This window comes from Ruminococcus flavefaciens (assembly GCF_900116855.1).
GTDB classification, from domain to species: domain Bacteria; phylum Bacillota; class Clostridia; order Oscillospirales; family Ruminococcaceae; genus Ruminococcus; species Ruminococcus flavefaciens_R.
In genome coordinates, this window is sequence record NZ_UETD01000002.1 from 57,672 (window position 1) to 115,342 (window position 57,671).

General features: G+C 43.1%; 56 protein-coding genes, 2 tRNA genes, 1 other RNA gene and 1 pseudogene (2 of these 60 cut by a window edge). 27 read left to right on the forward strand and 33 right to left on the reverse strand.

Annotation, left to right across the window (positions count from 1 at the left end; all coding sequences use genetic code 11):
* The 16 genes and pseudogenes from DSZ37_RS00300 to DSZ37_RS00375 all read left to right on the forward strand — a co-directional run.
* A protein-coding gene (locus DSZ37_RS00300) for an ABC transporter ATP-binding protein (RefSeq protein ID WP_109724991.1) crosses the window boundary here: on the forward strand, window positions 1–1,101 show its 3' portion. Its footprint begins 633 nt before the window's first position; 1,101 of the gene's 1,734 nt are visible here — the last part of the coding sequence; its start codon lies off the left edge, out of view; its stop codon occupies window positions 1,099–1,101.
* Entirely contained in the window at window positions 1,094–2,833 is a 1,740-nt protein-coding gene (locus tag DSZ37_RS00305; protein WP_109724992.1) for an ABC transporter ATP-binding protein, read from the forward strand. The genes DSZ37_RS00300 and DSZ37_RS00305 overlap by 8 nt, the downstream gene beginning before the upstream one ends.
* Before the next feature lie 123 nt (window positions 2,834–2,956).
* Window positions 2,957–4,894 (forward strand): aconitate hydratase, encoded by a 1,938-nt coding sequence (locus DSZ37_RS00310; RefSeq protein WP_109724993.1) that lies wholly within the window; start codon window positions 2,957–2,959, stop codon window positions 4,892–4,894.
* Between the two features lie 72 nt (window positions 4,895–4,966).
* Window positions 4,967–6,178: an NADP-dependent isocitrate dehydrogenase gene (locus tag DSZ37_RS00315; RefSeq protein ID WP_109724994.1), complete on the forward strand. Its 1,212-nt coding sequence runs from the start codon at window positions 4,967–4,969 to the stop codon at window positions 6,176–6,178.
* A 21-nt stretch (window positions 6,179–6,199) separates the two neighbouring features.
* Window positions 6,200–6,846: pseudogene (locus tag DSZ37_RS00320) on the forward strand (redox-sensing transcriptional repressor Rex).
* Window positions 6,847–7,363: 517 nt separating this feature from the next.
* Window positions 7,364–8,740 (forward strand): class II fumarate hydratase, encoded by a 1,377-nt coding sequence (fumC, locus tag DSZ37_RS00325; RefSeq protein ID WP_109724995.1) that lies wholly within the window; start codon window positions 7,364–7,366, stop codon window positions 8,738–8,740.
* A 23-nt stretch (window positions 8,741–8,763) separates the two neighbouring features.
* Window positions 8,764–9,561 carry a CoB--CoM heterodisulfide reductase iron-sulfur subunit B family protein gene (locus tag DSZ37_RS00330; RefSeq protein ID WP_109724996.1) on the forward strand — a complete coding sequence of 266 codons (798 nt, stop codon included), beginning with the start codon at window positions 8,764–8,766 and terminating at the stop codon, window positions 9,559–9,561.
* Entirely contained in the window at window positions 9,554–9,937 is a 384-nt protein-coding gene (locus DSZ37_RS00335; protein ID WP_109724997.1) for a 4Fe-4S dicluster domain-containing protein, read from the forward strand. Before DSZ37_RS00330 ends, DSZ37_RS00335 begins: the two co-directional genes overlap by 8 nt.
* Window positions 9,938–9,952: 15 nt before the next feature.
* The gene (locus tag DSZ37_RS00340; RefSeq protein ID WP_109724998.1) at window positions 9,953–11,944 is read left to right on the forward strand and encodes a CoB--CoM heterodisulfide reductase iron-sulfur subunit A family protein; all 1,992 of its coding nucleotides are present in this window, start codon (window positions 9,953–9,955) and stop codon (window positions 11,942–11,944) included.
* On the forward strand, window positions 11,935–12,381 hold the full coding sequence (locus DSZ37_RS00345) for a hydrogenase iron-sulfur subunit (protein ID WP_028520576.1): 447 nt from the start codon (window positions 11,935–11,937) through the stop codon (window positions 12,379–12,381). The genes DSZ37_RS00340 and DSZ37_RS00345 overlap by 10 nt, the downstream gene beginning before the upstream one ends.
* Window positions 12,366–13,337, forward strand: a complete 972-nt coding sequence (locus DSZ37_RS00350) for a 4Fe-4S dicluster domain-containing protein (protein ID WP_109724999.1) — start codon at window positions 12,366–12,368, stop codon at window positions 13,335–13,337. The genes DSZ37_RS00345 and DSZ37_RS00350 overlap by 16 nt, the downstream gene beginning before the upstream one ends.
* Window positions 13,337–14,356, forward strand: a complete 1,020-nt coding sequence (locus DSZ37_RS00355) for a 4Fe-4S dicluster domain-containing protein (RefSeq protein WP_109725000.1) — start codon at window positions 13,337–13,339, stop codon at window positions 14,354–14,356. The genes DSZ37_RS00350 and DSZ37_RS00355 overlap by 1 nt, the downstream gene beginning before the upstream one ends.
* Window positions 14,356–15,183, forward strand: a complete 828-nt coding sequence (locus DSZ37_RS00360; protein ID WP_109725001.1) for an FAD/NAD(P)-binding protein — start codon at window positions 14,356–14,358, stop codon at window positions 15,181–15,183. Before DSZ37_RS00355 ends, DSZ37_RS00360 begins: the two co-directional genes overlap by 1 nt.
* Window positions 15,184–15,198: 15 nt before the next feature.
* On the forward strand, window positions 15,199–15,882 hold the full coding sequence (locus DSZ37_RS00365; RefSeq protein WP_109725002.1) for a 4Fe-4S dicluster domain-containing protein: 684 nt from the start codon (window positions 15,199–15,201) through the stop codon (window positions 15,880–15,882).
* A gap of 12 nt (window positions 15,883–15,894) precedes the next feature.
* A complete protein-coding gene (locus DSZ37_RS00370; protein WP_109725003.1) occupies window positions 15,895–17,496 on the forward strand; it encodes an FAD-dependent oxidoreductase in 1,602 nt (533 codons plus the stop codon).
* Window positions 17,497–17,562: 66 nt separating this feature from the next.
* Window positions 17,563–18,771, forward strand: coding sequence for a permease (locus DSZ37_RS00375; RefSeq protein WP_109725004.1), 1,209 nt, complete (start codon window positions 17,563–17,565; stop codon window positions 18,769–18,771).
* 52 nt (window positions 18,772–18,823) lie between these two features.
* Here DSZ37_RS00375 and pyrE read toward each other — a convergent pair whose 3' ends face one another.
* On the reverse strand, window positions 18,824–19,477 hold the full coding sequence (pyrE, locus tag DSZ37_RS00380) for an orotate phosphoribosyltransferase (RefSeq protein ID WP_109725361.1): 654 nt from the start codon (window positions 19,475–19,477) through the stop codon (window positions 18,824–18,826).
* A gap of 53 nt (window positions 19,478–19,530) precedes the next feature.
* Window positions 19,531–19,881, reverse strand: coding sequence for a zinc ribbon domain-containing protein (locus tag DSZ37_RS00385; RefSeq protein WP_109725005.1), 351 nt, complete (start codon window positions 19,879–19,881; stop codon window positions 19,531–19,533).
* Window positions 19,882–20,057: 176 nt separating this feature from the next.
* On the opposite strand from DSZ37_RS00385, the gene DSZ37_RS00390 reads away from it, so the two are divergent.
* Window positions 20,058–20,348 (forward strand): DUF1292 domain-containing protein, encoded by a 291-nt coding sequence (locus DSZ37_RS00390; protein ID WP_109725006.1) that lies wholly within the window; start codon window positions 20,058–20,060, stop codon window positions 20,346–20,348.
* A gap of 81 nt (window positions 20,349–20,429) precedes the next feature.
* A non-coding RNA gene (gene ssrS / locus DSZ37_RS00395) (6S RNA) lies at window positions 20,430–20,614 on the forward strand.
* A gap of 68 nt (window positions 20,615–20,682) precedes the next feature.
* Here the strand turns inward: ssrS and nrdG are convergent.
* The 3 genes from nrdG to DSZ37_RS00410 all read right to left on the reverse strand — a co-directional run bounded on the left by nrdG (window position 20,683) and on the right by DSZ37_RS00410 (window position 24,611).
* Window positions 20,683–21,183, reverse strand: a complete 501-nt coding sequence (gene nrdG / locus DSZ37_RS00400) for an anaerobic ribonucleoside-triphosphate reductase activating protein (protein ID WP_109725007.1) — start codon at window positions 21,181–21,183, stop codon at window positions 20,683–20,685.
* 12 nt (window positions 21,184–21,195) lie between these two features.
* The gene (locus tag DSZ37_RS00405) at window positions 21,196–23,514 is read right to left on the reverse strand and encodes an anaerobic ribonucleoside triphosphate reductase (protein ID WP_109725008.1); all 2,319 of its coding nucleotides are present in this window, start codon (window positions 23,512–23,514) and stop codon (window positions 21,196–21,198) included.
* A gap of 248 nt (window positions 23,515–23,762) precedes the next feature.
* Complete coding sequence (locus DSZ37_RS00410) at window positions 23,763–24,611, reverse strand: hypothetical protein (RefSeq protein ID WP_109725009.1); 849 nt, start codon at window positions 24,609–24,611, stop codon at window positions 23,763–23,765.
* Window positions 24,612–25,618: 1,007 nt separating this feature from the next.
* On the opposite strand from DSZ37_RS00410, the gene DSZ37_RS00415 reads away from it, so the two are divergent.
* The gene (locus DSZ37_RS00415) at window positions 25,619–27,037 is read left to right on the forward strand and encodes a S1C family serine protease (protein ID WP_109725010.1); all 1,419 of its coding nucleotides are present in this window, start codon (window positions 25,619–25,621) and stop codon (window positions 27,035–27,037) included.
* A gap of 176 nt (window positions 27,038–27,213) precedes the next feature.
* Here the strand turns inward: DSZ37_RS00415 and DSZ37_RS00420 are convergent, their stop codons facing one another.
* The 13 genes from DSZ37_RS00420 to DSZ37_RS00480 form a co-directional block, all read right to left on the reverse strand.
* Entirely contained in the window at window positions 27,214–27,774 is a 561-nt protein-coding gene (locus tag DSZ37_RS00420) for an ATP-binding cassette domain-containing protein (RefSeq protein ID WP_109725011.1), read from the reverse strand.
* A 4-nt stretch (window positions 27,775–27,778) separates the two neighbouring features.
* Window positions 27,779–28,108 (reverse strand): GntR family transcriptional regulator, encoded by a 330-nt coding sequence (locus tag DSZ37_RS00425; RefSeq protein WP_242978529.1) that lies wholly within the window; start codon window positions 28,106–28,108, stop codon window positions 27,779–27,781.
* A 40-nt stretch (window positions 28,109–28,148) separates the two neighbouring features.
* Entirely contained in the window at window positions 28,149–29,231 is a 1,083-nt protein-coding gene (gene pyrB, locus DSZ37_RS00430) for an aspartate carbamoyltransferase (RefSeq protein WP_109725013.1), read from the reverse strand.
* A 22-nt stretch (window positions 29,232–29,253) separates the two neighbouring features.
* The gene (locus DSZ37_RS00435; protein ID WP_109725014.1) at window positions 29,254–29,922 is read right to left on the reverse strand and encodes an HD domain-containing protein; all 669 of its coding nucleotides are present in this window, start codon (window positions 29,920–29,922) and stop codon (window positions 29,254–29,256) included.
* A 15-nt stretch (window positions 29,923–29,937) separates the two neighbouring features.
* On the reverse strand, window positions 29,938–31,809 hold the full coding sequence (asnB, locus tag DSZ37_RS00440) for an asparagine synthase (glutamine-hydrolyzing) (protein ID WP_109725015.1): 1,872 nt from the start codon (window positions 31,807–31,809) through the stop codon (window positions 29,938–29,940).
* Between the two features lie 96 nt (window positions 31,810–31,905).
* Window positions 31,906–32,895 (reverse strand): tyrosine recombinase XerC, encoded by a 990-nt coding sequence (locus DSZ37_RS00445; RefSeq protein WP_109725016.1) that lies wholly within the window; start codon window positions 32,893–32,895, stop codon window positions 31,906–31,908.
* Window positions 32,892–33,407 carry an NUDIX domain-containing protein gene (locus tag DSZ37_RS00450; protein ID WP_109725017.1) on the reverse strand — a complete coding sequence of 172 codons (516 nt, stop codon included), beginning with the start codon at window positions 33,405–33,407 and terminating at the stop codon, window positions 32,892–32,894. Before DSZ37_RS00450 ends, DSZ37_RS00445 begins: the two co-directional genes overlap by 4 nt.
* A gap of 370 nt (window positions 33,408–33,777) precedes the next feature.
* Window positions 33,778–33,981 (reverse strand): hypothetical protein, encoded by a 204-nt coding sequence (locus DSZ37_RS17460; RefSeq protein ID WP_146198140.1) that lies wholly within the window; start codon window positions 33,979–33,981, stop codon window positions 33,778–33,780.
* 1,468 nt (window positions 33,982–35,449) lie between these two features.
* A complete protein-coding gene (locus DSZ37_RS00460; RefSeq protein WP_109725019.1) occupies window positions 35,450–36,244 on the reverse strand; it encodes an MIP/aquaporin family protein in 795 nt (264 codons plus the stop codon).
* 155 nt (window positions 36,245–36,399) lie between these two features.
* On the reverse strand, window positions 36,400–37,296 hold the full coding sequence (locus DSZ37_RS00465; protein ID WP_109725020.1) for a hypothetical protein: 897 nt from the start codon (window positions 37,294–37,296) through the stop codon (window positions 36,400–36,402).
* Window positions 37,293–37,982 carry a class D sortase gene (locus tag DSZ37_RS00470; RefSeq protein WP_109725021.1) on the reverse strand — a complete coding sequence of 230 codons (690 nt, stop codon included), beginning with the start codon at window positions 37,980–37,982 and terminating at the stop codon, window positions 37,293–37,295. Before DSZ37_RS00470 ends, DSZ37_RS00465 begins: the two co-directional genes overlap by 4 nt.
* On the reverse strand, window positions 37,983–38,780 hold the full coding sequence (locus DSZ37_RS00475; protein ID WP_109725022.1) for a hypothetical protein: 798 nt from the start codon (window positions 38,778–38,780) through the stop codon (window positions 37,983–37,985). It abuts the gene before it with no gap.
* Between the two features lie 106 nt (window positions 38,781–38,886).
* Window positions 38,887–38,963, reverse strand: a tRNA-Arg gene (locus DSZ37_RS00480).
* 176 nt (window positions 38,964–39,139) lie between these two features.
* Between DSZ37_RS00480 and DSZ37_RS00485 the strand changes: the two genes are divergently transcribed.
* A tRNA-Lys gene (locus DSZ37_RS00485) sits at window positions 39,140–39,215 on the forward strand.
* Between the two features lie 127 nt (window positions 39,216–39,342).
* Here DSZ37_RS00485 and DSZ37_RS00490 read toward each other — a convergent pair.
* From DSZ37_RS00490 to DSZ37_RS00525, 8 genes are all read right to left on the reverse strand, one after another.
* Window positions 39,343–39,708 carry a sporulation initiation factor Spo0A C-terminal domain-containing protein gene (locus DSZ37_RS00490; RefSeq protein WP_109725023.1) on the reverse strand — a complete coding sequence of 122 codons (366 nt, stop codon included), beginning with the start codon at window positions 39,706–39,708 and terminating at the stop codon, window positions 39,343–39,345.
* Between the two features lie 175 nt (window positions 39,709–39,883).
* Window positions 39,884–41,518 (reverse strand): class I adenylate-forming enzyme family protein, encoded by a 1,635-nt coding sequence (locus DSZ37_RS00495; RefSeq protein WP_109725024.1) that lies wholly within the window; start codon window positions 41,516–41,518, stop codon window positions 39,884–39,886.
* Window positions 41,519–41,725: 207 nt separating this feature from the next.
* Window positions 41,726–42,178, reverse strand: coding sequence for a zinc ribbon domain-containing protein (locus tag DSZ37_RS00500; protein WP_109725025.1), 453 nt, complete (start codon window positions 42,176–42,178; stop codon window positions 41,726–41,728).
* Between the two features lie 32 nt (window positions 42,179–42,210).
* A complete protein-coding gene (locus DSZ37_RS00505) occupies window positions 42,211–43,485 on the reverse strand; it encodes a thymidine phosphorylase (protein WP_109725026.1) in 1,275 nt (424 codons plus the stop codon).
* A gap of 76 nt (window positions 43,486–43,561) precedes the next feature.
* Complete coding sequence (locus DSZ37_RS00510) at window positions 43,562–43,816, reverse strand: pro-sigmaK processing inhibitor BofA family protein (RefSeq protein WP_109725027.1); 255 nt, start codon at window positions 43,814–43,816, stop codon at window positions 43,562–43,564.
* Window positions 43,817–43,825: 9 nt separating this feature from the next.
* Entirely contained in the window at window positions 43,826–44,122 is a 297-nt protein-coding gene (locus tag DSZ37_RS00515; RefSeq protein WP_109725028.1) for a hypothetical protein, read from the reverse strand.
* Between the two features lie 17 nt (window positions 44,123–44,139).
* Window positions 44,140–44,487: a hypothetical protein gene (locus DSZ37_RS00520; protein WP_109725029.1), complete on the reverse strand. Its 348-nt coding sequence runs from the start codon at window positions 44,485–44,487 to the stop codon at window positions 44,140–44,142.
* 12 nt (window positions 44,488–44,499) lie between these two features.
* On the reverse strand, window positions 44,500–44,751 hold the full coding sequence (locus DSZ37_RS00525; protein WP_109725030.1) for a hypothetical protein: 252 nt from the start codon (window positions 44,749–44,751) through the stop codon (window positions 44,500–44,502).
* Window positions 44,752–44,944: 193 nt separating this feature from the next.
* Between DSZ37_RS00525 and DSZ37_RS00530 the strand changes: the two genes are divergently transcribed.
* Window positions 44,945–45,427: a metallophosphoesterase family protein gene (locus DSZ37_RS00530; protein ID WP_109725031.1), complete on the forward strand. Its 483-nt coding sequence runs from the start codon at window positions 44,945–44,947 to the stop codon at window positions 45,425–45,427.
* Between the two features lie 83 nt (window positions 45,428–45,510).
* On the opposite strand, the gene DSZ37_RS00535 is transcribed toward DSZ37_RS00530, so the two are convergent.
* The 3 genes from DSZ37_RS00535 to DSZ37_RS00545 all read right to left on the reverse strand — a co-directional run bounded on the left by DSZ37_RS00535 (window position 45,511) and on the right by DSZ37_RS00545 (window position 48,370).
* Complete coding sequence (locus tag DSZ37_RS00535; protein WP_109725032.1) at window positions 45,511–46,857, reverse strand: hypothetical protein; 1,347 nt, start codon at window positions 46,855–46,857, stop codon at window positions 45,511–45,513.
* The gene (locus tag DSZ37_RS00540) at window positions 46,854–47,336 is read right to left on the reverse strand and encodes an RNA polymerase sigma factor (RefSeq protein ID WP_109725033.1); all 483 of its coding nucleotides are present in this window, start codon (window positions 47,334–47,336) and stop codon (window positions 46,854–46,856) included. Before DSZ37_RS00540 ends, DSZ37_RS00535 begins: the two co-directional genes overlap by 4 nt.
* A gap of 110 nt (window positions 47,337–47,446) precedes the next feature.
* The gene (locus DSZ37_RS00545) at window positions 47,447–48,370 is read right to left on the reverse strand and encodes a DUF624 domain-containing protein (protein ID WP_109725034.1); all 924 of its coding nucleotides are present in this window, start codon (window positions 48,368–48,370) and stop codon (window positions 47,447–47,449) included.
* A 392-nt stretch (window positions 48,371–48,762) separates the two neighbouring features.
* On the opposite strand from DSZ37_RS00545, the gene DSZ37_RS00555 reads away from it, so the two are divergent.
* Window positions 48,763–49,029 carry a hypothetical protein gene (locus DSZ37_RS00555; protein WP_109725036.1) on the forward strand — a complete coding sequence of 89 codons (267 nt, stop codon included), beginning with the start codon at window positions 48,763–48,765 and terminating at the stop codon, window positions 49,027–49,029.
* A gap of 2 nt (window positions 49,030–49,031) precedes the next feature.
* Here DSZ37_RS00555 and proC read toward each other — a convergent pair whose 3' ends face one another.
* Window positions 49,032–49,832, reverse strand: coding sequence for a pyrroline-5-carboxylate reductase (gene proC, locus DSZ37_RS00560; protein ID WP_109725037.1), 801 nt, complete (start codon window positions 49,830–49,832; stop codon window positions 49,032–49,034).
* A gap of 163 nt (window positions 49,833–49,995) precedes the next feature.
* On the opposite strand from proC, the gene DSZ37_RS00565 reads away from it, so the two are divergent.
* The 4 genes from DSZ37_RS00565 to DSZ37_RS00580 all read left to right on the forward strand — a co-directional run bounded on the left by DSZ37_RS00565 (window position 49,996) and on the right by DSZ37_RS00580 (window position 53,308).
* Window positions 49,996–50,268: a hypothetical protein gene (locus DSZ37_RS00565; protein ID WP_109725038.1), complete on the forward strand. Its 273-nt coding sequence runs from the start codon at window positions 49,996–49,998 to the stop codon at window positions 50,266–50,268.
* Window positions 50,258–51,145: a radical SAM protein gene (locus DSZ37_RS00570; protein WP_109725362.1), complete on the forward strand. Its 888-nt coding sequence runs from the start codon at window positions 50,258–50,260 to the stop codon at window positions 51,143–51,145. The genes DSZ37_RS00565 and DSZ37_RS00570 overlap by 11 nt, the downstream gene beginning before the upstream one ends.
* 65 nt (window positions 51,146–51,210) lie before the next feature.
* On the forward strand, window positions 51,211–51,738 hold the full coding sequence (locus DSZ37_RS00575; RefSeq protein ID WP_109725039.1) for an RNA polymerase sigma factor: 528 nt from the start codon (window positions 51,211–51,213) through the stop codon (window positions 51,736–51,738).
* On the forward strand, window positions 51,728–53,308 hold the full coding sequence (locus DSZ37_RS00580; protein WP_109725040.1) for a hypothetical protein: 1,581 nt from the start codon (window positions 51,728–51,730) through the stop codon (window positions 53,306–53,308). The genes DSZ37_RS00575 and DSZ37_RS00580 overlap by 11 nt, the downstream gene beginning before the upstream one ends.
* 37 nt (window positions 53,309–53,345) lie before the next feature.
* On the opposite strand, the gene DSZ37_RS00585 is transcribed toward DSZ37_RS00580, so the two are convergent.
* Window positions 53,346–55,682: an ATP-dependent Clp protease ATP-binding subunit gene (locus DSZ37_RS00585; protein ID WP_109725041.1), complete on the reverse strand. Its 2,337-nt coding sequence runs from the start codon at window positions 55,680–55,682 to the stop codon at window positions 53,346–53,348.
* A gap of 170 nt (window positions 55,683–55,852) precedes the next feature.
* Between DSZ37_RS00585 and DSZ37_RS18085 the strand changes: the two genes are divergently transcribed.
* Window positions 55,853–55,987, forward strand: coding sequence for a hypothetical protein (locus DSZ37_RS18085; protein ID WP_278245079.1), 135 nt, complete (start codon window positions 55,853–55,855; stop codon window positions 55,985–55,987).
* 40 nt (window positions 55,988–56,027) lie between these two features.
* Here the strand turns inward: DSZ37_RS18085 and clpX are convergent, their stop codons facing one another.
* Window positions 56,028–57,314, reverse strand: coding sequence for an ATP-dependent Clp protease ATP-binding subunit ClpX (gene clpX, locus DSZ37_RS00590; RefSeq protein ID WP_109725042.1), 1,287 nt, complete (start codon window positions 57,312–57,314; stop codon window positions 56,028–56,030).
* A gap of 9 nt (window positions 57,315–57,323) precedes the next feature.
* Window positions 57,324–57,671: the 3' portion of an ATP-dependent Clp endopeptidase proteolytic subunit ClpP gene (gene clpP / locus DSZ37_RS00595; protein WP_019678690.1), read on the reverse strand. Its footprint extends 243 nt past the window's final position; 348 of the gene's 591 nt are visible here — the last part of the coding sequence; its start codon lies off the right edge, out of view; it ends in the stop codon at window positions 57,324–57,326.

Below are 57,671 nucleotides of genomic sequence, written 5' to 3' on the forward strand. Positions count from 1 at the left end.
CAGGAGGAGATCGATGAGTTCAAAGAGGCAGTGAACGATATCTCGGATAACTCCGTCGCAGTCGGAAAAATATCAGCTATTCTTAATCCTGTGGCGTTTATGGTAATGAATCTCGGAATCGTTGCTGTTATCTGGTTCGGCGGAAAGAGAATAGATATCGGCGGACTGACACAAGGAGAATTGACTGCTTTCACAAACTATATGACTCAGATACTTCTGGCTCTTGTGGTTCTGGCTAATCTTATTGTTATATTTACAAAAGCGTTTGCTTCAGCCAACCGCATCAGTGAGGTATTCGCTCTGCTTCCTGAGGAGGATGGAACTATCACCGAGATAAGCGAGAATAATGCTGCTGTTATAGAATTCCGCGATGTTTCGTTCTCATATGCAGGTGCGGGAGACTATTCTCTCAGAAATATCAGCTTTTCTGTTAAAAAAAGGCAAATGCTCGGGATCATCGGAGGAACGGGATGCGGAAAGACCACACTTGCCAACCTTATTCCCTGCTTTTATCGCGCAACTGAGGGAACAGTCAGTGTTTTCGGAGTAAATGTCAATGATATTGAGAATGAAAAGCTTCGGCGCATGATCAGCACAGTTCCCCAGAAGGCTATACTTTTTTCGGGAACTATACGCGATAATATGAAGTGGAGAACTCCGGATGCCACAGATGAGGAGATAATATCGGCATTAAAAACAGCGCAGGCATGGGATTTTGTGAGCAGCACTCCTGACGGGCTTGATACCGTTCTTTCACAGGGCGGAAAGAATCTCTCGGGCGGACAGAAGCAGCGTATATCTATTGCAAGAGCTCTTGTAGGCGCTCCCGATATCGTCATTTTCGACGATTCCACAAGCGCTCTTGACTACAAGACTGATCTTGCTTTCAGACGCGCATTGAGCGAAGACCTGCCGGATACTACTGTCATAATGATCTCTCAGAGAACTACTTCTCTGAAAAACGCAGACAAGATAATAGTCATGGACGAGGGCGAGGCGGTAGGTATAGGTACGCACGATGAATTAGTCCGCGGCTGTGAGGTATATAATGAGATATATAAGTCTCAGATGAACGAGAAGGGGGGCGGCAATAATGGTTAAAACTTTAAAGAGAGTTTTTTCGTATGCAGGTCCGTATATGAAGTATTTCATTATGACGCTTGTATTTGCAGCCCTTGGAGTTTCGCTTTCTCTTGCAGTTCCTGTTTTTATCGGTGAAGCTGTTGACTGCTGTATCGGGAAAGGAGCAGTTGACTTTCATAAACTGACGAAGATCATTACTCTGCTCGCTTCTATGGTTGTGGCAAGCACTCTGTTTCAGTGGCTTATGAGTCTTTGCACAAACAAATTGGCCTTTTTGACGATAAGAGACATCAGATCAGACATCTTCTGCAAGCTGGAGCGTGTTCCTCTCAGATATATAGACGGGCACACAAAGGGTGAGCTTACAAGCCGCGTGATCAATGATATAGAGATAATCTCAGATGGTCTTCTGCAAGGATTTACCCAGTTTTTCAGCGGTATAATCACAATTATCGGAACGCTTGTTTTTATGATGGTGATAAATTACCGAATAGCCATAGTTGTTGTTATCCTGACGCCTCTCTCCTTTATTGCAGCGTCGAAGATCACAAAGGCGTCCCATGATTCTTACATGAAGCAGTCAAAACTGCGCGGAGAAATGGTGGGGCTTGCCGAAGAAATGGCTGGAAACCAGAAGATAGTTAAGGCGTTTGTTTATGGTAAAAGGGCTGAAGCACGTTTCGATGTGATAAATAAGGCTTACGGGGATATCGGTGCTAAGGCTACATTTTTCAGTTCCATGACAAATCCGACTACCAGATTTGTTAACGGTCTTATTTATGCAGCGGTCGGACTTCTCGGTGCTCTCGGTGTAGTGGGAAAGTTCCCTGTTATCGGTGCCATGACCGTTGGTAAGCTTTCAAGCTTTCTGGCGTATTCAAACCAGTACACAAAGCCTTTCAACGAAATATCAGGAGTTTTTGCCGAGCTGCAGAATGCTGTAGCCTCTGCGGAGCGAGTTTTTGCCGTACTTGATGAAGAAGAAGTATCTGATGATTCTGATAAGGCTGTTCTTGACAGTTGTGACGGAACTCTGAGATTTTCGGATGTTTTCTTCTCGTATTCTTCCGAAACAAAACTTATAGAGAACTTCACACTTGACGTTAAAAGCGGTCAGCGTATAGCAATAGTTGGTCCGACGGGCTGCGGCAAGTCCACTATAATCAATCTTCTGCTGAGATTTTATGATATTGACAGCGGAAGGATCGAGATATCGGGCAGAAATATCAATGACGTTACCCGTGACAGCCTGCGAAGCTGTTTTGGCATGGTACTTCAGGAAACATGGATATTTACCGGAACGGTTGCCGAAAATATAGCCTACGGAGCTCCCGATGCCACAAGAGAGCAGATCATCGCAGCCGCTAAATCTGTATATGCTCACGGATTTATAAAGAGACTTCCCGACGGGTATGATACGGTCATCAATGAGGACTGCGGACTTTCGCAAGGACAGAAACAGCTTATATGTATAGCAAGGATTATGCTTATGGATCCGCCTGTGCTTATCCTTGACGAGGCTACAAGCTCAATTGATCTGCGAACCGAGCTTCGTGTACAAAGAGCGTTCACAAAGCTTATGGAGGGGCGTACAAGCTTTGTTATTGCTCACAGATTGTCAACCATAAAGAATTCCGACGTTATTCTTGTTATGAAGCATGGTAATATAATCGAGCAGGGCAGCCATGATCAGCTTCTTGCCGAGGGCGGCTTCTATGCCGAGCTTTACAATAGTCAGTTTGCATCATGAAAAAAAGGCTTCTGCGGAAGCCTTTTTATATAACATAAAAATACTTTGTTTAATTCTTGACAAACTGAGTAAAATGTTGTACAATTAAAATGTATTCTTATGTATTGAAAGGAATGATCTTCAATGGGTTTAACTTTAACTGAAAAGATCCTCAGAGCGCACCTTGTTGACGGTGAATATGTGAAGGGACAGGAGATCGGTATCCGTATCGATCAGACTCTTACACAGGATGCAACAGGTACAATGGCATACCTCGAGTTCGAGGCTATCGGTGTGCCTCGTGTAAAGACCGAGCGCTCGGTCGCTTACATAGATCACAATACTCTCCAGAACGGCTTCGAGAACGCAGATGACCACAGATTTATCGGAAGTGTTGCCAAGAAGCATGGAATTTACTTCTCTCGTCCCGGTAACGGTATCTGCCATCAGGTACATCTGGAACGCTTCGGTATCCCCGGAAAGACACTTATCGGTTCTGACAGCCATACTCCCACAGGCGGCGGTATCGGTATGATCGCTATTGGTGCAGGCGGACTTGATGTTGCTGTTGCTATGGGCGGCGGTGCTTATTATATTACCTGTCCTAAGGTAGTTAAAGTTGAACTCACAGGAAAGCTTCAGCCGTGGGTTGCTGCCAAGGATGTTATCCTTGAAGTTCTGAGAAGAATGTCTGTAAAGGGCGGCGTAGGCAAGGTCATCGAGTATTGCGGCGAAGGCGTAAAGACACTTTCTGTTCCCGAGAGAGCAACTATCACAAATATGGGCGCAGAGCTCGGAGCAACAACATCTGTATTCCCCTCGGATGAGATCACAAAACAGTTCCTCAAGGCTCAGAAGCGTGAAGAAGTATGGACTCCTCTTGCAGCTGATCCTGACGCTGTTTACGATGAAGAGCTCCACATTGATCTGAGTAAGCTCGTTCCTCTGGCAGCCTGTCCTCATTCGCCTGACAATGTAAAGAGCGTTGAGGAGATCGGCAGACTGAAAATAGATCAGGTTTGCATCGGTTCTTGTACAAACTCTTCACTCCTTGATATGCTCAAGGTAGCTCATATCTTAAAGGGAAAGACTGTTAATCCCGATGTTTCGCTTGCTATCGCTCCCGGTTCCAAGCAGGTACTCAATATGCTGGCTCAGAACGGCGCACTTTCTATTCTTATCGATGCAGGTGCAAGAATTCTCGAAAGTGCTTGCGGTCCTTGTATCGGTATGGGACAGTCTCCTAACTCAAAGGGTATCTCTCTCCGTACCTTCAACAGAAACTTTGAAGGGCGCTCAGGCACAAAGGACGGACAGATTTACCTTGTATCTCCTGAAATGGCAGCAGTTTCTGCTCTTACAGGTTATCTCACCGATCCCAGAGAGCTTGGCGATATGCCTGACTTCAAGCTTCCCGAGGAATTTGTTATCAATGATAATATGATAGTTCCTCCTGTATCTGAGGCTGAGATGGACAGCGTTGAGATACTCCGCGGACCCAACATCAAGCCTTATCCCGAGACTTCACCTCTCCTTGAGACTATTGACGCTCCTGTGTCACTCAAGGTAGGAGACAATATAACAACAGACCACATCATGCCCGCAGGTGCAAAGATACTTCCTCTCCGTTCAAATATCCCGAAGATCTCGCAGCACTGCTTCGCTGTATGTGATGAGAGCTTCCCTGAGAGAGCAAAATCACTCGGCAAGAGCATTATCGTAGGCGGTTCAAACTACGGACAGGGATCATCCAGAGAGCACGCTGCACTTGCTCCTCTTTACCTTGGCGTAAAGGCTGTTCTGGTAAAGTCATTCGCAAGAATCCACCGTGCTAACCTTATAAATGCAGGTATACTTCCTCTGACTTTTGTTAACGAGGCTGATTACGACAGCATTGCTCAGGGCGATGAGCTCGTTCTTGCTGATGTAAGAAAGGCAGTAGAAGAAGGAAAGTCTGAGCTTACAGTTGTAAACAAGACTAACGGCAAGGAGATACCTGTACTCTGTGAGCTTTCAGGACGTACAAAGGACATCATGCTTGCCGGCGGACTTCTTGATTATACAAGAGAGTCCATGAAGTAATACAGCGATATATTATCTATAATTCAAATGCACTTTTAATACCCTGTTGAAGTACAAAGGAGGTACAATCCAATGGCTAAAATAACCATGAAAACTCCTCTCGTTGAGATGGACGGCGACGAGATGACAAGAATCCTCTGGCAGTGGATCAAGGAAACTCTTCTTGAACCATATGTGGAGCTTAATACAGAATACTATGATCTCGGTCTCAAGCACAGAGAAGAGACTAAGGATCAGGTAACAATAGACTCTGCCGAAGCTACAAAGAAATACGGTGTAGCAGTAAAGTGTGCAACTATCACACCTAACGCTGCAAGAATGCCTGAGTACAACCTTACTCAGATGTGGAAGTCTCCTAACGGAACTATCCGTGCAGCTCTTGATGGCACTGTTTTCCGTACTCCTATTATCGTAAAGGGTATCGAGCCCTACATTCCCACATGGACAAAGCCTATCACAATTGCACGTCACGCATATGGCGATGTTTACAAGAATACAGAGATGCGCGTAAGCAAGGGCAGCAAGGCTGAGCTTGTCGTAACAGATGAAAACGGCAATGAGACCCGTGAACTCATCCATGACTTCACAAAGTGCGACGGTATCATTCAGGGACTCCACAACCTTGATGCTTCTATCGCAGGCTTTGCAAGAGCTTGCCTTAACTACGGTCTTGATCTCAAGCAGGATGTGTGGTTCGCTTCAAAGGACACTATCTCCAAGAAGTATGATCACCGCTTCAAGGATATCTTCCAGGAGATCTACGATAATGAGTACAAGGAGAAGTACGAAGCAGCCGGCATCGAATACTTCTATACACTTATCGATGATGCAGTTGCAAGAGTTATACGTTCAAACGGCGGATATATCTGGGCTTGTAAGAACTATGACGGCGACGTAATGTCTGATATGGTATCCACAGCTTACGGAAGTCTTGCTATGATGACTTCTGTACTTGTTTCTCCTGACGGAATTTATGAGTATGAAGCTGCTCATGGTACTGTTCAGCGTCATTACTATAAGTATCTGAAGGGTGAGGAGACATCTACCAACTCTGTTGCAACGATCTTTGCATGGAGCGGTGCTCTCAGGAAGAGAGGAGAGCTTGACGGAACTCCTGAGCTCTGCGACTTTGCAGATAAGCTTGAAAAGGCTACAATACAGACTATTGAGGAAGGCGTTATGACAGGCGATCTTTACCTTATCTCAAAGCTGGACAACAAGAAGAAGGTTGATTCAAAGACTTTCCTTGACGAGATAAAGGTCAGACTCGACAAATTAATGTGATAAGAGAGAAGGCATAGAACAATGTCAAAAAACTCAATATCCAACTCTGTCATAAGAAGGCTTCCAAGGTATTACCGCTTTCTCGGCGAGCTTGAGAACAACGGATATGTCCGCATATCTTCAAGAGAGCTTTCTGAGAAATGGGACTTACCGCTTCGCAGATAAGGCAGGATTTTAATTGCTTTGGCGAGTTTGGTCAGCAGGGATACGGCTATAATGTCAGCGATCTCAGAATGGAGATCGGAAAGATACTTGGTCTTGACAAGCAGACACCTATGATTCTTCTGGGTGCAGGAAATCTCGGAAAGGCTATAGCTGCGCATATTGACTTCCATAACAAAGGATTTGATCTTATTGGCGCATTCGATATCAATGAAGAACTCATTGGCAAGGAGATAGGCGAGCTCAAGGTCAGAAGCGTTGATGAGCTGAGTTCTTTTTGTGCTGAAAACAAACCTGTTGCCGCCATACTCTGTGTACCGATGCAGGCAGCTGAAAAGCTTGCGAATACGCTTATAAGCTGCGGCATAAAGGCTTTCTGGAATTTTACACACTATGACCTTAAAGTTGCTCACAAGGGTGTGGCTGTCGAAAACGTCCACCTCGGTGACAGTCTGACAACTCTTTCGTATTGTTTAAACAACATTGAAGGAGCTGAAAAAGAGTAATTTTGAAACGGAACAGCAGTTGCTGTTCCGTTTTTTATGTTTGAAAGTGTGAAAAAATTATCAATGTTTATAGAGCTACATATATAGGATTATATATTAGCATTCTAAAAATGCATATATTTTTCGGCTGCATTATTGCTTCGCCAAGAAGATGACGACTCGCTTTTTCTTCGTTTGTTTGTCCTGCGCAAATACTGCTGTTTGGTAATAATCAGTATAAAAACAAGGGACATTAGAGCTTTGTAAGTCAAATGCAACAAAAAAATGACCAACTGTTCTGAAATAAATGTACGCAACAAAAATGTGATATAAAAACAAATATATCATTTTTATATTACAGCATCAGAGGATGGATATATCATTGTTAATTATATATCAATATCAGAATAGCGATATTCTGAAACTGAATTTGAATTTATCCTGAGTTACTGGTATACTTATAATGTATAGAAATGTTGAAACAGGTGTTATTGCGCCGAAAGGCGTGATATACCAAGCGTCAGGGGAGAGGATATATATGGATTATCGTATCGAACATGATTCTATGGGCGAAGTTAAGGTTCCTGCCGATAAGTACTGGGCTGCCCAGACCGAAAGAAGCCATGAGAATTTTCTTATTGGCGTCGGTATTGAAACTATGCCAAGAGAGATCACTCACGCCTTCGGCATTCTCAAGAAGGCTGCAGCTCTTTCTAATCACGAGCTGAAGCCAGAAAGAATGACCGACAAAAAGCTTGATGCTATATCTCAGGCTTGTGACGAAGTGATCAGCGGGTCTCTCAATGACCATTTTCCACTTGTTGTATGGCAGACAGGCAGCGGCACTCAGTCAAACATGAATGCCAATGAAGTTATTGCCAACAGAGGAAATGAGATCGCAGGCGAAAAGCTTCTCCATCCAAACGATGACATTAATATGAGTCAGTCGTCTAATGACACTTTCCCTACTGCTATGCATATCGCAGCAGTTGTTGCTCTTGAAGATAAGGTCATTCCTGCTGTTGATACATTGATCGATACCTTCAAGAGACTTGAAGCGGAGAATGAGGGTATAGTCAAGAGTGGAAGAACTCATCTTCAGGATGCCACTCCCATTAAATTCTCTCAGGAGATAAGCGGCTGGAGAGCATCTCTTGAAAAAGACAGAAAGATGATACTTTCTGCTTGCAATGAGCTTAAAGAGCTTGCTCTTGGCGGCACAGCTGTCGGAACAGGTCTGAATGCTCCCAAGGGCTTTGCCGAAAAGGCTGCTGAAAATATCAGTAAGCTGACAGGTAAGAAGTTTATCACTTCTCCCAATAAATTCCATTCACTCACCTCAAAGGATGAGATCGTGTTCGCTCATGGAGCTCTCAAGGCTCTTGCTGCTGATATGATGAAGATAGCAAATGATGTAAGATGGCTTGCATCGGGGCCCAGAGACGGTCTTGGCGAGATATTTATTCCCGAGAATGAGCCGGGTTCATCTATCATGCCGGGAAAGGTCAACCCTACACAATGTGAGCAGGTAACAATGGTGGCTGTTCAGGTTATGGGCAATGATGTTGCAGTCGGCATGGCGGCTTCGCAGGGCAACTTTGAACTGAACGTGTTCATGCCTGTGTGTGCATATAATTTTCTTCAGTCCGCAAGACTTCTTGCTGAGTCTATTACGTCCTTCAACAAAAACTGTGCGGTAGGAATAAAGGCGAACAAGGAGAAAATGCATCATAACCTTTACAATTCCCTTATGCTTGTTACAGCTCTCAATCCCTATATCGGATATGAGAATGCTGCAAAGACTGCTAAAAAAGCATTCAAGGACAATGTTTCTCTGAAGGAAGCTTGTGTTGAACTTGGTTTTCTCACTGCCGAGAAGTTCGATGAAGTCTTCCACCCCGAAGAAATGGTTTGATAAATACGAAAGGAAGCGTACATATGGAAACTTTTACCTACTACCCTGGCTGTACGCTGAGAACAAAAGCAAAAGACCTTGATACATACGCAAGGTCTTCTGCCGAAGCTCTCGGTATCAATCTTGAGGAGCCTGCTGACTGGCAGTGCTGCGGCGGTGCTTACACAACAGCGAAAGATGAGATCGCGACCAAGCTTTCAGCTGTAAGAACGCTCAATTCAGCCAAGATGAACAGCAGACCTCTTATCACAGTCTGTTCAGCCTGTCATAACGTTATAAAGCAGACCAATTATGATATTCTCCATGACGAGGAGATGGCTTCTAAGGTCAATAATTATTTAAAGCTTGATGAGCCGTATAACGGTGAGACCACTGTTTATCACTATCTTGAGATGCTCCGAGATGTTGTTGGCTTTGATAACCTTGCACAGAAGGTAGTCAATCCGTTCAAGGGCAAAAAGATAGCTGCTTACTACGGATGTCTCCTGCTCCGTCCGTCAAAGGCGCTTGCAATGGACGATCCCGAAAATCCTTCTATCATGGAAGATTTTATAAAGGCTATCGGAGGAACTCCTGTTATATACGCTCAGAGAAACGAGTGCTGCGGCGGATATATCACTCTTGAGGACAAGGATCAGGCAGCTAAAAGAAGCAATGCTGTAATGCGTTCTGCCGCAGATCAGGGAGCTGATATGGTCATCACAGCCTGTCCTCTCTGCTTGTATAATCTGAAAAAGAGCTCGGGCTCCGAGCTTCCTGTTTACTACTTTACCGAGCTTCTTGCAGAAGCTCTTGGCGTGAAGGAGGAAAGCAATGAATAAGAATTTAAAGGAACAGGTGCTTCGCGCCAGCGGAGTAAACGTTCTGAAGTGTATGCGCTGCGGCAAATGCTCAGGCACCTGCCCTTCATATGACGAGATGGAGTATCATCCTCATCAGTTCGTTTACATGGTCGAACGCGGTGACATAGAGACTTTGATGAATTCAAAGTCCATATACAAATGTCTGACTTGCTTTGCCTGTGTTGACAGATGTCCCCGTAATGTTGAGCCTGCGAAGGTCGTTGAGGCTGTAAGGCTTGCGGCTGTACGTCAGCAGGGCAATAACCATATGAATCCCAATCAGATACCTGAAATGCTTGATGACGATCTGCCTCAGCAGGCTATCGTAACAGCTTTCAGAAAGTACATTAAGTAAGGAGGAGATCACACTATGCAGAGAATAGGCGTTTTCGTCTGTCATTGCGGAACGAATATCGCTGCAACAGTAGATGTCAAGACTGTTGCGGAAACTCTTGGTCATGAGCCGGGCGTGGTCATCTCTCAGGATTACCAGTATATGTGCTCTGAATCGGGACAGAATCTTGTAAAGAATGCGATCAAGGAACATAACCTCACAGGTATCGTTATCTGTTCATGTTCTCCGAGAATGCATGAAAATACATTCAGAAAGGCTGCGGCGGCAGCAGGACTTAACCCTTATCTTGTTGAGATCGCCAACATCCGTGAGCAGTGTTCATGGATACACAAGGATATAGCAACTGCAACAGATAAGGCTATAATCCTCGGCAAGGCTGCCATTGCTAAGGTACACCTCAACGCTCCTCTTACAGCTGGTGAGAGCCCTGTTGCGAAGAGAGCTCTCGTTATCGGCGGCGGTATCGCAGGTATACAGACTGCTCTTGATATCGCAGAGGCTGGCTTTGACGTTGACATCGTTGAGAAGCAGCCTACTATCGGCGGTAAGATGGCTCAGATAGATAAGACTTTTCCGACACTTGACTGTGCTGCTTGTATACTTACCCCTAAGATGGTTGAAGCTTCACAGAATGAGCATATAACTATTCATTCTTTCAGTGAAGTTACCGATGTAAAGGGCTTTGTTGGAAACTTTACAGTTACTATCAAGAAAAAGGCACGTTATGTCGATGAGACCAAGTGTACGGGCTGTGGTCTTTGTACCGAAAAATGTCCCATGAAAAAAGTTCCCAACGAATTCAATATGGGACTGGATAACAGAACAGCAGTTTATATCCCGTTTGCTCAGGCAGTTCCAAAGGTAGCGACTATTGACCCCAACTACTGCATGATGCTCAAGAACGGAAAGTGCGGTGTCTGCTCAAAGGTATGCTCTGTGGGAGCTATCGACTACAAGCAGCAGGATCGCTTCATCGAGCAGAAGTATGGTGCTATCGTTGTTGCTACAGGCTTCAATCCTATCAAGCTGGATAAGTATGATGAATTTGCATATAATCAATGTCCTGACGTCGTTACTTCTCTGGAGCTTGAGCGTCTCATGAACGCTGCAGGTCCTAACGGCGGTACACTTCTTCGTCCTTCCGATAAGACACATCCTCACAAGATAGTATTTGTTCAGTGTGTCGGTTCAAGATGCGACGACAGCAAGGGAAAGCCCTACTGCTCAAAGATATGCTGTATGTACACTGCTAAACACGCAATGCTTATCCGTGAGAAATATCCGGATACAGAAGTGTATGTATTCTACATAGATGTTCGTACACCCGGAAAGAACTTCGATGAGTTCTACCGCCGTGCGGTTGAGCAGTACAACGTTCACTACATCAAGGGAATGGTTGGTAAAGTCACACCTCGTTCAGACGGAAAGATAGATGTTCAGGCTTCTGACCTTCTTGCAAATGAACAGCTTCATATCGATGCTGATATGGTAGTTCTTGCAGCAGCTATCGAGCCTGACAAGACAGCTCGTCCTCTTGCAACTATGCTTACAACTCAGATGGATACCAATGACTTCTTTACTGAAGCTCATCCAAAGCTTCGTCCTGTAGAGAGCGCTACGGCAGGTATATTCCTTTCAGGTGCTTGTCAGGGGCCGAAGGATATCCCCGAGACAGTAGCTCAGGCAAGTGCGGCAGCTGCAAAGGCTATCGGTCTTCTTGTGAAGAACAGCATAACCTGCAATCCTTGCGTTGCTCATTCAAATGAGCTTATGTGCAACGGCTGCTCATCCTGTGAAAAGGTTTGTCCCTACGGAGCTATCACATACGAGGATAAGGAGTTCAGAATGCCAGACAGAACAACAGCTATTCGTCGCGTTGCAAGTGTTAACCCTGCGGTATGTCAGGGCTGCGGCGCTTGTACGGTAGCTTGTCCGTCGGGAGCTATGGATCTCAACGGTTTCTCTAACAGTCAGATAATGGCGGAGGTAGACGCAATATGCAAGTAAATGAGAATAAAGAGTTTGAACCGCTGATCGTTGCCTTCTGCTGTAACTGGTGTTCTTACGCAGGAGCCGATCTTTCGGGAACCAACAGACTTAACTATCCTACAAATGTAAAGATAATCAGAGTACCCTGCTCATGCAGAGTAAATCCAATGTTCATTCTGAGAGCCTTCCAGCGCGGTGCTGACGGAGTCATCCTCTGCGGCTGCCATCCGGGAGACTGTCACTATACCTCAGGCAACTACTTCACGAGAAGAAGAATGACTCTTCTGTTCAGTATGCTTGATTTCCTCGGAATAGAGCGCGACAGAACAAGAGTTGAATGGGTATCGGCTGCCGAGGGAGCTAAATTCGCGGCTACTATGAACGAGTTTACAGAAGCAGTAAAGAAGCTCGGACCTAACCGCAGACTGGAGGATCTACGATGCAGGAAGCAATGATAAACAGAGCCAAACAGCTTCTGGCTGACGGCACCGTAAACCGTGTCATCGGCTGGAAGAGGGGAGAGTTCGTATACGATGTTACTCCCGCAATTTTTGAAACAGCTGAAGAGCTTGACGCTGAATTCGTTTATGACGATTTTACAGCAGCAAATGTTTCAAAGTATCTCGTAAAAGAGAGCAGGAAGGAAGGCAAGATACTTGCTTTTCTGAAGCCTTGTGATACATACAGCTTCAATCAGCTTACCAAAGAGCACAGAGTTGTTCGCGATAACGTTTATATCATCGGAATTCCCGGCGGTCCGAAGCTTGATGCTGAAAAGATAAAGGCAAAGGGGATCACAGGAATACTCGGAGCGAAAAACGATAACGGTACACTTGTAATAGATACCCTCTATGGTGAGGAGAAAATGCCCTATTATGAAGCGCTCAGCACAAAGTGTGAGAGCTGTAAGAGCAAAAAACATGTTGTATATGATGAGCTGATCGGCGAAGACGGAGATGTCCTCGAATCAAACCGTTTCGATATGGTAGAGAAGCTTGAGAATATGTCTGCTCAGGAGAGATATGACTTCTGGAGAGAACAGCTTTCAAAGTGTATTCGCTGCAACGCCTGCAGAAATGTCTGTCCTGCCTGCACTTGCGAAAAGTGCGTGTTCGATAATCCTGACTCGGGCGTTGAGAACAAGGCACCTGCTGACAGCTTTGAGGAGAATATGTTCCATATAATCCGTGCATTCCATGTTGCGGGAAGATGTACGGACTGCGGCGAGTGTTCAAGAGTTTGTCCTCAGAATATACCGCTGCATCTGCTCAACAGAAAGTTTATCAAGGATATCAATTCTCTGTACGGCAACTATCAGGCAGGTGAGGATACTACCTCAAGAGCTCCTCTTAATGATTACAAGACCGATGACTGTGAAGCAAGTATCGTTCATGAAAGGGGAGTTGAGTAATGCTGAAAATATCACTTGATAAGTTAGATGAACTCTTTGAGGCTATCTCAGCTTCTCAGACTCTGTATATCCCCACAGACCGTGAGGACGGTTCGGCTGAATACAGAAAGTATGAGAGCGGCATGAAGCTTAGCAGCGCTCTTAATACCGTAAGAAGTGCAAAGGATTTCTTCTTCCCGCAGACAGAGAACCTTGTTGACTTCAAAATGGAAGGCAAGAATATCGAAGTCATTGATATACGCAAGGAATCTGAGGATTTTGTGATCTTCGGCGTCCGTGCCTGTGATGCAAGAAGCTTCACTATTCTTGACAAGGTATTTCTCGCAGAGCCTGTTGACAGCTACTACAAGACACGCCGCGAGCACGGTACTGTAGTAACTATGGCTTGCACACGTCCTTCCGAGACCTGCTTCTGCGGAGTTTTCGGCATAGACGCTACAGCTCCCGAGGGCGACGCTGCCTGCTGGAGCGACGGTGAGAGCATTTTCTTTGAAGCTCACAACGATAAGGGTCAGAAGTTCATCGACTCTGTCTCATCTCTGCTTGAGGAGGGCGATACCGCAAAGCTGGATGAGACTCGCGAAAAGACCAGAGCTATCCTCAAAAAGCTTCCTCTTGCAGGGCTTTCTACCGAGTCTTTCGGCGGAGACCGCATGATGGAGCATTTCAACTCAGAAAAATGGGGAGAGCTTTCCGAGAGCTGTCTTGGCTGCGGAACCTGTACTTTCGTATGCCCCACCTGTCAGTGCTATGATATCAAGGATTTCAACACAGGTCACGGTATAAAGCGTTTCCGCTGCTGGGATTCATGTATGTATTCTGATTTCACTAAGATGGCTCACGGTAATCCAAGACTTACTCAGCTTGAGCGTTTCCGTCAGAGATTTATGCACAAGCTTGTATATTTCCCTGCAAATAATAACGGTGAATTCGGCTGTGTAGGCTGCGGAAGATGCTTGTCCAAGTGTCCGATTTCCATGAACATCGTCAAGGTAATGAAAGCATTGGAGGTAAAGTGATGAATAATGATACATTGATACCTTACATAGGAGTAGTTACCGATATAAGACAGGATACTCCCGACGTAAAGACCTTCAGAGTGGTTTCTCCCGAGGGCGGCAAGGTTTTCGAGCATATGCCCGGGCAGTGTGCTATGCTCTCTATCCCCGGCGTCGGCGAGGGTATGTTTTCAATAACTTCTTCTCCTACAAATAAGGAATTTATGGAGTTCAGCATAAAGAAGTGCGGCTGCCTTACAACATGGCTTCACGCTATGGACGTAGGTCAGCAGATAACTATCCGCGGACCTTACGGAAATCATTTTCCCGTTGAAACAGACCTCAAGGGCAAGGATCTTCTGTTTATCGCAGGCGGTATCGGACTTGCTCCGCTCCGTTCGGTTATCAATTATGTCCGCGATAATCGTTCTGATTACGGCGATGTGCAGATAGTTTACGGTTCACGTTCAAAGGATGACCTTGTTGATTACAAGGAGATCATTGACGAGTGGATGGCTGATGACGGTATTGAGGTGAACCTTACTATCGACAATCCTCAGGAGGGCTGGGACGGTCATGTCGGATTTGTTCCGAATTACGTCAAGGAGCTCAATCCTTCGATCAACAAAACAGTTCTTATATGCGGACCTCCTATAATGATCAAGTTTACTCTGGCAGGGCTTAAAGAGCTCGGCTTTACAGAGACTCAGGTTTATACAACTATGGAGCTTCGCATGAAGTGTGCTGTAGGAAAATGCGGACGCTGCAATATCGGCAGCAAGTACGTCTGCAAGGACGGACCTGTTTTCCGCTTTGATCAGCTCGATGAGCTGCCTGATGAATATTAAGGAGGAGAATTTCGCATGGATAATATGTTGAATGTTTACCTGTTCGGCAAGAGATATCAGGTGCCTGCAGGTCTTACAATAATGACAGCTATGGAATATGCAGGCTATGAGCTTGTAAGAGGCTGCGGCTGCCGTAACGGCTTCTGCGGTGCCTGCGCTACCATTTACAGAATAAAGGGAGAGATAGAGCTTCACGGATGTCTTGCCTGTCAGACTGAGGTACAGGAGGGAATGTATGTTGCTACGCTTCCTTTCTTCCCGCTTGAAAAGAGGGTATACAATATCGAGGAGATAAAGCCCACACAGCAGATAATGATGCAGCTCTATCCCGAGATATACAGCTGTATCGGCTGCAATGCCTGTACAAAGGCTTGTACTCAGGAGCTAAATGTTATGCAGTATATCGCATACGCTCAGAGAGGTGAGTATGACAAGTGTGCAGAGGAGAGCTTTGACTGCGTAATGTGCGGCGTATGTTCATCACGCTGTCCCGCAGGCATCTCCCATCCTCAGGTTGCTATGCTCGCAAGACGCCTTAACGGTAAGTATATCGCTCCCGAGTGCAGACATCTTACAGACAGGGTAAACGAGATAAACGAGGGCATCTTTGATGAAAAGATCGCCGAGCTCATGACAAAGGCTGTAGATAATCTTGATGAGATCAAGGATATGTACAATCACCGTGAGATAGAGAAGTAAGGGGGAGAGAAGATGTACAAGATAGAAAAGCTTAATGAACTTGCAAAGGTAGTTGCAGAAAAAAGAGCCGAGAACGCAGCTCTCGAACCCAGACGTATGACAGCTGAGGAAAAGGATGACCTTCTTGCTCATTTCCACCCCGATTACAAGCAGGACGAATTCACAGTCCTGTCAGCAGGCGTTAACAAGGGCGATAAGGTCCCTACACAGCTGGCTGCACTTCTTCAGGGCAAGAGCAGGATATCTGCTGCTGATGTAGACCTTTCTGCTCCCGATTATGAGACAGATGTACTTATTATCGGCGGCGGCGGTGCAGGTGCTTCCGCAGCTATCGAGGCTGACGAAGCGGGCGTAAAGACAATGATCGTTACAAAGCTCCGTATCGGTGACGCTAATACAATGATGGCTGAGGGCGGTATTCAGGCTGCTGATAAGCCTAACGATTCTCCTGCGATCCACTTCCTTGACGCTTTCGGCGGCGGACATTTCGCGGCAAAGCCAGAGCTTGTAAAGAAGCTTGTCACAAAGGCTCCAGAAGCTATCCAGTGGCTCAACAAGCTTGGCGTTGAGTTCGACAAGGAACCCGACGGCACAATGGTAACGACTCACGGCGGCGGTACTTCAAGAAAGAGAATGCACGCTGCAAAGGACTACTCAGGCGCTGAGATAATGCGTACACTCCGTGATGAGGTAATCAACCGCGGTATACCCGTTATCGACTTCACAGCAGCAATTGAGATCATCCTCGATGGCAACGGCAAGGCAGCAGGTGCAGTTCTTATGAATATGGAGACAAAGGAGCTTCTCGTTGCAAGAGCAAAGACGGTTATAATCGCAACAGGCGGTGCAGGAAGACTTCATTATCAGGGCTTCCCCACATCGAACCACTACGGCGCTACAGCTGATGGACTTATACTCGGCTACCGTGTGGGAGCTAAGCTTCTTTACGCTGATACGCTCCAGTATCACCCCACCGGAACCGGCTATCCCGAGCAGATATTTGGTGCTCTCGTTACCGAGAAGGTTCGTTCACTTGGAGCAAAGCTCGTTAACATAGACGGTGATGTATTTATGCATCCCCTCGAGACCAGAGATGTTACTGCAGCTTCTATTATCCGCGAGTGTACTGCTCGTGATAAGGGTATAGAGACAAATCTCGGCAAGGCTATCTGGCTTGATACTCCTATGATAGAGCTTATCCACGGAGAAGGAACCATTGAAAAGCGTATTCCTGCCATGATGAGAATGTTCGGCAAGTACGGTATCGACATCCGCAAGGAACCGATACTCGTTTATCCTACACTTCACTACCAGAACGGCGGTCTTGATATTACCGACGACTGTGCAACAGGCGTTGAGAACCTTTATGCAGCAGGTGAGGTAGCAGGCGGTATCCACGGACGCAATCGTCTTATGGGCAATTCTCTCCTTGACGTTATTGTTTTCGGCAGAAACGCTGGTATATACGCTTCCGCCAAAGCAAAGGAGACCTCTGAGCCTCAGGGACTCACTCTCGCACATATCGAGAAGTTCAATAAGGAGCTCGAAGCTGCAGGTGTTGCAGGCGATACAGTTTCACCTATGCTTCTCCCTCATTATGCAAGAAAGAAATAATTAAAAAGGGACGCCGAAATGGCGTCCCGAAATATGTATTAATAAAAGAAAGTTAAGTGATAAATAATGGATTTTTTCGACGGAATTCTTTCTATTCACGGCGTTTCATTCCTGATGATATCCGTAATAGCTATTGCTGCTCTCGGATATATTCTCGGAAGAATTACTATTAAAGGTATCTCTCTCGGAACAGCAGGAGTTTTCATAGTCGCTCTGATCTATGGATGTATCTTCTATAAGCAGCTCTCTGACGAGATCAATACCGACTTTGTCGGAAACGCCCTGAAAATAGTTGATAATCTCGGACTTATTCTTTTTGTGACAGCTGTTGGCTTTATTGCAGGACCTAATTTCTTTGGCAACTTCAAGAAAAACTTCAAATCATACGTACTTCTGGCGATAATCATTATCCTCAGCGGAGGACTTGCCTGTGCAGGCTGTATCATGATAGGCAGGAACTTCACCGATCTGTCGACAGAAGAGTTAACCGCAATGCTCACAGGTATCCTTTCGGGAGCTCTTACAAGTACCCCGGGTTTTTCAGCTGCAAAGGATGCGGTACAGACAGATCATCTTCAGGGTATAGTATCTGTCGGATATGCTATCGCTTATATCTTCGGAGTTATCGGTGTAGTTCTTTTTGTACAGATAGTCCCCAAGCTGACAAAGGCTGATATGGCTAAGGAGCGTGAGCTTCTTGCTCCCACATCGAGCAAGAAAGAGAAAGATAAAAGCGAGAACAAGCTTATAGAGATGGATAGCTTTGGCATAATGCCTTTTGCACTGGCAGCAGTTATCGGAATAGTTCTCGGTTCCTTCAAGTTTGGTAATTTCTCACTTTCCACTACGGGCGGATGTCTGCTTGTGTCTCTTATCTTCGGACATTTCGGACACTTCGGAAAGCTGTCTGTAACTCCCAAGGATTCTACCTTAAAGGTATTCCGTGAGCTGGGACTCATGTTCTTCCTTATCGGTGCCGGAGTATCCGGAGGAGCAAAGTTTGTACAGTATTTTGATGCTGTATACTTTGTTTACGGAATGATAATGACAGTAGTCCCCATGGTAATAGGTTATTTGTTTGCAAAGTATGTGCTGAAGCTCAGCCTACTCAATAACCTCGGTTCTATCACAGGCGGTATGACTTCAACACCTGCTCTCGGTACACTTATAAGCACAGCAGGTACAGAAAATGTAGCCTCCGCATACGCCGCAACATATCCCGTAGCACTTATATCAGTTGTACTTGTATCACAGTTCCTTATAATTCTTTTCTAATGACCGAAATATATAATTAAAAGCCTGAGATGAACTCTCAGGCTTTTGTCGATTATTTAACTCCGTATGTCTCTCTGTATTCGAGCATCTTGTCAAGGTATTCCTTGCCGGGAACGATATCATTTCTGATGGCGTCGATGATATCCTCCATAGTTACGATAGGATATACAATAACGCCAAAGTCACGCTTTACTTCCTGAACTGCTGAAAGCTCTCCTGTGCCCTTTTCCATGCGGTCAACAGTGATGACCATGCCTGTGACATTTACATCAGCGGCTGTCATAAGCTTAGGCATTGACTCTCTCAGAGCCTTGCCTGATGTCATTACATCATCGATAATAACTACCTTTTCGCCGTCTTCAAGAGTCTTACCAACAAACATACCGCCTTCACCGTGATCCTTTGCTTCTTTTCTGTCGAAGCAGTAGGAAACATCGATGCCAAACTTATTGCTGAGGGCAACTACTGCTGAAACTGCCAGAGGAATGCCTTTATATGCAGGTCCGAAAAGAGTGTCAACAGGGATATTATTCGCATTAATGCATTCTGCGTAGTATTCACCGAGTTTTGCAAGCTGAGCACCTGTTTTATAATTTCCGCAATTGATAAAGTACGGAGCCTTTCTGCCGCTCTTGAGGGTAAATTCTCCGAATGTCAGCACACCGCAGTCTACCATGAATTTTATAAAACTTTCCTTGTAAGTCATTTTTATAACCTCCGTTATGTATTTATTACCTCCTGCAAAGCAGGTTAATATCATTATATAGCTTCATAGATATGACCGCAGAACGGACATCTGGGATAGTCCACATCTATCTCGGCACCGCATTCGGGGCAGACCTTCTTTGGCAGGATATCAATATTATCGTCTATATCCTGATTGAACTTGCCTGCAAATCCCGTAGGGTGGGTGACAGGGAACACACCTATCAGCATACCGCATTCAGAACAGTAATATCCAAGTGTAGTGTCCACAGGAACCTCACACAGCATTTCGTCGCCGTCATAAAATGTGGAAACGGGATATACAAGCGATGATCCCTTTGACGGTATACCGCGCTTTTCGATCTTGAAGAAGCCTCTGATCATTTGTTTTCCGCAATGCAGCATAATATATCCCTCCTTCTAAGCTATAATAATATTATAGTCTATTTAGGGAAATAATTCAAGACATAATGAAGAAAAAGTTCGCAATCTCTACTATCCATGCATTACCACTTGATTTTTGCAGTGTATTAGTGTATAATATATACATAAAAGGCGTATGCCGGATAGGAGAAAAAACTATGTCTGAAATGAATGAATATACACCCGATCTTTTCGAGCTGATCGATGAGGAAGGAAACAAAAAGCAGTTTGAGCTTTTTGATGCAGCTGAGATAAATGGTGAACAGTATTTTGCAATGCTTCCTGCGGTGGAGGATGATGATTTCCTCAATTCAGACTGTGAGCTTGTTATTCTGAAGTCTGTAGAAGAGGACGGGGAAGAGATACTTGTATCCATAGATGACGAGGACGAATTTGAGACAGTGTCTTCTTTCTTCATGGAACGACTTCAGGACGCATTGGAAGAATGATTTTTACCAATTTTTAATTATTTTACATAGAAATGCTATTGATTTTTTGAAAATCATGTGCTATAATATATATAGAAAAGAAAATTTCTGCCTTGTTCGGGTAATTATAGTTTTTATAATCCAACACATAATTCAAGGGAATTCGACTCCGTATGTGGACTGCAGACCTCCCGCCCTGCGGAAGAAGGGAGCGAGAAGCATAAGGGCGTTTACCCACCTGCTTCGTGCGGGTTTTATGCACTATATGACGGCAAGGCGGATTTTTTTACCCAAAAATCTTTTCTGATAAATAAATATCCCGAAAGTGATGGAATATCGCTTTCGGGATTATTTTTTACGGTTCTGCTTCGGTCACACGACCTTCGGCAAGGCTCTTTCGGCAGTCAATGTAGCGTTGATTTGAGCTTCCGCGGAATTTGATCTCCCAATCCTTCTGTTCAAGGATAAAGGGTCCGTCAATAAGTATATCAGTCACTTCAAGAAGTTCCTGCCAGTGATTTTCAGCGCGGTCATCATAAAGCTTCTCAAACGTATAGCCCGTATATGTTACAATGTTGAGACCGAGCTTTCTGATCTCTTTTCCCAGTACTGATAGAGCCTCAGCCTGACAAAACGGCTCACCGCCGCTGAACGTCACGCCGTCAAGCAGGGGATTGCCCTTTATTTTTTCAAGCAGCTCTTCGGTAGTGGTAAGAGTACCGCCGTTAAAATCGTGAGTCTGTGGATTGTGGCAGCCCTTACAGTTATGAGGGCAGCCCTGAACAAATATCGTAAATCTTATTCCGGGACCGTCAACGATAGAATCGTTGATAGTTCCCGCAATTCTGAGTTCCATTTAATCACCTGATCATACATCATGCTTTACACGGTCGTGCTCCTCAGCACGCTTTCCGTTATTGAAACGGTCAAGAGTACCAACGAGGTAACCTGTGATACGGCGTATCCTGTCAAATGCGACATTGTTGGAATGTTCCTTTCTGCCGCAGCAAGGACAAGTTTCACCGATAATTCCCGTATATCCGCAGCAGGGGTCACGGTCAACAGGGTGGTTTATAGCACCGTAGCCTATGCCTGATTCCTTCATGCAGCGAACTATCTTTTCAAATGCACTGAGGTTTTCAAGAGGATCACCGTCAAGCTCGATGTAGCTGATGTGACCTGCATTTGTAAGCTCGTGGTAAGGAGCTTCTATCTTTATCTTCTCGAATGCGCTGATAGGGTAGTAAACAGGAACGTGGAATGAGTTAGTATAGTATTCGCGGTCTGTAACGCCCTCGATAATGCCATATTTCTTAGCATCCATACGAACAAATCTGCCTGAGAGACCCTCAGCAGGAGTAGCAAGGAGAGAGAAGTTGAGGCCTGTTCTCTTTGACTCCTCGTCAAGACGCTTTCTCATTGCAGTAACGATCTCGAGACCGAGTTCGCGTGCTTCTTCACTTTCGCCGTGATGAGCGCCGATAAGAGCTTTCAGAGTCTCAGCGAGACCGATGAAACCTACGGAAAGAGTTCCGTGCTTTAGTACCTCTTCAACTGTATCGTCGGGACCAAGCTTGTCGGAATCGATCCAGATGCCCTGTCCCATGAGGAACGGGTAGTTTCTTACTCTCTTCTGAGACTGTATCTTGAAACGGTGCATGAGCTGATCAATGACCAGTTCCATTTTTTCTTCCAGCATCTCGAAGAATAGACCTACATTGTGGTCAGCCTTTATGGCGAGTCTGGGAAGATTTATTGAAGTAAAGCTGAGATTTCCTCTGCCTGTAACGATCTCTCTTGAAGGATCGTAGTTATTGCCTATAACTCGTGTACGGCAGCCCATATAAGCGATCTCTGTATCAGGATTGCCCTCCTTGTAATACTGGAGATTATAAGGAGCGTCGATAAACGAGAAGTTAGGGAAGAGTCTCTTTGCGGAGACACGACAGGCAAGCTTGAAAAGATCATAGTTTGGATCGGTGGGGTTGTAATTGATACCGTCCTTGATCTTGAAGATATGTATCGGGAAGATAGGTGTCTCGCCGTTACCGAGACCGGCTTCCTGAGCAAGAAGAACGTTTTTGATGACCATTCTTCCCTCGGGAGTTGTATCTGTACCGTAGTTTATTGAGCTGAAAGGTGTCTGTGCACCTGCACGGCTGTTCATGGTATTGAGGTTGTGGATCAGCGCCTCCATAGCCTGATAAGTAGCTCTGTCTGTTTCTTTCTCAGCATTTCTTGTGGCGAAAGCCTGAATTTTCTCAGCGGTTTCCTTATCGGTGTATTTGAGGAGCAGCTCCATTTCCTTTTCCTGATAGCCGTTATCGTGTGCAAGGACAGGTTTCAGACCGAAGTTTTCGGATATTTCTTTCTTTATACCATCCATTACCTCGAATTCATTCTCGACACCGCCGATGAGCGAAAGGGCTCTTGCTACATTCTGTGTGTATCTTGCAGCATATGTTTTCTTTACGCCATCTGCCATAGCATAGTCGAAGGTAGGTATGCTCTGACCGCCGTGCTGATCGTTCTGATTGGACTGGATAGCGATACAGGCAAGCGCTGAATAGCTTGCGATGTCGTTAGGCTCTCTGAGGAAGCCGTGTCCGGTGGAGAAGCCGTTAGTGAAGAGCTTCTTCAGATCGATCTGAGTGCAGGTAGTTGTCAGAGTATAGAAATCAAGGTCGTGGATGTGAATATCGCCCTCTCGATGAGCTTTTGCGTGTGCAGGCTCAAGGACGTACATCTCATAGTATTCTTTTGCGGATACGGAACCATACTTGAGCATAGTGCCCATGGCTGTATCGCCGTCTATATTTGCGTTTTCGCGCTTTATATCACTGTCTTTAGCGGGGCTGAAGGTAAGCTCGTTGAGTACACACATCAGATTAGTCTTCATCTCGCGTGAGCGTGTACGCTCGTAACGGTAGAGAATGTAAGCCTTAGCTGTTTTTGCGTGTCCTTTTTCGATGAGAACCTTCTCGACAAGATCCTGTATTTCTTCGACAGTGGGAGTTTTGCCCGGATTCTGTTCCTCATAAAGTCTGCATACTTCAACTGCAACATCCATTGCAACATTAAAGTCAGTGCCCCCCCGAGCCTGAGCAGCCTTGAAAATAGCGTTTGCTATCTTCTCTATATTAAAAGGAACCTTTCGTCCGTCTCTCTTGATAATGTGGATTATCATTTCTTTATCATACCTCCAAACACAATATATAGTATCTGTCTTTCAATTGCTCTAATGTATAGTATATAGCATTCGAAGACGCTTGTCAATGTAGAGTATAGACAATGAAAGAGGAGAAAAATACCGAATAATTGTAATAATTGTGCATAAATCTTTTATAAAAATTGATTTTTGCGATATTTCGGCGTTTAAAAGGGGTCTACAAAATGTAAACAGCCGACCACTATATATAGTGGTCGGCTTGAAAATTATACAGTATGACAAAGTATGTAATCAGCAATAGTTTTGTATGCAGATTCTGTAAGTGCTCCTGTTTCATGATCTCTGAATCCCTCTGCAAGCTTTCCGTCAACACCCTTGAGTGCTGTATTGGTATCGATGCAATAAACGTTGTTTGTATTAGCGAGAGTGAGGAGTTTTGTATTGAACTCGTTTACAGTTCCGTTAGTAATGACAGGATCGTCATCACGAACGGGAGGAAGCTGCATTATATATATGTCAGAATCAGGAAGATATCCTCTTGTATTTTTTATGAGCTCGGTATAGCTTGATATCATATCGTCGACGGAAGCCGTACCAATATCACTTCCGAGCATGAAATAAACTGTTTCAGGTTTTTTGGTCTGGATTATCTCGTATGCTGTCTTAACACCATATGATGATTCCATTGTTACAGTATTGCAGCCGACAGCATTAAGCTCAGGACTTGAAATGACATCCTTCAATCCTGAATACTTACCCATATCTTGTAATGTACTATCTGTTACAAGACAGCATCCGCTAAGATAAGAAGCATCTTTAGCTTCGGACTGTGAAATAGGATTAGTCACAGAACTCATATTATTATTCGATGCATCAGGAGCTTCACTGTTGTTGCTGCTGTCAGCTGAAGTCTTACCGTTTTTTTCTTCTACAACGATCTTGTCAAATTCTTCCGAAAAGAAATCATCGTTGTAATTGGCAGCAACCATATATAGTATGAAGCAAGTAGCAAATGATAGGACGAATATAAGCAGCAGTCCCCATATGCTGAACCTGACTTTAGGTCTTCCGCGCTTTTTATTTGATATCCTTCTTATACTTTTGTTTTTAGCCATATTTTCTCCCGACCCCAAATGGAGCCTGCCGAATTACGGTGTACGGCATACCGATATCTGCCGGAGCGGCATACAAATATATTATACCTCTTTTTCGGTTGATTTGCAAGAGTTTTCATATATTTTTCAGCAGATCGCCTTTTTTACCGATATTCATTGTCAAATAGAACAATCAGAGTTACTTCTGTTTGGTATTAACGCTGAAATGTACTAAATAAATGTGAATGTTGCAAGAAATCTATTGACATTGCACATATAATATGCTATTATATAAACAGAGAAAAGGAGAGCTCAACAGAGTCCTCCAAGCTAGATTTACTTGGACTGGGGCATAGCCTCAATGTAAATGATTTTATGCGGAAGGGAGAGTGAGTCCAATGGAAGGAAATTCAATTCAGCATCGTGAAGCCGGCGGGCTTGCTGAGTGATCGGACAAAAGTAAAAGGGAATATAGGCTTCGTGCTTGTTCCATTGAATAAAGCTCAATAAATGCTTGACCATCTGATCATAAAGCTGACGTATTGCTGATCTGAACGGCTTCATGTCAAAGTTAACGGATACAGAGCTATCTGAAATTTCGACAATAAGTCTTTAGATATATTGCGAAAAATCTTAAGTAAAGGTTGAGTCCAATGAGAATTTAGGTTATTACTTTATGAACTTGCATGATATTCGGATATGAAGAATAATACCGAATAAATACATCTTTATAGGTGATTCCAATGGAGAATTTTTACATTGCTTGATTACTTTATTTAAAGGAATGATGTACAATGAAAATGAGGTACACATTTAAAATCTGATCCGAAAGGGTGAGTCCAAAGGGTAATTTAGCCAAGTGATGAAAGTCGCTTAATACAATTGAATAGTTACAGCCCCGACAATAGTCGGGGCTTTTGTTATGTACAGCAAATATATAAATTATTTTTTCCTTGTGTTATCATATAATTATCACAAAAATGCTTATAATATATTATAGTGAGAAATTATGTGAAAGGATGAGCGGTATGTCGGATAATTATAATGATAAGGACACATACAGTTCCGATAAAGGTTCTTATCAGACTGAATATTATTCGGATAAATATAACGATATAAGCAGGAATGAAGATAATATGGGGTCTTATACCTATACTTCGGAAAATTCATCAGATTCTCGTAAGAAAAAGCCACATTTAGCTCTCAAGTGTATTGCTGCCGCTCTTGCATTGGTCATACTCGGAACAGGTATAGTTCAAGTCTATAAATTCCTTAATAATACAAGGGATGAGCTTGCAGAGTTCTCAGGAAGCCCATCAAAGACGGTTCTGAAGCAGCAGGAAGAAGTCAAAGAGGACGAGCCTTTGCCAAGCCTTATTGAGCTCGCCTCCCGTACTGACGCAAAACCGCTTCCAGATATCGTTGATTCCATTATGCCGTCAGTTGTTGGCGTAGCTTCAACATTTGAGTTTGAACAGCAGCAGTCATTCAGTATGTGGGGATGGAACTCGACTCCTCAGACTCAACAGCTCAGGGGAACAGGTACCGGATTCATCATTTCTGATGACGGTTATATCGTTACCAATGCTCATGTTGTGTATGACGTTGATTATAACGCAGGCGAGGCTGTTGAGGTCTCGGTTCTTTTCAGCGACGAAACTGAACATGAAGCGTCAATAGTCGCTTATGATCCCGATACAGATATCGCTGTACTCAAGGTTGATGAGACAGGTTTAAAACCTGCTGTCCTCGGCGACAGCGATGAGCTCAGAGTTGGCGAGCTGGTTATTGCTGTCGGAAATCCACTTGGATTTGATCTTTTTGGAACTGTTACCAGCGGCATAGTTTCTGCGCTTAACAGAAAGATCGACATTAACGAAAAGAAAATGAACCTCATCCAGACTGATGCTGCAATAAACAGCGGTAATTCAGGCGGACCGCTTCTCAATAGCTGCGGTCAGGTGATCGGAATCAACTCCGCAAAAATGTCATCCAGCTACAGCAGCAGTCTTGCAAGTGTTGAAGGACTATGCTTTGCGATCCCTATGAAGGAAGCAAAGGTTATCATCGATGATCTCATTAATTACCGTTATGTAACAGGCAGACCTCAGATCGGCATAAATACAAACGATATAAGTGAGGCTCAATCGCGATATTTTGATATACCTGTTGGTGTTCTTGTTCGTACTGTACAAGCCGGCAGTGCGGCTGATATAGCAGGTATCGAGGTCGGAGATGTTATAATCGACATTGAGGGCGAGCCTGTGACCACTGCTCAGGAACTGAATGAAATTAAGAACCAGCATAAGGCAGGGGATACGATAACGCTTACAGTTTGCAGAAATGATAAGGATATTAAGATCAAGGTCACACTTCAGGAAAAGAAAACTATCAACGGAAAACAAGCTGCTCCGTTTAATGATGATTCAAAGATTTCTGAAAACTAACATAAAGCCACCCATTAGAAGGGTGGCTTTTACTTTTTTAGATTTCTTTATGTTCGTATATCATAGAGGAAATAGTCCATGAGACAGCGAGAAGAACAAGGACAGCAACAACAGATATGATACTGAAAACAGCGAAATGACCTGTAAGCTTCGCGAGTTTTACAGTGAAGTTTTTGTCATCCGAGAGAAACATCGAAGGTAAAACTCCACATATGATACCTGTGAAGATCAGATAGAAAAACCTTCCTTTTGCAGTTCTGAAGCGGATCAAGTCCGCTTGTAGGTTCATCAAGAATAAGGAACTTAGCATTATGAGATAAAGCGATAGCGATAGCCAGCTTCATTTTCATACCTTTTGAAAAGTCGCCGAACTTCTTATTCTCGGGAAGTGAGAATTTATTGATATATCTGTTAAAATCATCATCGTTCCAGTTTGAATAAACATTTCGCATAATAGTGCCGATATTCTTTACGTTAAGCGCCTCAGGCAGACCAACTTCATCAAGTACTACGCCTATGTCGTTTTTCAGTTTAGCATTCATATCCTGACCTAATACTTTAATGCTGCCTTTTTTATACTTCTTCAATCCAAGTATTGAATTGATAGTAGTGCTTTTGCCTGCTCCGTTTTCACCGATAAGTCCCATTATGCAGCCTGATGGAAGCACAAGCGAAATATTATCAAGCTTAAAGCCGTCATATTCTTTTGTAAGGTCTTTGATTTCAATTGCATTCATAAGATCACTCCTGCTCGTAAAGTATTTCAAACATATCTATTATATCTTCCTTTGTTAGCTTGCAGGGGACCGCAAGTTTTTTTATCTCGTTGATATGTTCTTCGATTTTTTTCAGATTTTGTTCTTTTAGTATTTCCGTGTTTTGCGGAGCAACGAAGCATCCCTTTGCAGGAAGCGTATATATCAGCCCCTCACGTTCAAGCTCATCATACGCACGTTTTGTAGTTACTACGCTGATACGCATATCCTTTGCAAGACTTCGTATTGACGGAAGCGGATCATTTTCCTTCAGTTCTCCTCCGATATAGAACAGGTTTGTCAAGTACTTTTTCAAAAAAATTCCGTACAGATGTTTTCTGTACGGAATAATCAGATTATATAAGTTTTCTTTCGTCACAGTATTCACATTCAAGGAGCGTTTCATCTCCGCTTGAACGGAAGCTCTTGGGAAGATATTCCTCGTGATTAGTGATACATCTGGGATTACTGCATCTTACTCCCGTAAAAACTTTACCCTTCAACGTTTCTGAGGGCTTTTTCTCTTTGAGTATAGTCATTATAAGAGCCATACGGACATACATACCGTATTTAGCCTGTTTGAAGTACATTGCTCTCTCATCGTCGTCGACTTCAACAGTTATCTCGTCGACCCTTGGCAGGGGATGCATAACGATCATATCTTTTGCGGCAAGAAGCATCTTCTTCTTGTCAAGAACATAAGTGTTCTTCTGAGCGAGGTATTCTTCCTCGCTTGCAAAGCGCTCCTGCTGTATTCTGGTCATATAGAGCACATCAAGGCTTCCGATAGCTTCTTCAAGGGTGTTGACCTCAGTGAAGCTGCTTCCGTTTGCCTTTATGATATCCTTGATATAAGCAGGCATACCGAGCTGTGAAGTGGATATAAACACGAATTTATTATTCTCAAACATACTCAGTGCCTTGCAGAGTGAATGCACGGTCCTTCCGTTAAGAAGATCGCCGCACATACCGATCGTTAGCCCTGATAATGTTTGCTTCTCGATTTTCAGAGTGAGCAGATCCGTGAGAGTCTGAGTCGGATGGAGGTGACCGCCGTCACCGGCGTTGATAACAGAGCAGTCGGAAGTAAGGGAAGCTGCCTTAGCTGCACCTGCAACAGGGTGACGTATAACAAGTACGTCTGCATAGTTGCTGACTATCTTGGTTGTATCCTTTATTGTCTCGCCCTTGGAAACAGATGAATTGGCAGGATTATCAAAACCGATGATCTGACCGCCAAGTCTTATCATAGCTGTCTGGAATGACATCTGTGTTCTTGTGGACGGCTCATAGAAAAGTGTAGCCATGATCTTTCCGTCGCAAACATGAGCATAATCAGCAGGGGAGCGGTATATCTTCTCACCAAGCTCTACCACGTTCTTCCACCATGAAACCGGATAATCATTCAGATCGATAAGATGCTGATACTTTGAAAACATATTTGAACCTCCGTTATATTATTTACAGTATTTTACTGTCATTTATCATCATTTCAAACTGCACTCCAAGAAACTTAGAAGCTCTTTTGCACAGCAGCATACGCTCCATAAATATCTCAAAATACTCAAGCACGGAGGATATCTCCGTATCTATCTGGAGATCAAGAATAATAGAGGTCCTGCTGTCGTTGAACCTTACGTTTGATTTGACTACGGCGTAATTTACTCGGTCATGGATATCAAAGGTAAGCAGGTCGTGGTTGCGGACACGGCTTCTTCTTACATCGGTCTTGTCGCCGATTATCATAGCAGCAGATATAGCGTCAAGGGGCTGACCTGTGCTTTCGTCGTGATTGCCGATAGCAGAGATTATCGAACATATCTCATCAGCAGGCATACTAAGATTATCCAGCAGTCTGAATGCCATAACAGCACCGCTCTGTGCGTGGTCGACTCTGTTGATAACATTGCCTATATCGTGCATTATGGAAGCTATTTTTGCCAGCTCCACAGTTCTTTCATCATATCCCAGCGTTTCAAGTATCATAGCTGAGGTATGAGCAACCTTTTCCACATGAGGAAATGAGTGCTCTGTATATCCGAGCGCTTCAAGAGCCTTGTCGGCGCGTCGTATATACTCCATAATATCCGGGTTTTGTTTTATATACTTATAAGTAACTATACTTGGCATATTATCTCCTGTAAATCAATATTTTCCGTCATTTTCAAAATAGACCTTGTACCATACAAGGAAGATGAAAACAGTCCATATCTTTCGGCTGTTATCTGCCTTACCTGCACGGTGGTCATCAAGAAGCTTCAGAAGGGGAGCTGTATTGAAGAATTTCTGTGAGCTTTCGCCTTCAAAATAGCTTTTTACCAGCTCATAGTACTTGTCTTCCTTCAGCCACACTCTTATTGGAACAGGGAAGCCCAACTTCTTTTTGGCAGCTGTTTTGGCAGTCTGTTCGGGAGTGTCTTTTTTAGCTGCGAGACGCATAGCATACTTTGTGATGTACTTTGTCTCATCAGTTCCTTTATCGTGTGTAACTCTGTATTTTGTAGGTATTTTCTCGGCAAGAGCCATTACCTCTTTATCGAGGAAAGGGACTCTCAGCTCCAGAGAATTTGCCATACTCATTTTATCAGCCTTTAAAAGAATATCTCCTGCCATCCACATATGAAGATCAAGGTACTGCATTTTTGTAACGTCGTCCTTGCCCTTGACATTCTTATAAAAATGAGATGTTATTTCAGTAGGATCCGGAGCTTCTGTGGTTATCTTCAGAAGTGACTTTCTGTCAGCAGGTGTGAACATATAAGCGTTTCCTATAAATCGCTCCTCAACATCCTTGCCTTTGCGGACGAAGAAGTTAACTCCGCGATGTGCGGGAAGCTTTGATGCTATCTTGCCGATCTCCCTCTTTATAGGACGGGGGAGCTTGTCATAGAGCGTACCGTCAGGATCGCTGTATACATTATATCCGCCGAATATTTCGTCAGCGCCTTCACCCGAAAGAACAACTTTGAGCTTATCCGAGGCAATGTTGCAGACAAAATACAGTGCCACCGCAGACGGGTCTGCAAGAGGTTCGTCCATATGATACTGTATCATGGAAAGACTGTTCCAGTATTCCTCGGGAGTGATGACTTTGCTGGTATTTTCTTTTCCGATAGCAGCAGAAAAATTCTTTGCCCAGCCTATCTCGTTATATTTTTCATCGCTGCCGAAGCCGACCGTAAAGGTCTTGTCAACATCGGCGATTGCAGCTACATAGCTTGAATCAACGCCGCTGGAGAGGAATGAGCCTACTTCCACATCGGCTATTTTATGAGCCTCTACTGAGTTATGGAAAGTATCTGATATTCTGTTTACCCATTCATCGAGCTGCGGCTTTCCGTCTGCGTTGAATTTTACGTCCCAGTAACGCTTAGCCTCGAATTTTCCATCCTTGAAGCGGAAATAATGAGCAGGCGGAAGCTTGTAAACATTTTTAAAGAAAGTTTCGGAAGTAGGGGAGTACTGGAAGGTGAGATAGTTCTCAAGTGCAGCAGTATTCAGTTCCTTTACAAATTCAGGGTGCTCAAGGAAGCTTTTTATTTCCGAACCGAACATGAGAGTGCTGTTCATTTTTGCATAGTACATCGGCTTGATGCCAAAGAAGTCCCTTGCGCCGAAAAGCTCCTTTTTGTTCTTGTCCCAGATAACGAATGAGAACATACCGCGGAGCATATTGAGAAGCTTTTCGCCGTATTCTTCGTATCCGTGGATAAGAACCTCAGTGTCGGTATTGGTTTTAAATCTGTGACCCGCTTCAACAAGTTTTTCGCGTATTTCCTTATAGTTATAGATCTCACCGTTAAAGACTATAACAAGGGAACCGTCTTCATTGAATATAGGTTGATCACCGCTTGAACTTATATCGATTATACTCAGTCTTCTGTGTCCGAGAGCAATGTCATCATCAATATATCTGCCTTCTGCATCAGGACCTCTGTGCCTTATACGGTCCATCATTTTTCCGAGAACTTTGTCAGTATTGTCAATATTATTCGTAAAACCTACGATTCCACACATAAAAGCGTTCCTCCGATTTTATATCTACTAAATCTCCCAAAATATTATACTACAAAACAAAGGATTTTGCAACAGCAAAAGAGTTTATTTTGCATATTATTTATCATCATCATTTTCCGATGTAACTTTCGCAAGCGGATTGCTTTCAATGGCGTTTCGTACATTTTCATCATTAAGATGAGTGTATATTTCGGTTGTGGAAATACTTGCGTGCCCAAGAAGCTCCTTTAAAGTGAGCACATCTGCATCGCCGTACTGATACATAAGAGTTGCTGCTGTATGGCGAAGCTTATGAGTTGTTATTCCTTTGCCGTCAAGATTGGCTTTTTGAAGAGTCTCCTCGACGATCTGCTGAACACGGCGCTTAGAGATGCGCCTGTTCTGATTGCTTATAAATAATGCAGGTTCATCAGCAGCCTTTGGATTGTTCTGCCTTATAACAAGATATTTATTAAGAGCGTCAATGCAAGCAGGATTGAGGTATACCATTCGTTCTTTGCTGCGTTTACCGAGAACTTTAAGACGATTTTCGTAGAAGTCTATATCCTTGATATTAATACCAACAAGCTCGCTCAGACGCATACCACAGTTCAGAAATAACGTAATAATACAGTAGTCACGCTTGGAGTCTGCACTGTCAGCAGTTTCCAGAAGTCTGAGACTTTCGTTGAGAGAAAGAAATTTGGGAAGTGAAGCCTTTGGAACAGGAACATCGAGGTCTTTTGTAGGATTATTTTCGATGATATGAGCTACTTTTTCAAGATACTTGAAGAAACTCCTTAAAGACGATATCTTTCTGTAGCGTGCTCTGTCCTTGTTTTTGCGCTCGTCCGAAGCATAGAAAATGAAATTATATATGTCAGAAACAGTTATTTTTCTGAGATCATCAGTTGTCATACCGCGGATGTCGATCTCTTCTAAAGGCATACCTGTATTATGCTCGTTTTCGTAAATGAATCGAAGAAACAAACGTATATCGGTATAGTATTCCTCAATAGTCCTTTGAGCAAGAAGTTTAACTATTTTCATATGTACAAGATAATCATTGAGAAATTCGGGATTATCGGGGGAGTTCATATTATTCATAAAAGTCCGTCCTTTACGAGAGATTCAAGAACCTTTGATTCACGTTCAATAAGATACTCGTCATAATCAAAGTGATCATGAGTTCTGTTAACTGATATAGCATATTCTGGTGAAACATATTCGAGTACAAAACCTTCATCAGCTTCATACTCGTCAAGAGTCTGCTGATAAGTATCTGATAATACATCGCATAGATAATAGAAGTTTTCTTGCTCGAAAATAACATTTTCTTCAAAACGGCTTTTCTGAATTCTTAGCACTGAGCCATATTCTGTAACAGAAGTCCCGGAAACTGACAGACCGGTTTCTTCGGACAGCTCACGTTTAAGTGTTGTTATGTGATCCTCATTGTTTTCAATTCCGCCGCCCGGAAACTTATAATAGTCAAACTTACGGCTGTAAACCATTGCGACCTTATTGTTCTTTATAATTATACCGCGTACTGACGGACGCTTGTATCTTTTCCAGTTATTATCATAATCTTTTTGATCCATTATAAAAAGTCGTCTCATAATTATCTCCTGTTAAAAAATCATTGAAACTTTCACCAAACTTTGATTTGGTGAAACTTCACGCTTATTTTACACATGAATAGTATATCATATTTTTTTCTTTTTTTCAAGATTAGAACGGTATTTCGTCCCTTGTGTCGGGGGCTCCCCCTCTGGGGAGTCCCCCGAACCCTCAGACAATCTCAGCAGTGTCCTTATATCCTGCGAAACTTCACAAAATAAGTGAAACCGTTCAATAGCACAAACAAGTTCGATACAATCTACTGTATCAATATCTCTATAGCGTATATTAGATTGAAGCACTCGAACAGTATCTTCTAAACGAACATAATTATTATAGAAATAAGCGTAAATTATACTTTTCTCCTTATTAGTCATAATTATTTCTGTAATTTTTACAGAGATCGCAACAATCAGAAGCTATTTGTTCTAATTGCTGGATAACGATATTATCTAAACTTGCAGATACTTCTAAATCCGATACTTCCGACTTACATTCAATAATACAAACAAGTGCTCGAATACAATCTTCTGTACGTGAAATAAAATCATAAGCTTCTAAAATATTAGACATATAAAAACCCCTTTTCAAAAATACTATTGACTTTTGTCCCCTATCGCTATATAATAAAGCTATAAGGGACTGCTAACGGTTACCGTAAAGGATTTACAAACTAAACAACAGTGTATTATTTTTACCCTTTATAAGCACGTTGTGCAGCTTGTATGCTCTTAGCAATCCGCTTTAAGATTAGGGCGATAATGGGTAAGTATGCGTCAACGGTAAGAGAGCGCGGAAAAGTGGGCATTATCGTCCTATTGTCTGTTAAGATGTCGTTTTACTCTCCAAATCCTTTTTTATAAGTTCAGTTACATACTCATTGAACGTTTTATCAATGTCAATGAGATGTTTTTTTATAGATTTGTAAAGTTCATCATCAATGCGGACTGTAGTTTGTTTCATGATACACCCCCTTTCAAAATCATTATAGCACAGTGATGTCATGATGTCAAGACATTTTTACATCAAATTGTAACGAAGTACATTTTGTAACGAAGTGTAACGAAGTTACTTAGTTACAAAATATAGTAATATCATGATGTTGTATTATCGTTTATCATTAAATATAGCCTTATTTTATAACAATCACAATAACCTAAATTTTTGTAACGAAGTTCCTAAAGGTAATACTAAGCCTTTAGGAACTTCGTTTGCTTCGCAGCTGACACGGCAGCCAGATAATGCCACCCCCTCACCCCTCAGAGGGGAGCAACTAAAACAAGTTGTATTATTTCCAAATCACCGCCAGAACGCAACACAGCACCGCACAGACCGCATTATAATTGCAACGGCGGCTAATAATAAGGGTAGTATTTCCCGTGTTCTGATGTACATAGAATATGCACGCATATTCTATGCACATTCGAGAGCTCCTCTCTCGAGCTCTTTGCGTCGCTCCATACTTTCAACACTAAAAGTATTAGAATGCTTAAGCATTCTAACACTTTTATCATTGAAAGTCTTACGTCTCCTTCTTCTTATCTTACCTTGTAAGACAAGTTTTATTTTTTTGGGATTGCAGGGCTTGCAGTGCCTTGCAGGGCTTGCAGTGCCTTGCAGGGCTTGCAGTGCCTTGCAGGGCTTGCAGTGCCTTGCAGGGGCTTGCAGTGCCTTGCAGGGCTTGCAGTGCCTTGCAGGGGCTTGCAAAGAGGTTATAGCGTTATTATTAGCCGCCGTTGCAATTATAATGCGGTCTGAGCGGTGCAGCTTATGCGTTCTTGGCGGTGAGTACTGGAAATATATATTAAAGGGCAAACTTTTAGTTTTCCCTATACCCTTTCCGAATACTGGCAAAAAAAAAGACCTAAAGCCATATATTGACTTTAGGTCTAAATTGTTAAATATCTTTGATTTGGTGAAACTTTGTCTCTTTTTTCGTTAGTTCTATTATATCACTTCTCTTTTACTTTTTCAAGATTTTCGCTTGTACATCTGAATAACTATAATAAAAAGCTCCCTGTGATCAGGGAGCTTAATTGAATTACTTCTTTTTCTTTTTGTTTGAATTGTTCTTTGAAGAAGATGCCTTTGCAGGAGTTACTGTTTTTACAGCAGTTGCTGTTTTTTCTGCAACGGGTTTAACGTTCTTGTTTGAGGATTCAAGGAACTTGTAAACGAGCGCTGCGAGTATTGCACCTACAAAAGGTCCGACAATGAATACCCAAAGATCACCGAGAGCGTCGCCGCCTGCTAACAGTGCGGGACCAAGACTTCTTGCGGGGTTTACGGAAGTTCCTGTAAGACCGATTCCGAAGATGTGTACCAGTGTAAGTGTAAGACCAATGATAAGTCCGCCGAAGGAACCATGGTTGGCCTTCTTTGAGGTAACGCCAAGAATTGTCATTACAAATATAAATGTAAGAAGTATCTCTACAAGGATTCCAGCGCCTGCATTTCCGTCAACACCTGCCAGACCGTTTGAACCATAACCGCCTGTCAGATCTGTAACGTTTCCGAGATCGAAAATTGCCTTGAGCATTCCTGCACCGGCGATAGCTCCTACACACTGTGAAACTACATATCCTACAAAATCCGTGAATGTCATTCCTCCTGTGAGAAGAACTCCGAGAGAAACTGCAGGATTGATGTGGCATCCCGAGATGTTTCCGATACAGTAAGCCATACCAACGATAACAAGGCCGAATGCAAGAGCTGTAAGGATATAACCTCCGCCGGAAGTTGCGTCGCAGCCTACGAGCATCGCTGTACCACAGCCGAGAAGCACGAGTACAAATGTACCAATGACTTCAGCGATGTACTTTTTGATTGATTCCATAATTATTTGCCTCCTTAATTATTTTTCTTCGGTATAAACCGATAAAATAATTATATCATCATTTATGTTCAATTGTCAATAACCAACAATTAAAAAATAAACATACTTTATTAGTTAGTTATAACAAAAACAGCTGCTTAAAGCAGCTGCAAAGTTTATTTAATATCTGTTGGTTTTGTATCGGGATATTTTTTCTTTTCATGCGTTATGCCGTATATAACTACAAGAGTTATTCCAATGACGATAGATGCCATTTGTACAGCCATGAACGCTTCTGTATACTTGTACATCGCACTTGTAAAAGCTGTGAAGACGGCTGCCTGTTTAATTGAAAATGAATCAAAGTACTTTACAGCGATAAGATATATGCTTGGAGCACCGCCGAGTATTCCCGAAATGATCGTCGAAATGCCGCACCAGTAAAGTGTGGTTATCTTCTTTTTGCGGTTTATGAGTACAAGAAGTACAATAAACAACACTGTTGCACCTATGACACCCGCTGTTGCAAGAAGACGGTTAGAGTAAAGCTTAGCAAGTTTGGGAAGGACTCCGTGGTCGCTCATTGCCGAGAACTTGTAAACATCACAGTATGAGCCAATGGTAGTATAAGCGTTTTCTTTGGTAGTTCTTAATTTCAATCCGAAATTATCATCTTTTTCATAATTGTTCTTGTCGGCAAAATCATTGAAGAACTTGTCGATGTTCTCTTCCAGTTCTTTGTTTTCAGGTATTTTTACATTGAGCTTTCCATCACTATTAAGTGCATCAAATGCTGAGTCGATATAAGCTTCTTCGATGCTTTTGAGATAGGAATTACTTATTGCACTCATATAAACATCAGACGGGATACCGGTTGTGTTGTATTTATCATTGTAGTTTTTGTTCAGTTCGGTATATATCTTTGTTTCCAGCTCGTTTTTAGCAGCAAGAGCTTTTAGCTTGGCGGCTGTGATATTTATATCTACAAGCAGCAATGCAGAACTTAATATAAGCAGAAACACAAGTATCACCGAAATTATAAGTGAAGGAAGGTAGGTACTTACTTTTCTCACTGTGATATCCCCTCCCCTTCACTTTTATAGAATTTTTTCTCCGTCAGCTCACATACAGCACCTGTGCGCTCATCCGCACTTCCGAGAATATCCTTTTTACAAGTATAAAGAGTAAGCTTGGTATCATCGGAAGGCGCAACGTACTTGCCGTCTTTTTTATTGAAGCTTATCGACTCCTTTACGGTATATACAAAAGAACCGTAATTTGTCTTCAGAGTGATCTTATCACCTTTCTTCAGCTTGTAAAGCTCTGAAAAGAACGTATCTACATGAGCGCTGATAACTGTATTGCCCTTGTCTCCGATTATGACAGAGCCGGCAGACTGGCAGGCTCCGCGCTCGAACAGCTCTGAATTGCTTCCCCAGTAAACAGGAATAGTGATATCAAATGCCGAGCAGGTCATTTCGGCATACATTTCTCCGAATTTAGGACGGATAAACTCGCCTTCTTCAAAAGTATCGCCATTGTAATCACTTATGATATCATTATCGCGGATCACAAGTCCGGAGCTTGCTGAATCGGGGGTGGATTTAAGATTGTCCATGAAAGCGAGATTAAGATACATTCTGATCTTGTCCGACGGTTTTATCATAGCGATCATAAAAAGCCCTACACAAAGTGCCAGAAGAACAAAAGGAGTTGCAATATGGATAAGAGCGCTGTCTTTATTCTTATTCTTTTCCATTTATTTCTCCGATCCGTTTAATCTGAAACGGCGCATAATGAGTATGACCGCTGAAATGCTGAGACCTATTAAAATGCCTGCCGCCGCAAGAAGACATCTTCTGTCATAGCCTGTGTCCTCAACAGAAGCGCCTGCTGTTGAAACACTGACAAGTTCACCCTTTTCGTTTCTCATTGCCAGTGTGAGTGAATCGTCGGATATTTCATCAACCGTAACATTCAGTCCCATTTCTTCAGCCGCTTCCGAAAGAGTACCTACGATCTGAAGCTTCTGCTGTGAGGGAGTCTGCTTCATAATACTTCTGTATTCCTCGGGACTGAGATTGTCAATTATAGCTTGCTGCTGAGCCGGAGTAAAGCTGCTTACATATGCCATTTTCTGTTCATATGACATCTTAATGAATTCATCCTTGGATATACGGGTAAAGGTGGTCCCGTCACTTGCTGTAAGAGTTATTCCATTGCTCTGCTGAGAGTCGGGAGCAGTATTACCGGATTCTGCTGCCGCAGTAGTTACTGTTGTATTGTTGTTTGGAACCTGTGGGCCTGTTGTGATTATCTGTGCTCCTGCCTCATGGAGCTTGGCTATGGCTTTATCAAGTCTTTCTGAAGGATAATCTTCCGGGTGAGAATAGTATTCATTATAGCCCGCTTGTATATCCTCTTCGGAATAGCCGTATGATCTGGCTACAGCTGCAACATCGTCTGCTGTTGTCGCGTATGCGGAAAGCGAGAATGACAGCATTCCTGCGGCAACTGCTGCTGAACTAAGCAGAGCTGTTAATGATCTTTTTAGCATAAAGTTCCCTCCTATCATTTATACTTATATATTATAACTGTTTTCACGGTTTATGTCAAGGAAAATAAAAAAGCCCTTGCGAAAAATCGCAAAGGCTTTAGTCGTATGGCGTGCCTGGAGGGATTCGAACCCCCGACCTACTGGTTCGTAGCCAGTCACTCTATCCAGCTGAGCTACAAGCACATCATTTGACGACTTAAATATTATATCATGTATATAGCGAAAAGTCAAGGATAAAATCAAAAAACGTCAATTTGCACTAAAAGAGCAGACGAAAGTTGGTATAATAACCAATTATATAAAAAGATCAAAAACGGCTTGACAACAATAGCAAAATTTGATATAATTATTTTTGTTGTGAGACATTAGCTCAGTCGGTAGAGCATACGCCTTTTAAGCGTAGGGTCGAGGGTTCAAATCCCTCATGTCTCACCACTTTTTTTGCCTGTATCCTGATAAATATCAGGATACAGGCGTTTTTAGTTTGCTGGCAAATAAACTCACACATTTATTGATTACTCTATATATAATAAAAAGGCAGCTCATGTAAAGCTGCCTTTAATTATTTCAGAAGGTCTGTGTAGTTGATCTTTATCCATTCTGATATAGTAGAGATGAATACCGAATTGGTCGGAATATCGTTTTGGCTCTGAAGCGTGTTCATGAATATTACTTCAGCGAGTTCTTCGTTGTGACGATACCAGCCCGACTTGATAGCATGTCTGACTGCCCGTTCTATTGAGCATTCCGTAGTGTGGTAATTTTCGGCAAGCTTTGAATAAAGATCCTTACTAAAAACCGTTAGATTGCTCTCGGACGTTACACATATAAGTATACAATCCCTCAGGTAGTGATATCCTTTGGTGTTTGGCGAGATGCCAAGGTTTAATAGTGTTTTTACGATGATTGTTACGACGTTATTCTTCATTTAATGATCCACTCCTTCGATGTTTTCAGACAAATTATACCACATTTTCAGCCGTTTTTACATAGGCGATTTCGTCGTGATTTGACGAGTTTTGTCGAAGAAGGTCGAAGAATATTTGTTTTAGATGTAAAATGTGAAAAGACCGATGGGAAATACCATCGGTCTTTGTTATATGTCAGTTCTTGATCTGCTTTGCTACAAGGCTTTCGCCACAGTAAATGGCGCGAAGCTTCGGCTTTTCGATCTTTCCCGTTGGATTACGAGGAACATCTGCAAATATGATCTTATGGGGCCTCTTATATCTGGGAAGTTTCTGGCAGAATGAAGTGATATCCTCCTCTGTGCAACTGTGATCCTCCTTTATGGAGATGATAGCTGCCGCTATCTCACCCAGTCGTTTGTCAGGCAACCCTATGACCGCAACATCCTTGATGGCAGGGTGACTTCTGAGGAAGTCCTCTATCTGAACGGGATAAAGGTTCTCGCCGCCGCTGATTATGACATCCTTCTTACGGTCAACGAGGTAAATAAATCCGTCCTCATCTTCCTGAGCCATATCTCCTGTATAGAGCCAGCCGTCCTTGAGAGTCTCGGCAGTTGCCTTATCATCTCTGTAATAACACTTCATAACACCCGGACCCTTGACAAGAAGCTCGCCAACCTGTCCGCGTTCAACAGCGTTGCCGTTTTCATCAGCGATCTTTACTTCCCAGCCGAAACCAGCCTTACCGATAGCACCGACCTTGTGGATGTTTTCTACGCCAAGATGTACACAGCCGGGACCGATAGACTCGCTAAGACCGTAGTTTGTATCATACTGGTGCTTGGGAAATACTTTCTTCCAGCGTGCTATAAGCGACGGAGGAACAGGCTGTGCGCCTATGTGCATAAGTCTCCACTGGTCAAGATCATAATTTGCAAGGTCGATATCGCCTCTGTCGATAGCGTCGAGAATATCCTGAGCCCACGGAACCAGAAGCCATACGATAGTGCAGCCCTCTTCCGATACTGTCTCTATGATAGACTTGGGCTTAACACCCTTGAGAAGAACAGCCTTACTGCCTGAGTAAAGGCTTCCGAACCAGTGCATTTTAGCGCCTGTATGATAGAGCGGCGGAATACAAAGGAAGATATCGTCTCTCGTCTGACCGTGGTGATTCTGCTCAACCTTAGCGGAGTGCATAAGGCTTGTATGATCGTGAAGTATCGCCTTCGGGAATCCTGTTGTGCCTGATGAGAAATAGATCGCAGCATCATCGTCATCTGTGAGCTTTACATCGGGGGCAGAGCTTGCGCAGTTTGCCACCAGACTGTCATAATGTTCGGCAAATGAAGGACATCCCTCACCTACATAGAAAAGAAGTCTGTTCTTGCTGATCTCGTCTGCTATCTCTTCTATTCTTCCGATAAACTCGGGACCAAACATGAGAACATCGACCTCTGCAAGGTCAAGGCAGTACTTTATCTCATCAGCTGTATATCTGAAATTGAGCGGAACTGCAAGAGCTCCTGTTTTAAGTATACCGAAGTATATGGGAAGCCATTCGAGACAGTTCATAAGAAGTATACCGACCTTGTCTCCCTTATGTACGCCTCTCTCAATGAGCATATTTGCGAAACGGTTTGCCTTTTCGTCAAATACCTTCCATGTGATCTCACGTCTGTAGTGACACTCGGGATTGGGCTCAATGAGTTCATATTCCTTCCATGTAACACGGCGAACTTCAGTTATCTCGGGATTGACTTCCACAAGTGCAACGTCGCTGCCGTATAATTCGGCGTTTCTTTCAAGTAAATCTGTAATGGGCATTATTAAGTTCCTTTCTGCAAGAGCAGTTTTTAACTTTTGCCTATAAAAGCAAAAAAGCTGCAAAGCGATAAACTATTTATATTTTATCACAAAAAAGCGAAAAAGTAAATACCTATTTTTCGTTTTTAGCAACAAATCGAAGTGCTGTATTTACAGCAAGTTGCATAAATAAAGGCGTATCATTGTGCAGATACGCCTTTATGAGTATTATTCAACCTGGTCTGAGCTGAAAACAGCTTCTGTTGTCGGTTCTTCAACAACCTCGGCAACAGTTTCAGCTGCGGGTCTCTCGACCTTAGTACCGCACTTGTCACAGTATATCTGATCCTTGCGGATGTGTGCGCCGCAGTTTACGCAGGTGATCTTATCTTCAAGAGTCATCAGAAGAGCTTTCAGCTCCTCAAGGTTTGCGCTCTTGTCCTTGATATCTGATACGATCGAAGCATATTCGCTTTCCGGATCATCACATATCTTTTCAAACATTACTTTTCCAAGCTCTATGTAATCTGTATTGATATCAGACTGAACACGAGCTATCTCGCGTTTCATTTTTGTTTTTTCGGCAAATTTCTTTGAGCTGTTGGAAACTGTTTTTGCTCCGCGCTCAACTGACTCGCCGAACTTTCCTGCCAGATCCTTTACTGAATCAACAAATCCCATTTTCAACTACCTCCGTTTTTTTTTCACCCTTATCAGGTGTAGCTTGGCTTTTCCGTTATCTCGAATTTAACTGCATTGAGAGCTCTTACAGCAGCGTCCGAGAAGTCACTGCAAACTGTGGAGTAAAGAGTCATAATAACGTCGTCGGCTGAAAGCTGGTCTCCGATATCGCAGTTCATGACAATGCCTGCACTCATATCAAGCTTGTCTTCCTTTGTAAGTCTTCCTGCGCCGAGGAGCAGAGAAGTCATGCCAAGCTCCTCACAGTTGAAGCCAAGTATCTTCATATCCTTTGTAGCTCTTATTTCATATTTAAGAAGCGGCTGAGGCAGAAGCGATGTATCATCGCATATCTTGTAGTTTCCACCGTGCAGCTTGATAGTATCGCGAAGAACTCCAAGTGCTTTTCCTGACGAAACAGCCTCCTCAGCCATTTTACGGCAGGCTGAATTGTCGCCCTTACCGGAAAGCTCCAACATATCAGCAGCAAGCTCGATACAGATGTCATAAAGCTTGCCCTTTACCTTTCCCTGAAGAACCTCGACTGCTTCCTTGACTTCAAGGGCGTTACCGATATTCTTTCCGAGTGGAGAGTCCATGTCTGTAACAACAGCTTTGCATTTCTTGCCTGCAGATCTGCCTGCCTTTTCCATGAGTACAGCCAGCTTTTCAGCGTCCTCGCGGGACTTCATAAATGCACCTGAGCCATACTTTACGTCCAGCACAAGACAGTCAGCGTTCATGGCGAGCTTCTTGCTCATGATACTTGCACATATAAGCGGAATACTGTCAACGGTTCCCGTAGCATTTCTCAGTGCATACATTTTCTTATCCGCAGGACAAAGCTCTCCTGTCTGAGATATTATTGAGAAATTCGTTTGCCTGAGTATTTTTTCAAATTCTGCCAGAGGAAGATCAGTTCTGTATCCTTCGATGCTTTCAAGCTTGTCGATGGTTCCGCCTGTGTGTCCGAGTCCGCGTCCCGACATCTTGGCGACACATACTCCGCAGGCTGCGACTATTGGTCCGATTATCAGTGAGGTCTTATCCCCTACTCCGCCGGTACTGTGCTTGTCCGCAGTATAAGGTATGCTAAGCTTTAGTATGTCTCCGCTGTCACGCATAGCAGCTGTGAGCGCGAAGGTCTCCTTTTCCGTAAGACCGTTAAGACAAACTGCCATAAGCCATGCAGACATCTGATAATCCGGGACTTCGCCGTCTGTGTAGCTTTTTACGAGCCATGCGATCTCTTCTTCGTTGAGTTCCTGTGATTTTTTAGTTTTATTGATGATATCGATAATGTTCATGATCCACCTCCTATAAGAATATTTTACCATAAAAAAGATAATAATTCAATAGTTTTTGTGAAATAGGACTTTATTTTTACAAAAAATTCATTATTACAAGAAAAACAACAAAAGGTACTCCAAGAACAATGCTGCCAAGTGTGTTAAAAAGGTTAAGATGTATGTCCACCCCAAGAAAACAGCCGTATTTATTTACGATGAACAAAGCCGCACATCCTGTTACAGCTCCTATAAAAAGTGACAATATCTTTTTTTCGCGTCTGAAATAGTATATAGCGACTACTAAAACGACTGCTGCACAGCCAAGTCTGAATATCATTTCCGTATCCATTTTTACCTCTCACATCAGTATATATCCAAGTGCTATAATGAGCTTTATATCAGCACCCTCCTTTATAAGAAGGTATAGCAGAACAGCTACCAGAAGCTTGTCACTGTCTATCCCGCCGTCAAGCATATCATCAATTATGCTTTTCAGTGGGCTGGCAGTATATTGTTCGGTGTATTTATCTTCATTTTCACACCTCTTATCTTCATTGGGAGGGATATCTGCGGCGATATTCCGTGGACAGTTCTGGTATATCCGCATATTCTCACAGCCGCGTTCTTTACTGCCTTTCCTGTTATATACCGCCATCAGATCACCTCCCTAAATCAGATCAGTTCCTGCAACAGGCCACTGTCCTTTGCTATATTCCACATTGCCAGCAGCTTCATGAGCTTTATTGCCTTGTCTACACGCTTTTGCTTATCTGCGCTGAGATGTGGTTTTAGCGCACGGAGCAGGTCGGTATTCTTGCTGTCATTTGAAACCGCTCCCACAAGGCTTGTGAGCTTCAGCACTGCGCCCAGATCAGGCTGGTCATCGGACTGTTTTTCTGCGTTATCGGTGTCAGAGGCGCTTCCGTCCTCCGAGACCAGCATCTGTGCAAGCTCCGACAGCTGTTTTACGCTTTCCTCGTCCGAGAGCAGTTCGCTGATCCTTTCCATTATGTCATCCACTTGTTTCTCCTGTTATTTCTTACCGCCCGAAAGCTTCTCATACAGTGCCTTAGCCTGCGGAGTGCTCATCATTTTTTCTACCAGCTTGGGATTGTTGACGGCCTGCTGGAATTTCGCGGCATCGTTTTTATTCATTGCTGAAAGAGCACTGTCAAACTTTCCCTCCTCAAGCTCGGAACGCAGCTTTTCGGGCGGAACTCCTATCTTTTTGCTGACTGCGTTGAGCAGTCCGGAAATTTTTTTCGGGTCTATGTTATTATTCATAAAAGCCTCCTTTGTGATAATGTACACAACTATTATATTGCTTTTTTCTTAGGAATATGTTATATACCGAGGCAGTTAACTGTTGCTTTACGCGCACATTTTAGTAAAAAATGAAAATATTCCTCCGTAACGGTTGATATTTTTGTAATTTTATGTTATAATACACTTATAATATCAACTGGGAGGGATCATCTTGCGAATTGTTGTTTTATCAGATACACATGGTAATTACTTCAATCTTGAAAGTATAATTCTCCGTAATACCGATGCCGACTGGATAATCCACCTTGGCGACGGCGAGCATGAGCTGGATAATTTCATCCTGTCTCACCAGAAGCTTGCTCCAAAGATAATACACGTTGCAGGCAACTGCGACTTTGATAGTCTCAGCAATGATGTTTTTGTACTTCCTGTCCTTGAGCATAAGATCCTTGCTACACACGGTCACCTTTACGGTGTAAGCGGCTCTCTGGACAGGCTGAAGAACCTTGCGCTCACCAACGGCTGTGATATAGTTCTTTTCGGGCATACTCATGTCCGCTATCAGAGCAATGAGAACGGACTTTACATAATGAATCCCGGAAGTGCTTCCCTGCCACGTGACGGAAAAAAGCCTTCCTTTGGTCACATTGACATCTCTCCTGCTGGAGTCGTTACCAATATAGTTGATGTCTGATCTCTCCCCTGCTTATATTCTATGCAGGAACCCTATTAATGTTACAAAAATCCCCTGAACTTATATGTTCAGGGGATAGTTTTTTATTCATTGCCGTCGGGGTGTTCCTCAGCCCAGATAACGCTGGGACGCTTCAGTGTACCATCATACTCATTGAGTCTTGTTATATCTGCTGATGTCACTTTGACACTATTAAGATCGATATCTGCTGTTACATCTATTGCATCAACACCGTTTACATCATGAAGAACAGCGTGTACCCGCGAAGTTTTGTTTTCTTCATCATACTCCAGCATCTCAAGAGGAGCCATAATGTCACCGCAGTCGATATTTATATCATTATATTCTGCCCTGTCCTCAAGGTAGCACTGGATAGCAATTGATGACAGATACTCGGGCTGCATTCCTGTTCCTATGCTCTGTATCTTCCATTCACCATTTTGGAGCACTAAAGTAAACAGTTTCTGTATGCCATATTGTTCATTTCGCATATTATTATTGCTATAGCGTGAAACTACTATCTTGTCCTCGCTGTTTTCGACTATCACAGGCTCGGAAGTATAATGCTCATCCCAACCGTGTTGTGCAGCACGAGGTGTAACATAGAGCTCTCCGTTATAATCAATATAGACTCCACCGTTGATGCCATGAGCTGTATAATCAACCGTGCTGTCATCTTCGGGATCGGGTATATATAGGTCGACCTTGCTGCCGTTTTCAAATCTGCTTGCATCTCCGCCAAGATAGCTTACTACACCGGCTCCATCTAAAGTGACACCGTCTTTATAATCAGAAGCTGTTATTAAAGGCTCACTATAACCTTCAAATTCAATAGTGTTAGCAATTAGCTCTTTGTAGTAATCGTAGATATCCTGACAGCTGCCGAAGCGCTCATCAGTCACTTTGTAGAATGTACGCTCACCGCCGTATTTTTCTGACCATTCGGCATCAGAACTGTCATAGGTATAGAATGTTATGGTATCATTTACGTCATACTCCACATCGCCGTATACAAGAATATTGGTTCTCTCGAGATATCCGTCTGTGATCTCTCTGGCGATAGCTTCATAATCATAATCTTCGCCTGCCTCAGATTCAGTAGGCTCTTCTGTTACCTCCTCGGTAATCTCTTCGGTAACCGTTTCCTCCTCGCCTGCCTCTGTAAGCTGCGAGACGTTCCTGCTGTTCTTATGAAGCAGTACACCTGTTGTTCCTATACCGCCTGCTATCAGTGCGAAAGCAGCTGCGATACCGACAAATCTGAGAGCGCCGTTTCCGCGGCGGACTTCTACGCCTGATACCTTTTCCTCAAACTCGTTTGTATTCTGCTTTATTCTGTTCTCACGTTTACTCATATCAAGTACCTCTTTTCTGCACCGCTCATCAGGTTCCAAGCGGTCTGTTACCTTTTTATAATCGTTCATATTCATGTCAGGAGCTCCTTTCCGAGAATATCTTTAAGCTTTTTTCTTGCACGGTACAGCTGCGTCTGAACAGCTGATTCCTTTGTTCCCGTGATACTGCTTATCTCCTTTACGGAGTAATCCTCGTAGTAGTATAAGTGAATAACGATCCTGTATTTTGTCGGAAGTGACATTACAGCGTGATAGACTTCGCTTTCTTCGGGGGTCTCATAGGTGAGACAGGCTTCATCAAGGGGTATCGAAGTCAGTGAATATCTATATATCAGTGAGCGGAACATATCCCTGCACTTGTTCACGGTGACCTTCAGAATCCAGCTTCGCTCCTTATCTTCGTTTTCAAACTCGGCGCCGCCTGTGAAAAGCTTGATAAAGACGTCCTGCATTATATCTTCTGCGTCTGCCTTGTTCTTGCAATAAGAAAATGCCATGCGAAAAACTGCATTTTTATTCCTGTCGTATATGTCCGCCATTTTGTCAGGCTCCATTATGTCACTTCCTTTCTTCTGTATCTGTTGAAGTACTTCATATATAAAACGGAAAAGCTACACAAAATATCACAAAAAAATTTACGGCGCCAAAAAAAGCGCCGTATTTTTTAGGATATTCTCTTACCTTTGCCCTTTTTCCTCTTTTCGATAGGCTGTTCCTTTCCGCCCATATCCTCAAAAATGCGCTCCTCATCAGAGGGAGTGTCATCAACGAGCTCGGGATTGATCTCGCCTATGCTTGTATAATAGGGATTGATAACGTATTTCTGTATCACAGGGTAGCTTATAAAGCAGTTAAGCAGGCAAATGAATGCCGCAGGGAAAAACGGTACAAGCAGAAGGAACACCGGAAACAGATAAAACATAAGCAGAATCATCACAGCAAGAACTGCAAGAACTATAATAAATGTCAGAAAGTTCTGTTTCAGTGCGACGAATGCAAGAGCCAGTGAATTTTTCAGCAAATTCTTGAAAGATAAGTTTGTAGCCGTCATCATCAGGAATATATAATGATTCATGATGATTATGACAAGGAACAGGCTGAATGTTATGACCATAGGTATGTACATGAGCTTTGTCTGCGTCTGTATAGCCAGTGCAGGATAAACATTCAGCGATGCGATAGCGGACAGAATCACAAGGCAATCAAGAAAACCAACTATTGCTGCTTTTTTGAAGTTCGTCTTGAATCCATTGAAAAAGTCACGCATAATAAATGAATGCTTGTTTATTACAAATAACCTTATGACCTTTGTCATTCCTGCTGTCGCAGGTCCAATGAGTATCATGAATATGAGCAGCATGACTATCATAGAAGCCACTGATACATGATAATGATTTTTGAATATGGTCATTACGGGAAGCATCATTACAAGGGGCAGAAAGAAAAGCATATATAGCAGGTTCACCTGCATCAGCTTCCAGAATTTTCTGCCTACAATATCAAAAAACAGCGCTATTCCCTTTTTCTTTGGAGCATACTTGGAGATACCGACTCCTGCGCTTTCATAATTCTTGGAAAAAAGACCCAATTTGAAATTCCTCCATTTATTTACCGCCAACAGAAGTAAAAAAGAAGTATATTGTTCCGTCGGCGGACGAAATTATTAAAGATAATACAATAAGCACGATGAATTTTATTGACCAGAGCTTGAGACCGCCTTTTATAGTCTCGTGTTCTCTGTTAAAAAAGCAGTGCGAGAGTATATGACATGAATAATGTATATTCTCTCTGACAGCAAGAGCTGCTATGACGGAAAAGGCAACTGCTTTCGGCAGAACGGTTACAGCCACAGGTATTATAGCTGCCGTTCCCGATGAGATATACATCGATGATGCAGATATTCCGATACCTATCCCACGGTAAAAAAGCAGAAATATACCGAAAGGTTGTCCAAAAGCGGAAGACCCGAAGAAAAAAGCCATGACAATAATAAAAAACGACAAAAGAAATGTTCCCGATATCAAAGATGATATCCTGATCCCTTCATTCGGGAACATAAAATACTGGTTTATAAGCTTATTGCCTGCAAGAGACGGGTACTTTGCGAGAAATGTGCCGATCACAATACCCACAGCAATAAAGAACATATATACAGTCAGGCTTGTCCGTTTTTCCGAGATCGTACTTATCTTTTTCATGCATATCATTCCTTTCACTGAAATGATATGCATGAAAATAATGTTTTAGACTTACTTTGAAAGCTCGTATGCTCTGTTTGTACAGCTCTCACAGCATTTTTTTACAACATCGGTGAGATTGCCTTCATAGAGCTTATCAAGACCTGCAAGAGTGGTTCCGCCGGGAGAAGATACCATCTTTATAAGCTCATCGATAGTATTTCCGGAATCGGTTATCATCTTTGCGGAACCGATAAGGCTCTGAGTGAACAGTTCCTCTGCAGCTGCTCTGTCAATGCCAACAGAAGCGGCATAGTCTATAAAGCCCTTTGCAAACAGATAGATAAATGCAGGACTGCTTCCGTTGATAGCAATTATCTCCTTCATCTTATCCTTGGGGATAACAGCTGCCTTACCGCATATTCTGAAAATATTCAGAACTACGTCAAATTCCTCATCAGTGACCTTGTCGTTTCTTGAGAGAGCTGATGCACCTTCTCCGAGAAGAAGAGGTGTATTTGGCATAACGAGTATTACCTTTGCCTCGGGAATTGTCTTTTTGGCAATAAATTCATCGCCAATTCCGGCTGCTATGGAAATAATAACAGTTTCCTCGGTAGTGTAAGCTGAGATTGCTTCCAGAACGCCTTCGATTATCTGAGGCTTGACTGCAAGGAAAACAAATTTGCACTTTTCCATTATCTCCTGTTCGGAAGAGCAGGCTCCAACACCGTATTCTGAGAGAGCTTCTACCTTTTCTGTACTCGGATCGAAAGCAAAAAGAGCAGTATCCTTACAAAGACTGCTTGAGGAGATACCCTTCATTATAGCAGAGCCCATATTGCCTGCGCCGATAAAACCTATATTAGTCATATTCATAACTCCTTAAAATTTTATGCAATACTAATTATACATCATTTTCCACAAAAAAGCAAGTGAAATTTTTGTGATATTCAATGATAGAAAGCGTTTTTTGCGGCAATTATTGACATTATCCGACAGCAATGTTACAATTATTCTATCAGGGGGGAATGTTATGGACAGGAAAAAGCCTAAAAATAACAAAACTACACGTTATTCAAACAGTGTGATATATTATAAAAGCCTTTCATGCAAAGCGAGTCTTTACGAAGACAGGCTTATTACAGACTATTGTTTAAAGAATAAGCTTTCAAAAAGTCTGTTTCTTACAGCGGCAGCGATGTACTGTATAAAGCATGATATCAATGTACATGAGGTGCTTGACAGCACAGCTACTGCCGAAAACTTCAATTACAGAGATTATATGGATGATGAATATGATTTATAAATGTACACTGTGTCCGCGTAAATGCGGTGCAGACAGGAGCAATTCAACAGGTATATGCGGAGCAGGCAGTTCTGTAATTGTTGCCAGAGCATCGCTGCATAAATGGGAGGAGCCTTGTATTTCCTACAAAAATGGTGCAGGCACTGTTTTTTTCTCGGGGTGTAATCTGCATTGCTGCTTCTGCCAGAACAATAAGATCAGCAATAAACTTTTCGGAAAAGAGATAACCGACAAACAGCTGGCTGATATCTTTCTGAGGCTTCAAGAGGACGGCGCAGATAATATCGATCTTGTGACTCCTACTCACTTTGTCCCGAATATAATCAATGCACTTGACATGGTAAAACACAAGCTGGATATACCTGTTGTTTTCAACTGCGGAGGTTACGAGCTTAAAGAAACGATAGATATGCTGGAGGGCTATATAGATGTCTATCTTCCCGATATGAAGTATTTCTCGTCGGATATATCTTCAAAATATTCAAATGCGCCAGACTATTTTGAGTATGCCTCTGAGGCGATACTTGCAATGATAAAACAGGTCGGTAAGCTTACGTTCAACAGTGAGGGCGGTCTTATGAAGGGTACTGTCATTCGTCATATGGTTCTCCCCTCCCACAGGCATGATTCGATCAAGCTCATTGAATGGATAGCCGACAATACTTCGCGTGATGATGTTCTTGTGAGCATTATGAATCAGTTTACTCCCTTTGATTTTATATCGGAGGAGTTCAGTGAGCTGAAAAGAAAGGTCACTAAAATGGAATATAATTCGGTCATAAATCGTGCAGCTGAGCTTGGTTTAAAAGGTTTCACACAGGAAAGAAGCTCTGCCTCTGAGGATTATGTACCTGATTTCGACCTTTCGGGTATATAAATAAGCCCGAAAGGAATTTTTTTATTTTTGTTGTCACAAATCATGCCTCTCAGGTGTTATATGTTATGAAACGTTTCAAACGAGGTGATAAAATGACGCAGGAGAACTCAGAAAAGCTGAGAGCTCTCTATGAAGTATACGAACAGCCGATGTACAGAATAGTATATGCGGTTCTGCACGATCAGGGACTTGCCGAGGATGCGGTCTCTGAGGCTTTTCTCAGGCTCATAGGGAAACTCCACAAACTCAGCGACTGTAACAGCGACAGGACAAAGAATTATATAATCAAGGTCATCAAAAGTACCTCCATCAATATCTACCGCAGGAACAAAAAGCGGTTCAATTCGGAGGTCGCAATAGATGAAGCAATGCAGGTAGCCGATCCCGCTCAGCAATCAGAGCACGGCGGAAAGATCGATGAATTGCTTCATTCAGTGAAAGAACCTGATAAGAGCATTGTTATAATGCGCTGTGTAAAAGAGATGTCATGGAAGGATGTCGCTGAGAAGCTGTCACTCACCGAATCAAATGTACGAAAGCGTTTTGAACGTACGAAAAAGCGCCTGAAAGGAGAAATTAGCGATGAAAAATAAGGGACTTCCCACTCAAGAGGAATGGGACAATATAATAGATGAAGCTTTTTCATCGGATAAGAAACATGATTTCTCCGCCTTGTATGAGCTGCGCAAAGCAGAGATACAGAAAGGAATTACCATGAAAAAGACAACAAATCATATACAGAGACGTTACAGAGGCATGGTGGCAGCTGCTGCCGCGATAGTTATAGCAGCTCCTGCATCGGTATATGCCCTCTCAAAAGCACGTCCTTCCTCTGCACCTTCTACAGAGGTCGAGGAAGTTGAAAACACAGAGATAGCTCCCGAGAATCTTTCGGTTGAAGACTCGGAAGCAGAATATGATAAGCTGTATTACACAAAAGAAGGCGAAAATGAATATACCCTCAGGTTTACTCCAAAGGACTCTGAAACTGACGAAACAAGAAAATACAATGTTCAGTACACATGGCTGCCCGAAGGATTCAGTGCCGATGTATCTTCTCCCGACTTACTTCACAGATTTGATAAAGATAATGGAGGCGCTTTTGAAGCCTACTATTTCCGGGTGTATGAATCCTGTCCAATGGAACAGGATATATTGAGTATAGAAAATATTATTGATGTTTCAGATGAAGAGAAGAACGCCTTTATCTTCTGCCGACAGATCGGTGATGATGATTCAGCTGAAAGCACATTATCAAAGAATATATGGATACACTTCAAAGGTACCAATTTTATTGTAAGAATGGACGCCGCAGGAGACATCTCCGATACCGATCTCAGCAGCATTATTCAGGGAATGAAGCTTGTTGACGCTGCGGAATTTGAGGATACTCTTAGCTGGACAACATGGAACGAGTTGACTGAATCTGAGTCTGGTGACAGCGATGCCGGTAAGGACAGCGACTCCAATACTGGCGAAGTAGAAGCCTTTGAATCCCTGAATATCGGAGATACGTTCACAGATACCGAGATCATTACAGATACTATCGAAAATAAGGTAGAGATAACCCTTAATGATGCATGGGTGCAGGATAACTTCGACGGTATTTCTTCGGACCCATGCGGTAACCCTGCTGATTACAGCGGCTATCTCAGCGATGACGGCAAAATATACGCAACTTATGAATACGGAACTCTTGGCGACGGTGTAAAAATTGCCGATGAAGTTACTGACACTATAACTGTACAGAAGAAAGTTATCGTTCTTGATCTGACATATAAGAATATCGGCGAGAATGATATATACGAAGATACAGAACTCAGTCACTTCGATTATCTCATCGCTCCCACTCTTATAAACGGTACGGAATGGGACGCAAACTGGCGTGTTCTCTATCATCTTGATGATAAGGTGCAACTCAGCAGTGATAAGATAGCAGTCGAGGACTTCCTTTCTCTGGAAGCCGATAACAAATCCGGCAAAAACCATATCAATATCCCCAAGGGTGAGTCAACTCATGTAAAGGTCGCAATGATCGCTAATGCTGATGACCTTGATGATCTCTATGTTGACGTAACAGGCAAAGCTTTAGCATTCAATTCTATATATGCTAATAAAGACAAGACTCCCCCACCGCTTCTTGCAGTCAAGGATATCAAATAAGTATAAAAGGCAATACACATGTGTGTATTGCCTTTTTTCATACAGTGACAAGTTTGGTAACTGATATTTCGTTATCTTTGATATCGATTTTTATACGGTCTCCCCTGCTGATCTCTGAATTGATCATCATACGGGCAAGTTTGCTTTCCACAAGTTCGGAAACTCGCCGCCTGATTGGTCTGGCTCCATATCTGGCTGCCTCCTTAGTATCTACGACTATTTCAGAAACTTTATCGGTGAAGTCGAGAGTTATACCAACAGTTTGAGCGCGAAGCCTTAGTTTTTCAAGCTCTTTGCGGCTTATTTCAAGAAGCTCATCGTATTCAAGCGGTCCGAAGACGATCACTTCATCTATCCTGTTAAGAAATTCAGGAGAAAAGCTTTTTCTGATAGCGGAAAGTGTCATTTCTTCTCGGTCATTAACGCTATTACTTTCAAAGCCTAAAGAATTCGATGTGAGTATCTCCTCAGCTCCGACATTTGACGTCATTATGATCATACAATTTCGGAAGCTGACCTGTCTCATCACAGAATCCGTAACGATGCCATCTTCGAGGATCTGCAAAAGTATATTCAGAACTTCACGGTCGGCTTTTTCGATCTCATCAAAGAGTACAAGCGAATACGGCTTTCTTCTCACTTTTTCACAAAGGTTGTGATCATTACTGTCGTAGCCTGCATATCCCGGAGGAGCTCCTATGAGCTTGGAAACAGAATGTTTTTCCATATATTCGGACATATCTATCCTGATCAGGTCCCTTTCTCCGTCAAAAATACTATCAGCAAGAGCTTTGGCGAGCTCGGTCTTTCCGACACCTGTTGCTCCGACGAATAGAAATGAAGCCATTGGTCGACTGCTGTCACGAAGTCCTGACCTTGCTCTGAAAACCGCTTCCGTTATCTTTGATATTGCTTTTCTGTGACCGATTATACGATCCGAAAGCTTATCAGACAGACTTGAAAGCCTTTTGGCTTCGGCATAGGTTATTCTGTTAACAGGAACTCCTGAATGCATTGATATAACAGAGTATACGTCATTTTCGGTAAGTTCTGTAACACCAGAAATACTGACAGTACTTTTCAGTTCACTCAGCTTTCTGTCATTCATGGATATATAATCTGTTCCTATATCCGGTGCTGTTTCGCCTGCTCGTATTTTTGCTGCGGCACAGGCTTCATCAAGTATATCGATCGCCTTATCAGGAAGAAATCGGTCGGTTATATATCGCTGTGACATTTTAACTGCAAGAGAGACGATTTTTTCATTGATACTGACTCCGTGATACTTTTCATAGTTGCTTTTCAGACCGTTTATGATGTTTATACAGCTCTCTGTATCGGGCTCTGAAATCTTAACCGGCTGAAAACGTCTTTCAAGGGCATGATCTTTTTCTATAGATTTTCTGTATTCATCGAATGTTGTTGCCCCGATTATCTGCAGCTCTCCTCTTGCAAGCTGCGGCTTCATTATATTAGCTGCGTCAATAGCTCCCTCAGCGGCGCCTGCCCCCACAATGCTGTGTATTTCGTCAATAAAAAGGATTATATTTCGCGCGCTGACTGCTTCATCCACACAAGCCTTGACACGTTCTTCAAAATCTCCTCTATACTTAGCTCCTGACAGCAAAGAAGTCAGGTCAAGACTGAATATATACTTGTTTTTAAGGCTGACGGGAACGGCGTTACGCATAAATAACTCGGCAACGCCTTCAATTACAGCAGTTTTGCCCACACCGGCTTCGCCGATAAGACATGGATTATTTTTGCTCCGTCGAGCAAGTATCTGAAGTATCCTGCTGACTTCATTTTTCCTTCCAATGAGCGGATCGTTTTTTCTGACCTCAGTAATATCAGTCATATTCCGTCCGTATCTGAACAAATTTGGATATTTTGAAGGCCTTGGCTTCAGTGCATCTTTAAGTTCAAAACTTGTTTTTTTGTCAGACATTAAACAGAGCTTATCACATATATAGCCCATATCTCCGCCGTTTTTCCTGATAAGAGTACAAGCTGTACAAGTGCTTTCCTTTATTATTGCTGTGAGAATATGCTCTGCCGATGCTTGTTTACTATCTGATGAAGCGGCATCACTGCAGGCTTTTTCCAGTATTCTCTTTGTCGCGGCGGTAAAAAATCTCTGATTAAGGACTGATGGCGTGCCCTGTCCGACAAGTTCAATAATACTGTTTCTGAACGTCTCAAATGTGATCCCTCCGTTTTTCAGTATATCGGCGGCATCGGATGTATCTTCACCAAGTATAGACAGAAGTAAATGCTCACTCCCGACATAGGTATGCCCCATATCTGATGCATATACGACCGCACCTTCGATTATATCTGCCGACTTTTTTGTGAATTTACTGTTATTGATCATATTTTTCCTCCTTATCTGTCTCTATAATATTATGCCATTTTTTTCATGCGATAACTGTCGAAAACAGAAATCTTTTATGAACTGTAACACTTTTTTTCAGTTGGCATACTATGTACTATGAAGCGCAGATAAAGCGGTTCAAATACATCAATTCAAGGAGTTGTTCAATTATGTGTAATTCATGCTTCGGAGGAAATAACTGCTGGTGCATCATTCTTTTAGTACTTCTGGTGATCATTCTTTTCTCAGGCTGCGGCAATAACGGCTGTGACTGTGGAAATAACAACTGCGGCTGCGGCTGCTGATAACCAAAAAAGGGACTGCTTTTGCAGTCCCTTGATCTTTTTATTCAGCTTTAAGCAGCTTGTTCCTTCTGTTTGTGAGAAGCGGCTGTACACCGTTTACCACACAGTCAGCTGTAACTGTTACCTTTGCGATACTTCCGTCAGACGGAACGGTAAACATGGTATTCATAAGGATAGACTCAAGTATTGAGCGCAGTCCGCGGGCACCTGTTTTCTGAGCTATAGCTTTCTTAGCGATCTCTGTAAGAGCATCATCCTCTATCTCAAGCTCGATATCATCGTAGCTGAAAAGCTTCTTATACTGCTTGATAAGTGCGTTCTTAGGCTCTGTAAGGATTCTGACAAGTGAAGCTTCGTCCAGCTCTTCAAGTACGGATATAACAGGGAGACGGCCAACAAATTCAGGTACCATACCGAACTTAACAAGGTCTTTAGGCACAACCTTCTTGAAAAAATTGTCCATTTCTTCCTTGTGGGGCTTTATCTCGCCGCCAAAACCGATAGGAGCCTTTCCGATACGCTTCTGTATCTGCTTTTCAAGACCATCAAAAGCACCGCCGCAGATAAACAGGATATTCTTTGTGTTTATCTGTATAACTTCCTGATTTGGATGCTTTCTTCCTCCCTGAGGCGGAACATTTGATACTGTTCCTTCTATGATCTTCAGAAGAGCCTGCTGTACTCCCTCACCGCTTACGTCACGGGTAAGAGAGGTGTTTTCGGACTTTCTGGCTATCTTATCTATCTCATCAATATAAATGATGCCTCTTTCAGCAGCCTTGATATCAAAATCGGCAGCCTGAATAAGCCTGAGGAGAACATTTTCAACGTCATCACCGACGTAACCTGCCTCTGTTATAGTCGTAGCGTCAGCGATAGCAAAAGGAACATTGAGAAGCTTTGCCAGTGTCTGTGCAAGGAACGTCTTACCTACACCCGTAGGTCCGAGCAGAAGAACATTGCTCTTCTGAAGCTCAACACCGTCATTTTCGGTAAGCTCCTTCTCGTTTTCCTGGCTCATTATTCTCTTATAATGATTGTAAACAGCAACAGAAAGCGATATCTTTGCATCGTCCTGACCGATGACATACTCGTCCAGGAAAGACTTGATCTCCATAGGCTTCATAAGAGTCAATGAAGATGTATCCTTATCGGATTCTGATTTTGCTGCCTTTCTGTGAGCTTTAGCCACTCCGGGTCCATAGAGCATCTCATAGCAGTAAGTTACGCATTCATCACATATATTGGATGAACCGGCAGAAAACATACTGCGAACCCTGTTTTCCCCCTTGCCGCAGAAGCTGCACGATTTAAACGTTTCAGCCATTTATAACCCCTACCTTTTTGTTATGACCTTATCGATAAGTCCGTATTCAAGTGCTTCGTTAGCAGTCATGTAATTATCGCGCTCACAAGCTGCATGGATCTCCTCTATGCTCTTGCCTGTGTTGTTTGCGAGAATTTCCTCAAGGCGATCTCTTGTGCGCTCAAGGTTTTTAGCATGGATCATGATATCAGTCTGCTGACCGCCGAGTCCGCCGCCTATAAGGGGCTGATGGATCATGATCTCACTGTTCGGAAGAGCGATCCTCTTGCCTTTTGCGCCTGATGAAAGGAGAAATGCTCCCATGGACGCAGCCATACCGATACATATTGTTGATACATCGCACTTGATATAATTCAT

Bases quoted from the DNA above. Each gene is read 5' to 3' on its own strand.
- DSZ37_RS00315 (WP_109724994.1), top strand. From the start codon at position 4,967: ATGGCTAAAATAACCATGAAAACTCCTCTCGTTGAGATGGACGGCGAC.
- DSZ37_RS00335 (WP_109724997.1), top strand. From the start codon at position 9,554: ATGAATAAGAATTTAAAGGAACAGGTGCTTCGCGCCAGCGGAGTAAAC.
- DSZ37_RS00570 (WP_109725362.1), top strand. From the start codon at position 50,258: ATGATTTATAAATGTACACTGTGTCCGCGTAAATGCGGTGCAGACAGG.
- DSZ37_RS00540 (WP_109725033.1), bottom strand. From the start codon at position 47,336: ATGGAGCCTGACAAAATGGCGGACATATACGACAGGAATAAAAATGCA.
- DSZ37_RS00450 (WP_109725017.1), bottom strand. From the start codon at position 33,407: ATGAGACGACTTTTTATAATGGATCAAAAAGATTATGATAATAACTGG.
- DSZ37_RS00355 (WP_109725000.1), top strand. From the start codon at position 13,337: ATGCTGAAAATATCACTTGATAAGTTAGATGAACTCTTTGAGGCTATC.
- DSZ37_RS00410 (WP_109725009.1), bottom strand. From the start codon at position 24,611: ATGGCTAAAAACAAAAGTATAAGAAGGATATCAAATAAAAAGCGCGGA.
- proC (WP_109725037.1), bottom strand. From the start codon at position 49,832: ATGACTAATATAGGTTTTATCGGCGCAGGCAATATGGGCTCTGCTATA.
- DSZ37_RS00525 (WP_109725030.1), bottom strand. From the start codon at position 44,751: ATGAATAATAACATAGACCCGAAAAAAATTTCCGGACTGCTCAACGCA.
- DSZ37_RS00420 (WP_109725011.1), bottom strand. From the start codon at position 27,774: ATGAATGCAATTGAAATCAAAGACCTTACAAAAGAATATGACGGCTTT.
- DSZ37_RS00415 (WP_109725010.1), top strand. From the start codon at position 25,619: ATGTCGGATAATTATAATGATAAGGACACATACAGTTCCGATAAAGGT.
- DSZ37_RS00535 (WP_109725032.1), bottom strand. From the start codon at position 46,857: ATGAATATGAACGATTATAAAAAGGTAACAGACCGCTTGGAACCTGAT.
- DSZ37_RS00495 (WP_109725024.1), bottom strand. From the start codon at position 41,518: ATGCCCATTACAGATTTACTTGAAAGAAACGCCGAATTATACGGCAGC.
- DSZ37_RS00585 (WP_109725041.1), bottom strand. From the start codon at position 55,682: ATGATCAATAACAGTAAATTCACAAAAAAGTCGGCAGATATAATCGAA.
- DSZ37_RS18085 (WP_278245079.1), top strand. From the start codon at position 55,853: ATGTGTAATTCATGCTTCGGAGGAAATAACTGCTGGTGCATCATTCTT.
- DSZ37_RS00515 (WP_109725028.1), bottom strand. From the start codon at position 44,122: ATGGCGGTATATAACAGGAAAGGCAGTAAAGAACGCGGCTGTGAGAAT.
- DSZ37_RS00575 (WP_109725039.1), top strand. From the start codon at position 51,211: ATGAAACGTTTCAAACGAGGTGATAAAATGACGCAGGAGAACTCAGAA.
- DSZ37_RS00350 (WP_109724999.1), top strand. From the start codon at position 12,366: ATGCAGGAAGCAATGATAAACAGAGCCAAACAGCTTCTGGCTGACGGC.
- DSZ37_RS00500 (WP_109725025.1), bottom strand. From the start codon at position 42,178: ATGGGATTTGTTGATTCAGTAAAGGATCTGGCAGGAAAGTTCGGCGAG.
- DSZ37_RS00565 (WP_109725038.1), top strand. From the start codon at position 49,996: ATGGACAGGAAAAAGCCTAAAAATAACAAAACTACACGTTATTCAAAC.
- DSZ37_RS00340 (WP_109724998.1), top strand. From the start codon at position 9,953: ATGCAGAGAATAGGCGTTTTCGTCTGTCATTGCGGAACGAATATCGCT.
- pyrB (WP_109725013.1), bottom strand. From the start codon at position 29,231: ATGTTTTCAAAGTATCAGCATCTTATCGATCTGAATGATTATCCGGTT.
- DSZ37_RS00310 (WP_109724993.1), top strand. From the start codon at position 2,957: ATGGGTTTAACTTTAACTGAAAAGATCCTCAGAGCGCACCTTGTTGAC.
- asnB (WP_109725015.1), bottom strand. From the start codon at position 31,809: ATGTGTGGAATCGTAGGTTTTACGAATAATATTGACAATACTGACAAA.
- DSZ37_RS00365 (WP_109725002.1), top strand. From the start codon at position 15,199: ATGGATAATATGTTGAATGTTTACCTGTTCGGCAAGAGATATCAGGTG.
- DSZ37_RS00330 (WP_109724996.1), top strand. From the start codon at position 8,764: ATGGAAACTTTTACCTACTACCCTGGCTGTACGCTGAGAACAAAAGCA.
- DSZ37_RS00385 (WP_109725005.1), bottom strand. From the start codon at position 19,881: ATGCTGCATTGCGGAAAACAAATGATCAGAGGCTTCTTCAAGATCGAA.
- DSZ37_RS00390 (WP_109725006.1), top strand. From the start codon at position 20,058: ATGTCTGAAATGAATGAATATACACCCGATCTTTTCGAGCTGATCGAT.
- DSZ37_RS00370 (WP_109725003.1), top strand. From the start codon at position 15,895: ATGTACAAGATAGAAAAGCTTAATGAACTTGCAAAGGTAGTTGCAGAA.
- DSZ37_RS17460 (WP_146198140.1), bottom strand. From the start codon at position 33,981: ATGTCTAATATTTTAGAAGCTTATGATTTTATTTCACGTACAGAAGAT.
- clpX (WP_109725042.1), bottom strand. From the start codon at position 57,314: ATGGCTGAAACGTTTAAATCGTGCAGCTTCTGCGGCAAGGGGGAAAAC.
- DSZ37_RS00405 (WP_109725008.1), bottom strand. From the start codon at position 23,514: ATGATAATCCACATTATCAAGAGAGACGGACGAAAGGTTCCTTTTAAT.
- DSZ37_RS00435 (WP_109725014.1), bottom strand. From the start codon at position 29,922: ATGCCAAGTATAGTTACTTATAAGTATATAAAACAAAACCCGGATATT.
- DSZ37_RS00510 (WP_109725027.1), bottom strand. From the start codon at position 43,816: ATGGATACGGAAATGATATTCAGACTTGGCTGTGCAGCAGTCGTTTTA.
- DSZ37_RS00345 (WP_028520576.1), top strand. From the start codon at position 11,935: ATGCAAGTAAATGAGAATAAAGAGTTTGAACCGCTGATCGTTGCCTTC.
- DSZ37_RS00305 (WP_109724992.1), top strand. From the start codon at position 1,094: ATGGTTAAAACTTTAAAGAGAGTTTTTTCGTATGCAGGTCCGTATATG.
- fumC (WP_109724995.1), top strand. From the start codon at position 7,364: ATGGATTATCGTATCGAACATGATTCTATGGGCGAAGTTAAGGTTCCT.
- DSZ37_RS00445 (WP_109725016.1), bottom strand. From the start codon at position 32,895: ATGAATAATATGAACTCCCCCGATAATCCCGAATTTCTCAATGATTAT.
- nrdG (WP_109725007.1), bottom strand. From the start codon at position 21,183: ATGGAACTCAGAATTGCGGGAACTATCAACGATTCTATCGTTGACGGT.
- DSZ37_RS00505 (WP_109725026.1), bottom strand. From the start codon at position 43,485: ATGAACATTATCGATATCATCAATAAAACTAAAAAATCACAGGAACTC.
- DSZ37_RS00475 (WP_109725022.1), bottom strand. From the start codon at position 38,780: ATGCTAAAAAGATCATTAACAGCTCTGCTTAGTTCAGCAGCAGTTGCC.
- DSZ37_RS00555 (WP_109725036.1), top strand. From the start codon at position 48,763: ATGACAATAATAAAAAACGACAAAAGAAATGTTCCCGATATCAAAGAT.
- DSZ37_RS00375 (WP_109725004.1), top strand. From the start codon at position 17,563: ATGGATTTTTTCGACGGAATTCTTTCTATTCACGGCGTTTCATTCCTG.
- DSZ37_RS00460 (WP_109725019.1), bottom strand. From the start codon at position 36,244: ATGGAATCAATCAAAAAGTACATCGCTGAAGTCATTGGTACATTTGTA.
- DSZ37_RS00580 (WP_109725040.1), top strand. From the start codon at position 51,728: ATGAAAAATAAGGGACTTCCCACTCAAGAGGAATGGGACAATATAATA.
- pyrE (WP_109725361.1), bottom strand. From the start codon at position 19,477: ATGACTTACAAGGAAAGTTTTATAAAATTCATGGTAGACTGCGGTGTG.
- DSZ37_RS00470 (WP_109725021.1), bottom strand. From the start codon at position 37,982: ATGGAAAAGAATAAGAATAAAGACAGCGCTCTTATCCATATTGCAACT.
- DSZ37_RS00360 (WP_109725001.1), top strand. From the start codon at position 14,356: ATGAATAATGATACATTGATACCTTACATAGGAGTAGTTACCGATATA.
- DSZ37_RS00490 (WP_109725023.1), bottom strand. From the start codon at position 39,708: ATGAAGAATAACGTCGTAACAATCATCGTAAAAACACTATTAAACCTT.